We start from the raw sequence: 56,264 nt of genomic DNA, 5'->3' as shown, positions 1-56,264 counted from the left end.
CCAGCGCGCCGGCTGCCCGGCCGCCCGCGGCTGCGCCCGCCGGCAGGGCCGCCGGTTCCAGCACCGCCACCCCCCCGACGACCCGGCATTGAGGCCGGCCGCCGGCCGTCCCTTTCTTCCGTCCCCGCCTAATCGCAACGCACGCGGCTGCATTCGCCATGCACGACGCCTGCGGTGCGGGGCGTCTTGCGCGCCCAATCCACCGGGTGCGTGTGCATTTCCATTTCCAGTTCGATCCGGATGGGGAGCAGGCCCTGGGCCCGCGCCTGGCCGGCGTAGCTGTCCTCGTCGCTTCCGAGCATTGCCAGCAGGGCCCGCAGCGGCGGCAGCAGCGGCTTGTGCAGATACGTCAGGCGCAGTTTCAGCGTGTTGGCGTGGAAGATGTCGCGCCCGCCGGGCCGGGATGGCCGGCGCGCATGCTGCAGGTCCTGGTAGTCATTGTCGATGGCGCGCAGGCCGGGCGCCGCCGCGACCTTCAGGTCGGACCGAGCGTGATCGCGAAACGATTGCTCGTCCGGCAACAGCACTTCGATCCGCCAGGGGTGCGACCCCATAGCCTGGGCCAGCTCGGCCAATGCGCGTTCCTGGCGGCTCGCCGCGCCCGCCTGGCCCTGCGCATCCGCATACAGCGGAAGCAGCGCCTGCAGGAAGGCCGCCCGCATGCGCGCCGGATCGCCGTGCGCGGTGGCGCCCGCGCGCGCCGCCTCCATCAGCGCCAGGTGCGCCATCTGGCGCGCGGCGTGCCAGCGGGCGGCTTCGGCCGACAACAGGCCCAGCAGCAGCACGATGGCGGCGGCCACGGCGAATTCGATGGCGGCGGCGCCCAACTGCGGGCCCGCTGCCCGGGTCGGGGGCGCAAAGAAAAAGGCGGTCATGGCTGCGCAGTGTGGCGCGGGCATGACCGCCTGTCGATGAGGACAATCCGGCGTGGCAAAAACAGTCCGGCGGGCTTGCCGCCGGCGCGGATCAATGCACCGTGGGCGGCGCGTCGCCGGGGGGCGGCTGGTTCGGCGAGAACAAGGTCGCGCAGTCGACGGAATCGAACTTGTAGGGCTTGCCGCAAAAATCGCAGCCCACGTCCACCTGGCCGCGTTCGGCCAGGATGCTGTTGACCTCTTCCTCGCCCAGCGAGCGCAGCATGCTGGCCACGCGTTCGCGGGTGCACGGACAGTGCCAGCGCACCGGCTGCGGGTCGAACGCCACCAGCGTCTCTTCCCAGTACAGGCGATGGATCAGGGTGTCGATGTCGGTTTCCAGCATTTCGTCGCGCTTGAGGGTGCTCGTCAGCGCGTTGATGCGGTCCCAGGTTTCGGTGGCCGCCTGCTCGCTGAGAATATGCGCGTCCGAGCCGCCGTGGTGGGGCAGGCGCTGGATCAGCATGCCGGCGGTGTGGCCGGCGTCGGCGGCCAGCCACAAGCGGGTGTCGAGCTGCTCGGAAGCCTTCATGTAATGCTGCAGGGCCTGGGCGACGGTGTCGCCTTCCAGGGGCACGATGCCCTGGTAGGTCTGCTGGCCCGGCAGCTTGCGCTGCGGATCCAGCACGACGATGAAGCGCCCGCTGCCGCCCGGGTTGAGCAGGCTCTGCATATTGCCGTCGGTGGGCACCTCATGTCCTTCGCGCATCTTGACGGTGGCGCGCAGGCTGAGGTCGGAGCGGCATTCCACCACCAGCAGGGCGATGGGGCCGTCGCCCTGGATCTGGAGCACCAGCGAGCCATCGAACTTGATGTTGGCCGCAAGCAGGGTGGACGCGGCCACCAGTTCGCCCAGCAGGTTGGTGATGGCGGGGGGGTAGTCGTGGTTGGCCTGGACGGCCTTCCAGGTTTCGTCCAGGCGCACCGCTTGCACGCGGACGCTGCGGTCTTCGGTGAGGTATTTTTTAAGCTGATCGGTCATGGCCGAATGTTAGCCGATCAGAGGGGGCTATTCCCCCTGCTGCCAGCAGGGGGTTGGACGGTTCCCTGGGGACGTCAGGCCAGCCGCTTCAGGGCCGTCTTGTACTGTTGGCCCCGCGCCACGTAATGGGCGGTGTTCTTGTGCAGATTGGCGATCTCTTCTTCCGAGAGCTGGCGGACGATCTTGCCGATGCCGATGACCAGCGAATTGTCCGGGATGATGCGGTCTTCGGGGATGATGGCGCCGGCGCCGATCAGGCAATTGCGGCCAATGACCGCATTGTTCAGCACGATGGCCTGCATGCCCACCAGCGCGCCTTCGTGGATGGTGCAGCCGTGCAGCATGGCCTGGTGACCCACCGTCACGTTGGGGCCGATCGTCATGGGACAGCCCGTGTCCACGTGCAGGACGCTGGATTCCTGGATATTGGTGCCGTGGCGGATCAGGATGGCGTCGTTGTCGCCGCGGATCGACACATGCGACCAGATGCTGACGCCTGCTTCCAGCGCGACGTTGCCGATGATGTCGGCGCTGTCGGCCACGTAGGCTTGCGGGTCGATGCGGGGGATCAGGTCGTTGAGCTGGTAAATGGCCATGCCTAGGTCTCCGGTTGCTGCGCCGGGGCTGCGAGGGGCGCTCCAACGTCTGTGTTGCCCGCGCTGTCCTGCGCGCGCGCTTCTTCGCGCTGGCGCAGGATGCGGCGTTGGATCTTGCCGGTGGTCGTCATGGGCAGTTCGTCGACGAACTCGATCTCCTTCGGGTATTCGTAGGGCGCCAGGCGCTCGCGCACATGCTCCTGCAAATTCTCGATGACATCGTTGCGGTCTCGGTGGACGAACTCCGGCGTCAGCACCACATAGGCCTTGACCAGCGCGCCGCGCTCGGCGTCCGGCTTGGGCACGACCGCCGCGTTGGCCACGGCCGGGTGGCTGATCAGGCAGCTTTCGATTTCCCCGGGTCCGATCCGGTAGCCGGCCGATTTGAATACGTCGTCGGCGCGGCCCGCGTACCAGAGGTAGCCGTCCGCATCCACGGTGGCCAGGTCGCCGGTCAGGCACCAGTCGCCCTTGAACTTGGCGAGCGTGGCCGCCTCGTTGCGCCAGTAGCCCAGGAACATTACCGGGTCGGGATAGCCATGGATGTCCTGCCGGTTGACCGCGATCTCGCCGGTCTCGCCGACGGCGACGGGGGCGCCGTCGTCGTTCAGCACGGCCACGTTATGGCCGGGATAGGGGCGGCCCATGCTGCCGGGCTTGGCGGGCCAGCGCTTCTGGCTGTTGCCCACCACATAGTTCATTTCCGTCTGCCCGAACATCTCGTTGGGCGTCACGCCCAGCGCCGACTGGCACCATTCAAAAACGGTCTCGCCCACGCTTTCCCCGGCGCTCATGATGGAACGCAGGGCAAGCTGGTAGCGGTGGCGGGGTTCGGGCACCGCCTTCATCATCATCTTCAGTGCGGTCGGGAAGAGGAAGGTGTTGGTGACCTGGTAGCGTTCCAGCAGTTCGAAGGCGCGTTCGACCGAAAAGCGTCCGCGCGTGCCGACGATGGGGTGGCCGAAGTACAGCGTGGGCAGCAATGCATCCATCATGCCGCCCGTCCAGGCCCAGTCGGCGGGCGACCAGAACACATCGGCGGGCTTGGGGAACCAGTCCTGCGAGGCCACGAAGCCCGGCAGGTTGCCGATCAGCACGCTGTGCGGCAGCAGGGCGCCCTTGGGGGCGCCCGTGGTGCCCGACGTATAGAGCAGGATGGCTGGGTCCGACGAACGGGTCGGCACCGCCTTGAATTCGCTGGGCTGGCGGGCGAGCAGGCTGCGCCAGGGCAGCACGCGCTCGTCCGCGAAGCCGATGCCGATGATCTGCTGCAGGGCGGGGCAGTTGTCGCTGACGGCGAGCAGGTTCGCGCTGGAGGCGTGGTCGACGATGGCGACCCGGGTCTCCGAGTCCCGCAGGCGGGTCTCCAGGGCTTCCGGGCCGAAAAGCGCCGACAGGGGCAGCACCACGCCGCCCACGCTGTAGATGGCCATGTGGGCGACGACGGTCTCGGGGCGTTGTCCTAAAACGACACCGACCCTGTCCCCGCGGCCCACGCCCATTTTCACCAGGCCGTTGGCCAGTTGATTGGCGGCTTCCGCCAGCCGGGCGAAGGTCCAGACCTCGCGGTTGCCGGATTCATCTTCGTAGTAGATGGCAATGCGCCGCGCATCCGGACTACTGGATGCCCAGCGGTGGCAGCACGCTTCCGCGATGTTGAACTGGGTGGGTACCAGCCAGCGGAATGTTTGGTAGAGCGCCTGATATTGGTCGTTCATGGCCCTATGTTGTGAGCATGTTGCAGCGTGAACGGGTCAGATCGCCCGTTGCCCCAGTTGCAAGCATGACCTAGAGGGACGTGAACTGCAATATCCCCGTTGCGTAACGGGGACGCATACGGGTTATCACGGATGTTTGCTTTGGCGGCGCAGTGCGGAGGGCAGGGCGGGCAAGGTCAGCGACCGGGGCGGGCGGTTCGCCGGATCGGCCTGGCGTTCCGCCTGCAGGACCGCCCAGTCCAGCAGCTGGAGCTGGCCGTCATGGGTTTCCGCCAGGGCGGAAAGGCTTTCCACCCAGTCGCCGTCATTGCAGTAGAGGATGCCGCCCACGTCGCGCAGCTCGGCCTTGTGGATATGGCCGCAGACCACGCCGTCCAGTCCCCGGCGCCGGGCTTCGCCCGCCAGCGCTTCCTCGAAGTCCGTGATGAACGACACGGCGTTCTTGACCTTGTGCTTCAGGTATTGGGACAGCGACCAGTAGTGCAGCCCCAGCCGGTGGCGCAGCCGGTTGAAATGGTGGTTGATCCACAGCGCCAGCTGATAGAGCCCGTCGCCCAGGTGCGCCAGCCAGCGGCTGTGCTGGATCACCCCGTCGAACTGGTCGCCGTGCAGCACCAGCAGGCGCAGGCCCTTGGCCGTGACGTGCACGTCCTCGTCCAGGATCTCGATGTCGCCGAAGGCGTAGCCCGCGAACTCGCGGGCGAACTCGTCGTGGTTGCCCGGAATGAACACCAACCGGGTGCCGTTGCGCGCCTTGCGCAGGATGCGCTGGATGACGTCGTTGTGTGCGCGGGGCCAGTGCCAGTGCTTGCGCAATTGCCAGCCGTCGACGATGTCGCCCACCAGGTACAGGGTGTCCGAATCGTTGTGATCCAGGAAATCAAGCAGGAATTCCGCCTTGCACCCGGCAGTGCCCAGGTGAATGTCGGAAATCCAGAGGGCGCGCCAGTGCGCGGGGCGGATTTCGGTCACGGTCGCTTCCCTGAGGGCTGTGGTCATGCCTGGGAATGAGACCACCCCGCGATGACGGCCGTGTGAAGAATCCGTGACGCTGTTGTGACGTTCGTGCGCGTTCGTGCCGCGCGGGCGTCATGTCCCGTGGTTCAGGGCTGGGGCTGTCCGGCCTTCTTGCGTTGCGGCGCATTGCGCAAGCGCGTGCCCAGGATCCGGTCGTGCAGGAATTGGCCGTCCCGATCGAACCAGGACCAGACGAAGATGGTGAAGGGCGCGGCGACGATGAACATGTCCATGGACGGCCAGCCCGTGGCGCTGGCCGCGGCCCAGACCACGGCGGCGCCGGCCAGCACCAGCGGCCACGCCAGCGCGTAGCGCAGGATCAGGCGCCCGGTGGATGGAGTATTGCCGTCGCGGTCGACCAGCCGGATGTTCCAGGTCTTCATGGGCAGCGTCTGGCCGCGGCGGCGCCAGCACAGCACGAAATACGCGCCGATCGCAATAAACAGCCAGGCTTGCCGCGCGGGACGCAATTCCAGCGCGTTCTTGCTCTGGGTCAGCGTATCCAGGAGGTAGCCCGCCAGGAAGACCACGCCAAACAGCAGCACGGCTTCGTACATCATGCAGGCAAATCGGCGCAGCCGATTAGGGGTCTGGTCGAGGAGGGCGTCGTTCATGGAGCCGTATTATCCATAAAAAGTTGCCCCCACGCCGCGCACGCTACGCGTGCTTGCTGCCCCCGAGGGGGGCGCTTTTGCCTTGGGGCGGCCCGGCGGCAAAAGGTGCCCCCACGCCGCGCACGCTACGCGTGCTTGCTGCCCCCCGAGGGGGCGCTTTTTGCCTTGGGGCGGCCCGGCGGCAAAAGGTGCCCCCACGCCGCGCACGCTACACGTGCTTGCTGCCCCGGATTGGACCGGGCTGCGCGAAAAAAAACCCGCCGGTAAGGGCGGGTCTATAAAAGGGGCTATGCAGCCCCCAAGGGGAAAATCTTTCGGGCCGGGAGGCCCAGGCCATGCTTAGGCAGCGGAGTGCGCGTTCTTGGCGCTCGTCTTGCCAGCCAGGGCCTTGATGCCGTGGGCCAGCTTACGCAGGCCTGCAGCCAGCGCCCGCATCGGGTGCGGACGGAATTGTTCTTCAATTGCCTGGAGCATCAGTTGGCGCTCGAGTTCGTCGGTCAGGCGGATAGAGTTGTTCGGGTTGATCACAATAGCCTCCACGGGCTTGCACAGTTGTTTGCTACTAGGGATAACCCGAATTATAGGGTTTACCCTCAACCTGTGCAAGGGGGAGGTGCAAACTGGTGCAACCTGGCAACACCTTGGTGCTGATAATGCCCCAAATCCGAGCGGCGGGGCACCATAAGCAAAGATAGCGGCGGCATGTTGCGGCGCTTTTACAACGCGCTGGAGGGGATGAAAAACGCGGGGGGAAGGCGCGCGCACCCGGGGGCCGAAGCCGCCCGGGTCGCGGGGGAGTTCAGGCGTCGCGGTAACCGGCGGCGACCAGTTCGAAGCCGAACAGGCGGCAGTCCAGCGAGCCGTTGTGCAGCGGAACGCGGCGCTTGGGCTTCAAGCGCATCTGGTTGGGCAGGGTCAGGTCGCTGGTGATGACATGGAGCTGCCAGCCCGCGAAATTGCGCTTCAGGCATGTGGCCCAGTCGCGCCACAGGTCCGGGTCCTGCTCGGCGCCCATCCGTTCGCCGTAAGGCGGGTTGGTGACGATCCAGCCATGGTCTGCGGGCGCCGTGACCTGGCGCGCGTCGCCCACTTCGAAGCGGATGGAGTCCGCCGTGAGCCAGGCGCGCTCGGCATTATTCTGTGCAAATTCAATGGCTTGCGGGTCCAGGTCGTAACCTACCAGCGGCGCGTCCAGCTGCGGCAGGATGCGCGAGCGGGCGTCGTCCTTCAGGTCGCGCCAGCGGTAGGCGTCGTGGTCGCGCAGGCGTTCGAAGCCGAACGGGCGCGAGATGCCCGGAGGCACGCCCAGGGCGATCCATGCCGCTTCGATCAGGATCGTGCCCGAACCGCAGAACGGATCCAGCAGCGGCGCCGCGGGATCCCAGCCCGCCAGCGCCAGCATGCCGGCCGCCAGGTTTTCGCGCAGCGGCGCCTCGCCCTTGTCCAGGCGCCAGCCGCGCTTGAACAGGGACTCGCCCGAGGTGTCCAGGTACAGCGTGGCGGTATGGCCTGTCAGGAACAGGTGGACGCGCGCATCCGGCCGCACCGTGTCGATGCTGGGGCGTTCGCCTTCCAGTTCGCGCAGGCGGTCGCAGATGCCGTCCTTGGCGCGCAGATTGCAGTACTGCAGGCTTTGCACCGGGCTCTTGATGGCCGAGGTATCCACGCGCAGCGTCTGCTCGGCGCCGAACCAGCGTTCCCAGGGGGTGTCGCGGGCCAGGTCCAGGATGTCGTCTTCGTGCGAGATCTCGGCGTGCGCGACCTGCACCAGGATGCGGGTCGCCAGGCGCGAATACAGGTTGGCGCGCTGCACGCCCGACCAGTCGGCGGTGAACGAGCAGCCCGCGCGGCCGGCTTGCGCGTCGTCATAGCCCAGCGCCTGCATTTCCGCCGTCAGGGCCTCTTCCAGGCCTTGGGGGCAGGGGGCGAAGACGGTGAAGATCTCCGCCTGGCGGGGTTCGCGCGGACGGCGGCTGCGGGTCTCGACGGTGGGGGCGCGCTCGCGGGAATAGTCGCGCTCTTGCGCAAATTCCGGCTCTGCTGCGTGTTCGGGTTCCGGCGCGAACTCGGGCGCTGGGCCGTCATCCTCGAAGGGATCATAGAAGCGTCCCGCCGGCGTGGCGGGGGCGATGTATTGGTCGTCGCGCAGGCGCGGCGCGCGCTGCTGCGGGCGTGCTGCGCGCGAAGCGGGCGCGGCGTCGCGGCGGATGTCGTCGGAGCGGCCGCGGGTCGACGGACCGCGATCGGACGAACCACGATTGGGCGTTCCGCGATCGGACGGTCCGCGTTGGGACGAACCGCGGTCGGGCTGGCCGGCGCGGGGCGCCTGGCCCCGGCTGGGGGCGCCTCGGCCGCCGGCGGAGGGCTTGCGCGCGCCGCGCGCTTCCTCTTCCTGGCGGCGCTGGTAGCCGACCGGGTCTTTCTGGCGCTCGACGCTTTCCTTGGTGCGCTCGATCTGAGCGACCAGGCGGGCGCGGGCGCCGGTACGGGTGCGCTTGGGCGCGTCTTCGGCGTGGGCGTCGCGCGCCGTTTTCTTGATCGTCAGCGTCTTGCGCGGACGGCCCTGTTCATCAGAGGACATACGAATCCTGGCGAATGTGCAAAGGTAGGGGTATCAGAAGGGTTTGACGACGACCAGCGCCACCACCACCAAGAGCAGCAAGACGGGAACTTCGTTGAACCAGCGATAGAACTTGTGCGAACGGGTGTTCTTGCCCTGTTCGAATTTACGCAGCATCAGGCCACAGGCGTGATGGTAGCCGATGACGAGCAGGACGAAAAAGAGTTTGGCATGCATCCAGCCATTGCCCGGGCCGACGCCGATGCCGTAGCCCAGGTACAGCCACATGCCGAAGATGACGGCCACGACCGCGAGGATGGTGGTGAAGCGATACAGGCGGCGGGCCATGCCCAGCAGCGTTGCCTGGACGGCGGCGTCCGATTGCTGCGCCAGATTCACGAAGATGCGCGGCAGATAGAACAACCCGGCAAACCAGGAAGCGATAAAGACAATATGGAAGGTCTTGACCCAAAGCATGGCCATGGCGCGATCCGATCGGGGAAAGCCGCATTGTATGCCCCGAAGAGGGAGAGTCCCGCAGGAAGTGCCCCACGCCGCGCACGCCATGCGCGTGCTTGCTGCCCCCCGAGGGGGCAGCCCCGTTTGGGGCTGCCCGGCGGCGGGGCGGCCATTCTTCGCGCAGGTCCGCGCTGCGGGCGTGTCCCTCGGCGACTCAGATCACGTACAGATCCACGTACTCATGGACCGGCATTGCTTCCAGCGTCTTCTGGTCCAGCGAGGCGTCCAGGATGCGCTGCTGCTGCCTGGCCGGGAAAATGCGGGCCAGGTTGGTGCGGAACTTGGCTTCCAGCAGCGGGATGCCGTCGGCGCGGCGGCGCTTGTGCCCGATGGGGTATTCGCAGACGATTTCGTCCAGCGCGGCGCCGTCCTTGAATTCCACGGTCAGCGCATTGGCGATGGAGCGCTTGGCGGGGTTGTGATAATCGCTGGTGTAGGCCGGGTCCTCGACGCAGACGATCCTGTCGCGCAGCGCGTCGATGCGCGGGTCGCGCGCGATCTCGTCTTCGTAGTCGGCCGCGGTGAGGCGGCCGAACAGCACCGGCACGGCCACCATGTACTGGATGCAATGGTCGCGGTCGGCGGGATTGTTCAGGGGGCCCTTCTTGTCGATGATGCGGATGCAGGCCTCGTGGGTGCGGATCGTGATCTTTGCGATGTCGTCCGCGCTTTTGCCGATGGCCTTGAGCCTGTCGTGGATTTCCATGGCGCATTCGACGGCGGTCTGCGAATGGAATTCGGCTGGAAACGAGATCTTGAACAGCACGTTTTCCATCACGTAGCTGCCGTAGGGGCGCTGAAACTTGAACGGCTGGCCCTTGAAGAGCACGTCGTAAAAGCCCCAGGTCTTGGCCGTCAGCACGGACGGATAGCCCATCTCGCCAGTCCTGGCGATGAGCGCCAGGCGCACGGCGCGGCTGGTGGCGTCGCCCGCGGCCCAGCTTTTCCGGCTGCCCGTATTGGGGGCGTGGCGGTAGGTGCGCAGGCTCTGCCCGTCGACCCAGGCCAGCGACACGGCGTTGATCACTTCGTCGCGGGAGAGGCCCAGCATCTGCGCCACGACGGCGGTGGACGCCACCTTGACCAGCACGACGTGGTCCAGGCCGACCTTGTTAAAGGAGTTCTCCAGGGCGATGCAGCCCTGGATCTCGTGCGCCTTGATCATGCCGGTCAGCACGTCGCGCATGGCCAGCGGCGGGCGGCCGGCGGCGACCGCCGTGCGCGACAGCCAGTCGGCCGTGGCGAGGATGCCGCCCAGGTTATCCGAGGGATGGCCCCATTCGGCGGCCAGCCAGGTGTCGTTGAAATCCAGCCATCGGATCATGGCGCCGATGTTGAACGCGGCCTGGACAGGGTCCAGCTGGAACTGCGTGCCCGGCACCTTGGCGCCGTTGGGCACCGTGGTGCCTGGGACGACCGGCCCCAGCAATTTCCTGCACGCCGGATATTCCAGCGCTTCCAGGCCGCAGCCCAGCGTGTCGATCAGGCAGTTCCGGGCGGTTTCATACGCCAGGCCGCTCTGGATTTCATAGTTCAGGACGTAGTCCGCGATATCGACCAGCACCTGGTCGGGATCGGGACGCACGTTGGAGATCGGGGCAGACATAGCGATACCTCTCCGGAAAGTGAATACAGGTGGCCATGCCGCGCCCCTCGCCCTTGCCTTACTTGCGCTTGTCGATCGGCACGAACTTCTGGTCTTCCGGGCCCACGTAGTTGGCGGTGGGGCGGATGATCTTGTTGTCGATGCGCTGCTCGATGATGTGGGCCGACCAGCCCGCGGTGCGCGCGATGACGAACAGCGGGGTGAACATGGCGGTGGGCACGCCCATCATGTGGTAGCTGACGGCCGAGAACCAGTCCAGGTTGGGGAACATCTTCTTGACGTCCCACATGACGGTTTCCAGGCGTTCGGCGATGTCGAACATCTTGGTGGTGCCGGTCTTCTTGGACAGCTTCTTGGCCACGTCCTTGATGACCTTGTTGCGCGGGTCGGACACGGTGTAGACCGGATGGCCGAAGCCGATGATGACTTCCTTGGCTTCCACGCGGCGGCGGATGTCGGCCTCGGCTTCGTCCGGCGTTTCATAGCGCTTCTGCACTTCGAAGGCCACTTCGTTGGCGCCGCCGTGCTTGGGGCCGCGCAGCGCGCCGATGGCGCCGGTGATGGCCGAGTACACATCGGAACCGGTGCCGGCCACGACGCGGGCCGTGAACGTGGAGGCGTTGAACTCGTGTTCGGCGTACAGGTTCAGCGAGATGTGCATCGCCTTGACCCACTCGTCGCTGGGCTTCTCGCCGTGCAGCAGGTGCAGGAAGTGGCCGCCGATGCTGTCGTCGTCCGTCTGCACGTCGATGATGCGGCCGTTGTGGCTGTAGTGATACCAGTACAGCAGGGCGGAGCCCAGGTTGGCCATCAGGCGGTCGGCGATGTCGCGCGCGCCCGGGGTGTTGTGGTCTTCTTTTTCTGGCAGCACGCAGCCCAGCACCGACACGGCCGTGCGCATCACGTCCATGGGGTGGCTGGCGGCGGGCAGGGCTTCGAGCGCAACCTGGAGCTGGGCGGGCAGGCCGCGCAGGCTGCGCAGCTTTTCCTTGTAGGCCTTCAGCTCGGCCTTGTTGGGCAGCTTTCCATGGACCAGCAAGTGGGCGATTTCCTCGAACTCGCTGGCGTGGGCGATGTCCAGGATGTCGTAGCCGCGGTAGTGCAGGTCGTTGCCGCTGCGGCCGACCGTGCACAGTGCGGTGTTGCCCGCGACCACGCCGGACAGCGCAACCGACTTCTTGGGCTTGAAACCGGCTTTCTCTTCCGGCTTGGCGTCCGACTTGGCTTCTTGCTTCTTGGGAGCCGTGCTCATGTCTCTACTCCTTTCCTTACGCGATGGACGATGCAATGGATGGCGGGGAGGCGCCCCGGGGTTGCCGCGGCGCCGGATGCCGGGACTGCGCGGATTACGCCTTGCCCTTCTGGAAGAGCGCATCCAGTTTGGATTCGAATTCGTGATAGCCGATGCGGTCGTACAGCTCTTCGCGCGTCTGCATCAGGTCCACCACGTTTTTCTGGTGGCCGTCGCGGCGGATGGCGGTGTAGACGGCCTCGGCGGCCTTGTTCATGGCGCGGAAGGCAGACAGCGGATAGAGCACCATGCCCACGCCCACGCTCTTGAGCTCTTCCACCGAGAACAGCGGCGTCTTGCCGAATTCGGTGATGTTGGCCAGCACCGGCACCTTCACCGCCTTGACGAAGCGGTCGTAGGTGGGCAGGTCGTAGGCGGCCTCGGCGAAGATCGCGTCGGCGCCGGCTTCCACGCAGGCCAGCGCGCGCTCGATGGCGGCGTCCACGCCGTGCGAGGCGATCGCGTCGGTGCGGGCAATCAGGTAGAAGTCGCTGTCGGTGCGGGCGTCGGCCGCCGCTTTCACGCGGTCGGCCATTTCCTCGGTCGTGACGATTTCCTTGCCCGGACGATGGCCGCAGCGCTTGGCGCCGACCTGGTCTTCAATGTGGCAGGCGGCGGCGCCGGACTTGATCAGGCTCTTGACCGTGCGGCCGATGTTGAAGGCCGAGGGGCCAAAGCCGGTGTCGATGTCGACCAGCAGCGGCACGTCGCACACGTCGGTGATGCGGCGCACGTCCGTCAGGACGTCGTCCATCGTGTTGATGCCCAGGTCCGGCAGGCCCAGCGAACCGGCCGCGACGCCGCCGCCCGACAGGTAGATGGCGCGGTAGCCGGCGCGCTTGGCCAGCAGGGCGTGGTTCGCGTTGATGGCGCCGATGATCTGCAGCGGGCTTTCTTCGGTGAGCGCGCGACGGAAGAGGGCGCCGGGCGATTCGGGTCTGGACATGATTGTCTCCGTTTTTTTGGCTAGCCCACGACCTTAGCGCGGGCCCGAAAAATAAATCTGTCCCCTGCGCGACAATCGCCTGCGGCCAGGCCAAGAGACAGGTTTATGTTCCGGTCTTGCTTAGGAATTGGGCCCGCATGAACGGGCCCAATCCTTTACTCGTGCGCTGCTTACTTCAGCAGGTCCTTGACGCCGTCGCGCTCTTCGAGGAGCTCTTTCAGCGTGAAGTCCAGGCGCTCGCGCGAGAAGGCGTCGATTTCCAGGCCTTCGATGCGCTTGTATTCGCCGTTTTCGGTCGTGACCGGCACGCCGTAGATGATGCCTTCGGGGATGCCGTAGGAGCCGTCCGACGGGATGCCCATCGTGACCCACTTGCCGTTGCTGCCCAGAACCCAGTCACGGACGTGGTCGATGGCGGCGTTGGCGGCCGAAGCGGCCGAGGACAGGCCGCGGGCTTCGATGATGGCGGCGCCGCGCTTGCCCACGGTGGGGATGAACGTGTCGCGGTTCCAGGCGTCGTCGCCGATCAGCTTGGAGAGCGATTCGCCGCCGACGGTGGCGAAACGGTAGTCCGGGTACATCGTGGGCGAGTGGTTGCCCCACACGACCAGCTTTTCGATGTCGGCGACGGCCTTGCCAGACTTGGCGGCCAGTTGCGACAGGGCGCGGTTGTGGTCCAGGCGCAGCATGGCGGTGAAGTTCTTGGCCGGCAGGTCCGGCGCCGACTTCATGGCGATGTAGGCGTTGGTGTTGGCGGGGTTGCCGACGACCAGGACCTTGACGTTGCGGCTGGCGACGTCGTTCAGCGCCTTGCCCTGCGCCGTGAAGATCTGGGCGTTGACCGACAGCAGGTCCTTGCGTTCCATGCCGGGGCCGCGCGGACGGGCGCCGACCAGCAGGGCCACGTCGGCGTCCTTGAAGGCGGTGCGCGGGTCGCTGTGTGCGGTGACTTCTTGCAGCAGCGGGAAGGCGCAGTCATCCAGTTCCATGATGACGCCCTTCAGGGCCTTTTGCGCTTTCTCGTCGGGGATTTCCAGCAGTTGCAGGATGACGGGTTGATCTTTACCCAGCATTTCGCCCGAGGCGATGCGGAATAGCAGTGCGTAACCGATTTGGCCGGCGGCGCCGGTGACGGCGACACGCAAGGCAGGCTTGGACATGGACGTTCTCCGTAATGGTTTGGCGAGAAAAAAATCTCACCAATCAGTGTAATCGTTGGGCGTGGAATCAACGCGCGCGCAAGCGCTCGGCGCGAGGCCCGGACAGCGTTGAATCCTAGATCGAATTTACGTGTCCGTCAATTGCTCTTCTATCTTATATAAGACATAAGACGTTGGACAGCGTACCTGCCAATATGCCACAATAGAGCGTTTATCCGAATGCGCCGCAGCCAGGTCTGGCCGCGCGCCTGTATCAAGCCAGAAGACCGGCAGCAGCAGCGCATTGCGGATGGGTTTGCATCCTTTGCGCTGCTTTCCTATTCATACGGATAAACATGACACTTTCAAGAAGATCCATGGCAGAGCCCCGGCCCGAAACCTCCTTACGCACTCGCGCCGCCCGTCCCACGGGCGAGGGGGCCGCTTTCAGTCCGCTCTACCGCCAGATCAAGGATCTGCTTGTCCAAAGCCTCGAGCGCGGCGAATGGAAGCCCGGCGAGCTCATCCCCAGCGAAATCGATCTGGCCGCCCGTTTTCAGGTGAGCCAGGGTACGGTGCGCAAGGCGGTCGATGAGCTGGCGGCCGAGCACATGCTGCTGCGCCGCCAAGGCAAGGGCACTTTTGTCGCCACCCACCACGAAGCCCGCGTGCGCTACCGTTTCCTGCGCCTGGCCCCCGACGAAGAAGGCGAGGCCGGCCTTGCGGAAAGCCGCATCCTGGAATGCCGGCGCCTGCGCGCGCCCGCCGAGATCGCGCGCGCCCTGGACCTGCGGGCCGGCGAAACCGTCGTCATGATCCGCCGCCTGCTGTCCATGGGGCAGACACCCACCGTCGTGGACGACATCTGGCTGCCCGGTTCCATTTTCCGAGGACTGACCCTGGAGCTCCTGACCGCCAACCGGGCGCCGCTCTATGGCCTGTTCGAATCCGAGTTCGGCGTCAGCATGGTGCGCGCGGACGAGAAGCTGCGCGCGGTCGCCGCGCCGGCCGAAGTCTGTACGCTCCTTAATGTTGCCGCCGGCGCGCCGTTGTTGCAGGTGGATCGGGTGTCTTACACCTATGGTGACCGCCCCATGGAAATTCGCCGGGGTTTGTACTTGACCGATCGATACCACTACCGCAATAGTCTGAATTGATGAGCTTTTTACCTACGATTTGATACCAACCCGTTCTCTGGGCGAAAATACCGTGTTTGCCCGCAAGGGCCACGGCATTTTTGCCGTCACGATTCCCTAGTTCCGAAACACCGAGGCCGTCATGTCCGACACCGCTGCCAAGCCACGTCCGCAGTTTCGCAATATTGGTATTGCGCAACTTGCCAGTTACCGCCTGCCCCTGGCCGGCAAGCTGTCCATCCTGCACCGCGTCAGCGGCGCGCTGCTGTTCCTCTGTCTTCCCTTGGTCATCCTGCCGTTGTTCGCGGCCAGCGTGGCCGCGCCCCAAACGTTCGCAGCCGTGGCCGCGTACGCCGGCAATCCGATCGTAAAGCTTGTCTTCCTCGTCCTGGTCTGGGGCTACCTGCACCACTTCTGTGCCGGCATCCGGTACCTGCTGCTCGACCTGCACATCGGCATCGACAAGCTGTCGGCCAAGAAGAGCGCCGGCGTGGTGTTCGGCGTCAGCCTGGCGCTGACCCTGGTGTTCGCTCTCAAACTGTTCGGAGTGCTGTAAATGGCCGCCGCTAAAAACTACGGACCCAAGCGCCTGGTCGTCGGCGCCCACTACGGCGTCATGGATTTCATCATCCAGCGCATCACCGCCGTCATCATGGCCGTGTATACGCTGGTGCTGCTCATCGGCATCCTGATGATGCCGGCCTTCACGTACGAGCACTGGACCGCGCTGTTCAACTTCTACGTGGGCGTTCTTCCGGTTGGCCAGATCCTGGCCACCCTTGCATTCATTGCGCTGGCCTGGCATGCCTGGATCGGCGTGCGCGACATCTGGATGGACTACGTCAAGTCGGTGGGCGTGCGCCTGCTGCTGCAAGTGCTGACGATCCTCTGGCTGGTCGGTTCGGTCGTTTACTTCGCGCAAATCCTCTGGAGCATTTAAGCCGTGGTCTCTGTCATGAAATCCTTGCCGCGCCGCCAGTTTGATGTGGTGGTCGTTGGCGCCGGCGGAGCCGGCATGCGTTGTTCGCTGCAACTGTCCCAAGCGGGCCTGTCCGTTGCAGTGCTGTCCAAAGTGTTCCCCACGCGTTCGCACACGGTTGCCGCCCAAGGCGGCGTGAGCGCCTCGCTGGGCAACATGAGCGAAGACAACTGGTACTGGCACATGTACGACACCGTCAAGGGTTCGGACTGGCTGGGCGACCAGGACGCCATCGAATTCATGTGCCGTGAAGCGCCGAACGCCGTGTACGAGCTCGAGCACTTCGGCATGCCGTTCGACCGCAACCCCGACGGCACGATCTATCAGCGTCCGTTCGGCGGCCACACCGCCAACTTCGGCGAAAAGCCGGTCCAGCGCGCCTGTGCCGCTGCGGACCGCACCGGCCACGCTCTGCTGCACACCCTCTACCAGCGCAACGTCGCCGCGCGCACCCAGTTCTTCGTCGAATGGATGGCGCTGGACTTGCTGCGCAACGAAGCGGGCGACGTCGTGGGCGTGACCGCCCTGGAAATGGAAACGGGCGAAATCTACATCCTGGAAGCCAAGACCACGGTGCTGGCCACCGGCGGCGCCGGCCGTATCTGGGCCGCTTCCACCAACGCCTTCATCAATACCGGCGACGGCCTGGGCATGGCCGCCCGCGCGGGCATCCCGCTGCAGGACATGGAATTCTGGCAATTCCACCCGACCGGCGTGGCCGGCGCCGGCGTGCTGATCACGGAAGGCGTGCGCGGCGAAGGCGGCATCCTGCTGAACAAGGATGGCGAACGCTTCATGGAGCGCTATGCGCCCACGCTGAAGGATCTGGCTCCGCGCGACTTCGTGTCCCGCTCGATGGACCAGGAAATCAAGGAAGGCCGCGGCTGCGGCCCCGACGGCAGCTACGTGGTCCTGAAGCTGGACCACCTGGGCGCCGACGTCATCAACAAGCGCCTGCCCTCGATCCGCGAAATTGCCATCAAGTTTGGCAACGTCGACCCGATCAAGGAACCGATCCCCGTCGTTCCGACCATCCACTACCAGATGGGCGGCATTCCGGCCAACTATCACGGCCAGGTGCTGTCGCGTGAAAACGGCGAGAACAAGGTCGTCAACGGCCTGTACGCCATCGGCGAATGCGCCGCGGTGTCGGTCCACGGCGCCAACCGCCTGGGCACCAACTCGCTGCTCGACCTGATCGTGTTCGGCCGCGCCACCGGCAACCACATCGTGAATTCGCACCCGGAACGCCAGCGCGCTCACCAAGAGCTGCCGCAGCAGGCCGTCGAATTCTCGCTGGACCGCGTCAACAAGCTGGAATCGCGCACCTCCGGCGAAAAGACGCAGGATATCGGCAACGCCATCCGCTTCTCGATGCAGCGCCACTGCGGCGTGTTCCGCACGCTGGAACTGCTGAACGAAGGCGTGACCCAGATCGAAGACCTGGCCAAGCAAGCCGACAATATCTATTTCAAGGACAAGTCCAAGGTGTTCAACACCGCGCGCGTCGAGGCGCTGGAACTGGCGAACATGACCGAAGTGGCCCGCGCCACCATCAAGTCGGCCGCCAACCGCACCGAAAGCCGCGGCGCGCATGCGCTGGACGACCACCCGACTCGCGATGACGAGAACTGGCTGAAGCACACGCTGTGGTACTCCGAAGGCAGCCGTCTGGATTACAAGCCCGTGCAGATGAAGCCGCTGACGGTCGAATCCTTCCCGCCCAAGGCGCGTACCTTCTAAGTCCGGATTGAGCCCACTATGAGCAACAAGAGAATCGTCAAGTTCGAAATCTACCGCTACGATCCGGACAAGGACGAGCGCCCCTACATGCAGAAGCTGGAAGTCGAACTCCAGCCCACCGACAAGATGCTGCTTGATGCGCTGGTGCGCATCAAGAACGACGTCGATGACAGCCTGGCCCTGCGCCGCTCGTGCCGTGAAGGCGTGTGCGGTTCGGACGCCATGAACATCAACGGCAAGAACGGCCTGGCCTGCACCACCAACCTGCGCGAACTCAAGGAACCCATCGTCCTGCGTCCGCTGCCGGGCCTGCCCGTGATCCGCGACCTGATCGTGGACATGACGCACTTCTTCAACCAGTACCACTCGGTCCGTCCGTACCTCATCAACGACACGCCGCCGCCCGAGAAAGAGCGCCTGCAGTCGCCCGAGGCGCGCGAAGAGCTCGATGGCCTGTACGAGTGCATCCTGTGCGCGTGCTGTTCCACTTCCTGCCCGTCGTTCTGGTGGAACCCGGACAAGTTCGTCGGCCCGGCCGGCCTGCTGCAAGCCTACCGTTTCATCGCCGACAGCCGCGACGAAGCCACGGGCGAGCGCCTGGACAATCTGGAAGACCCGTACCGCCTGTTCCGTTGCCACACCATCATGAATTGCGTCGACGTCTGTCCCAAGGGACTGAACCCGACCAAGGCGATCGGCAAGATCAAGGAACTGATGGTCCGTCGCACGGTCTAGTTTTTAGTTGTGTATTTAAGGTGTCACGATGAGCAGGCTAACTGAACTGGAGCGGGCGCGACTGCGTTGGCGGGCGCGCCGCGGCCTGCTCGAAAACGACTTGATCATCACCCGGTATCTGGACGCTTACGAGGCTGAACTTACCGATGATGATGTGGCCGCATTGACCCAGCTTTTCGAGATGGGAGACAACGATCTTCTCGATTTGCTGCTGGCCCGCAAGGAACTCGAAGGCGAGCTGGATACGCCCAGGCTTCGAGGAATTATTGGCCAGATGCGCGCGCTCTGATTAATTGAGAGGAATAAACATGAACCTGTCTGACAAAAAAGCCACTCTATCCTTCTCGGATGGCAGCGCACCCATTGAGTTCCCTGTCTACAAGGGCACGGTCGGTCCGGATGTGATCGACATCCGCAAGCTGTATGGCCAGACGGGCATGTTTACGTTTGACCCCGGCTTCATGTCCACGGCAGCCTGCGAATCGGGCATCACGTACATCGACGGCGACAAGGGCGAACTGCTGTACCGCGGCTTCCCCATCGAGCAATTGGCCGTCAATTGCGACTTCATGGACATCTGCTACCTGATCCTGAACGGCGAGCTGCCCAACCAGGAACAGAAGGCCGATTTCGACTCGCAAGTGACCCATCACACGATGGTCAACGAGCAGCTGCATTTCTTCCTGCGCGGCTTCCGCCGCGACGCGCACCCGATGGCGGTGCTGACGGGCCTGGTCGGCGCGCTGTCCGCGTTCTACCACGACTCCACCGACATCACGAACCCCCAGCATCGCCACATCTCGGCTATCCGCCTGATCGCCAAGATGCCGACGCTGGTTGCGATGGCGTACAAGTACTCGCAAGGCCAGCCGTTCATCTACCCGCAGAATGACCTGTCCTACACGGGCAACTTCCTGCGCATGATGTTCGCCACGCCGTGCGAAGACTACAAGGTCAACGAAGTCGTCGAGCGCGCGCTGGACCGCATCTTCATCCTGCATGCCGACCACGAGCAGAACGCGTCGACCTCGACCGTCCGCCTGTGCGGTTCGTCGGGCACCAACCCGTTCGCCGCCATCTCGGCCGGCGTGGCTTGCCTGTGGGGCCCGGCTCACGGCGGCGCCAACGAAGCTTGCCTGCAAATGCTGGAAGAACTGCAAGCCAACGGCGGCATCGCCAAGGTCGGCGAGTTCATGGAGAAGGTCAAGGACAAGAACTCGGGCGTGCGCCTGATGGGCTTTGGCCACCGCGTCTACAAGAACTACGACCCGCGCGCCAAGCTGATGCAGGAAACCTGCAAGGAAGTTCTCTCGGCCCTGGGCCTGGAAAACGACCCGCTGTTCAAGCTGGCCATGGAACTGGAACGCATCGCCCTGTCGGATCCGTACTTCGTCCAGCGCAAGCTGTACCCGAACGTGGACTTCTACTCGGGTATCGTCCAGCGCGCCATCGGCATCCCGACCTCGCTGTTCACGGCCATCTTCGCGCTGGCCCGCACGGTGGGCTGGATCGCCCAGTGGAACGAAATGCTGTCGGATCCCGATTACAAGATCGGTCGTCCGCGCCAGCTGTTCACCGGTTCGGTCACGCGCGACGTGCCCCCGATGGACAAGCGCTGATCGCATCGCGCTTCGACAAGAAACCGCCTTCGGGCGGTTTTTTGTTGCGCTGCTGCTCGGGCGATGGAGCGGCGGATAAGCGGATATCATCCTTGCCATGATTCCGATAGCCCTGCCTTCCGCCAGCTTCTACATCCTGATTTCCCTCGGCTTTCTTGCCGGCATCGTGCTGCTGGGCTGGGGGCTGGTCCTGGCGGCCAGCGTGGGGGCGCGCCGCAAGGTCCGCAAATACTGGAAGACCTCCGTCATCGCCTTCGTGCCGCTGGCACTCCTGTTCGGCTATTACGCGTGGGTGCAAGCCATCGTCTGGCACGTCGGACGGGAAAGCGACCGCCAGGCGGCGGCGCGGCTGGTCACGTTGCAGCAGCCGCAGACCCTGGGCGGCATCGCGATGCCCGCCGGCACGCGGCTTCAGCTGCAGGACGAAGGCCAGCTGGAAACCTATGTCGAGGCCGAGTTTCCGCATGCCGTGCCGATGTACGGCATGGAGGCGACCCACGCGCGGCGCTACCTCGGCACCGACTACGACAAGGATACCTACGCCACCATCGCCAGATACCCGCGTTCCGTCATCCTGCGCGGCATTGGCGATCAGTCCGTGCAGGGCTGGCAGTGCGATGCCGGCGTGGACGTCGAATTCGATTCCGAGCGCGACGGCGCGATGAAGGCGCTGAGGACGTGCCAGCTTGCGCAAGGCAATCGGCTGGGAGACATGGAGATCGCTGCCGGCTCGACGCTGTACGGGTCGGACGGGACGGTCTATGTCGATGGGTCCAGGGACCCGGACCGCTGGCGCATCGAGGTCAGGAATCCGGTGGCGGTGCAGGCGTTCGGGCTGATGCTGAGCGAGCCGACGCTCTATCTGGACGCCGACCGTCGCCTGCTGCGTTTTGCCGACGCGAAGCTGGCTTGCCCCACCCGATTCGGGGACTTCAGCTATTCCGCGGGCACGCACGTGAAAACCGCCAGGCGCAATGGCGCCAAGCCGGAGCCTTATCCGGGCGTGCTGGTGTTCAGCCCTTGGGACGGGGGCGTGGCCAGGCGCGCGGGGCAAGAGGACGTGGGCGAGGGCAAGTCGGTGATGCAGACCCTGGACGGCAAGCTGGCAGGCATCGTGCCCAACGAAGAGGCCGGGGTGTTCCAGTACGCCACCTTCGTGGTGGACGGCAAGGAACCGGCCAGGCCGGCCCTTGCGCGCTGTCCCTGACGCCGAGCGCTTTCTTAGATGCCCATCCCGCGCGCCATCAGCACGGCGAACAGCGGCAGGAAGATGAAGAGGTGCGAGGCGATCATCACCCAGCGCCGCGCCCGCATGATCTCGGGCGGGGCGGGCACGAAGCCCGGCTGCTGGCGCGATTGTTTTGCCCACCGCAGAAAGGCCAGCGTGGGCGGTATCGAACAGAGCGCAATGAGGACGAACAGGCTCATCTTGGCGTGGAACCAGGGATTGCTCATATAGAAGGCGGCGCCTTTGATGCCCTGGGTCAGGCGCAGCACGCCCGTAACCAGCACGACGATGGCGCTGATGCCATAGAGGCGGTCGTAGATGATCAGGCGCTTTACGCCGCCGGCGGTCAGGTCGGGGCGCAGCAGCACGGCTTCGGCGGTCAGGACCACCACCAGTACGAAGATGGCCAGGTAGTGAAACCAGGCATACAGGGCATCGGCCAGCATGTCGTCTCCAGAAAAAGGACAAGCCCTGGTTTTACCATCTGCCGGCGTGGGCGCACTAGCGCGGACGGCTGACGCCCCGCAATGAAAACGGGCGCCCCGAAGGGCGCCCGCGGCGCTACGGACGTTGAGGCATCAACGACGCTTCTTGGCTTCTTCCGCGGCTTCCTGCTGCGCGTCCACCACCGCCAGCGCCGTCATGTTGACGATGCGGCGCACGGTGGCGCTGGTGGTCAGGATGTGCACGGGGCGCGCGGCGCCCAGCAGGATCGGACCCATCGCGACGCCGTTGCTGCCCGTCATCTTCAGCATGTTGTACGTGATGTTGCCGGTGTCCAGGTTCGGCATGACCAGCAGGTTGGCCGGACCCCGGAGCGTGCTGTCGGGGTAGGCCAGCACGCGGATCTTTTCCGACAGGGCGGCGTCGGCGTGCATTTCACCGTCGACTTCCAGGTCGGGCGCGCGGTCTTGCACCATCTGGCGCGCGGCGGCCATCTTGCGCGACGATTCCGTGACGCGGCTGCCGAAGTTGGAGTGCGACAGCAGGGCGATCTTGGGCACCACGCCAAAGCGCAGCATTTCGTCCGCGGCCTGGATGGTGATGCTGGCGACTTCCTCGGCCGTCGGGTTTTCGTTGACGTGCGTGTCGGTGACGAACAGCGTCTGGTCGGGCAGCATCAGCACGTTCAGGGCGGCGTAGGTCTGGCCTTCCTTCTTGCCGATGATTTCATCGACGTACTTAAGCTGGTTGTCGTATTTGCTGGCCACGCCGCAGAGCAGCGCGTCGGCGTCGCCGCGGCGCAGCAGCATCGCGCCGATCAGCGTGTTGTGCTTGCGGATCATCGCCTTGGCGATGGCCGGCGTCACGCCTTCGCGGCCCTTCAGCTGGTAGTACGCGTTCCAGGTTTCGTTGAAGCGGTTGTCGTCTTCCGGATCCACGATCTCGAAGTGCTGGCCGGCGATGAGGCGCAGGCCCGCCTTCTTGATGCGCATCTCGATGACGGCAGGGCGGCCGATCAGGATCGGGAACGCCAGCTTCTCGTCGGCCACGGTCTGCACCGCGCGCAGGACGCGCTCGTCTTCGCCGTCGGCGTAGATGACGCGCTTGGGCGCCTTCTTGGCCTGGGCGAACAGCGGACGCATCAGCTGGCCGGAGTGGTACACGAAGCCCATCAGTTTCTGGCGGTAGGCTTCGATGTCTTCGATCGGGCGGGCGGCCACGCCGGAGTCGGCGGCGGCTTGCGCCACGGCCGGGGCGATCTGGACGATCAGGCGCGGGTCGAAGGGCTTGGGGATGATGTAGTCCGGACCGAACGACAGTTCCTGGCCGGCGTAGGCGCGGGCCACTTCATCGTTCTGTTCGGCTTGCGCCAGTTCGGCGATGGCCTTCACGCAAGCCAGCTTCATTTCTTCCGTGATGCGCGAGGCGCCGGCATCCATGGCGCCGCGGAAGATGAAGGGGAAGCACAGCACGTTGTTGACCTGGTTCGGGTAGTCCGAACGGCCGGTCGCGATGATGCAGTCGGGGCGGGCGGCCTTGGCCACTTCCGGGCGGATTTCCGGTTCCGGGTTGGCCAGCGCCAGGATCAGCGGGCGGTCGGCCATGGTCTTGACCATGTCGCCGGTCAGCACGCCGGCGGTGGAGCAGCCCAGGAACACGTCGGCGCCGTTGACCACGTCGGCCAGCGTGCGCGCGTCGGTCTTTTGCGCGTAGCGCTTCTTGTTGGCTTCCATGTTTTCATCGCGGCCGTCCCAGATGACGCCGCGCGAGTCCACCACGTAGATGTTCTCGCGCTTGACGCCCAGGTGCACCAGCAGGTCCAGGCAGGCGATGGCGGCGGCGCCCGCGCCCGAGCAAGCCAGCTTGACCGCGCCGATGTCCTTGCCCACGACCTTCAGGCCGTTCAGGATGGCGGCCGACGAGATGATTGCGGTGCCGTGCTGGTCGTCGTGGAAGACGGGGATCTTCATGCGCTCGCGCAGCTTCTTCTCGATGTAGAAGCACTCGGGCGCCTTGATGTCCTCAAGGTTGACGCCGCCCAGCGTGGGCTCCAGCGCCGCGATGATGTCGACCAGCTTGTCCGGATCGTTCTCGGCCAGCTCGATGTCGAACACGTCGATGCCGGCGAACTTCTTGAACAGGCAGCCCTTGCCTTCCATCACGGGCTTGGCGGCCAGCGGGCCGATGTTGCCCAGGCCCAGCACGGCGGTGCCGTTGGTGATCACACCCACCAGGTTGCCGCGCGAGGTGTACTTGGAGGCCGCGTCGTCGCCCTGGTCGAAGATGGCCATGCAGGCCGCAGCCACGCCGGGCGAATAGGCCAGGGACAGGTCGTCCTGGTTGGCCAGCGTCTTGGTCGGCGTAACCGAGATTTTGCCGGGAGTGGGATAGGCGTGGTAATCCAACGCCATTTTGGTGAGAGTTTCGTCCATGGGATCGGGGCCTCAAAGGCACTAACTGAAAAAGAAACGGAGATGACAAAAGGCGGGCTCGCGGCCCGCCGTATTTTTTGCGAAATGCTTGGGGAACACCCGTATTTCACCAGAAAGCGCGCGTGCTTGGTTGCTGCAGTGCAGCGAGCATTCGCTTTTGATCAATAAGTGCGGCGATGCGGCCAGCCGGATGGACGAGGCCGGATCGGCGAGGCGGCTACAGCTCCCAGGGCGGCGTCTGGCGGCCGCCGGCGTTCAGCTTCTGGCGCAGCGCGCGGGCGTCGTCCTGCCGCTCCAGGCTGTCCAGCGCATACAGCACGATCCAGTCCGCGCTGACTTCGAAGAAGTCGCGAAGCTGGGCGCGGGTGTCGCTGCGGCCGAAGCCGTCGGTGCCCAGCGTGCGGTAGGGCGCGGGCACCCAGGCGCGGATCTGCTCGGGCACGGCGCGCACGTAGTCGCTGGCGGCGATCACCGGGGCGGCGCTTGCGCCCAGGCAGGCGCGCACCCAGTCGGAGTCTGCGCCGGCGTCCAGCCCCAGCACGCGGGCGCGCTCGGCCTGCCGGCCGTCGCGGGCCAGTTCGGAAAAGCTGGTCACGCTCCAGACCTCGGCGTCCACGCCATAGTCGTCGTGCAGGCGCGTGGCCGCCATTTCAGTCTCGCGCAGCATGGGGCCGGCGCCCAGCAGGCGCACCTGGGCCTGCTGGCGGGCCGGCCGCAGCCGGTACAGGCCGCGCAGGATTCCTTCGCGCACGGCGGGGTCCCGCGGCATGTCGGGCTGCGCCAGGTTTTCGTTGGTGACGGTCAGGTAGAAGAACTCGTCGCGCTGTTCGTCGAGCATGCGGCGCATGCCGTGTTCGACGATGACGGCGACTTCGTAGGCGTAGGCCGGGTCATAGGCGCGGCAATTCGGCACCGCGGCGGCCATGATGTGGCTGGAGCCGTCCTGGTGCTGCAGGCCTTCGCCGCCGAGGGTCGTGCGGCCCGAGGTCGCGCCGATGAGAAAGCCGCGCGTGCGCTGGTCGGCGGCGGCCCAGATCAGGTCGCCGATGCGCTGGAAGCCGAACATCGAGTAGTAGATGTAGAAGGGCAGCATCGGCAGGCCGTGGACCGAGTAGCTGGTTCCGGCGGCGGTCCACGACGAGATCGCGCCGGCCTCGGTGATGCCTTCTTCGAGGATCTGGCCGTCGCGGGCCTCGCGGTAGTAGAGCACCGAGCCGATGTCCTCGGGCTCGTAGAGCTGGCCCTGCGCCGAATAGATGCCGATCTGGCGAAACAGGTTGGCCATGCCGAAGGTGCGCGCCTCGTCCGCCACGATGGGCACGATGCGCGAGCCCACGGCGCCGTCCTTGAGCAGCGCCGTCAGCATGCGGACGATGGCCATGGTGGACGACATTTCCTTGCCGTCGGCGGCCAGCGCGAAGCGCGCCCAGTGTTCCGCGTCCGGCGGAGCCAGGCGCGGCGCCTGGGTGTTGCGCCGGGGGATGTGCCCGCCCAGCGCGGCGCGGCGCGCCTGCAGGTGGCGCATCTCGGCGCTGTCCTCGGCGGGGCGGTAGAACTTCAGCGCCAGGCAGTCGGCGTCCGATATCGGCAGCGCAAAGCGGTCGCGGAAGGCCAGCAGCGCCTCGTCGTCCAGCTTCTTCTGCTGATGGGTGGTCATCTTGCCCTGGCCCGCCGAGCCCATGCCGAAACCCTTCTTGGTTTGCGCCAGGATGACGGTGGGCTGGCCGCGGTGGCGGGCGGCGCGGTGGTAGGCGGCATGGATCTTCACCATGTCGTGGCCGCCTCGGTGCAGGCGGTCGATGGCTTCGTCGGACCAGTCGGCCACCAGGGCGGCCAGCTCGGGATTCTGGTTGAAGAAGTGGGCGCGGTTGAAGGCGCCGTCGTTGGCGGCGAAGGTCTGGAACTGGCCGTCCACGGTGTTGGCGAAGGCGCGCGCCAGCGCGCCGCCGGTGTCGCGCCGCAGCAGGGCGTCCCAGTCGCTGCCCCAGACCAGCTTGATGACGTTCCAGCCGGCGCCGGCGTACAGCGTTTCGAGTTCGTCGATGATGCGGCCGTTGCCGCGCACCGGGCCGTCCAGCCGCTGCAGGTTGCAGTTGACGACGAACACCAGGTTGTCGAGCTTCTCGCGCGCGGCCAGGGTCAGCGCCGCGATGGACTCGGGCTCGTCCATTTCGCCGTCGCCGAAGATGCCCCACACCTTGCGGTCTGCTTCGGGCACCAGCGAGCGGTGTTCCAGGTAGCGCATGAAGCGCGCCTGGTAGATGGCGTTGATGGGACCGATGCCCATGGAGCCCGTGGGGAACTGCCAGAAGTCGGGCATCAGCCAGGGGTGGGGATACGAGGACAGGCCGCGCAGGCCGCGGGCGGTCGCGGTGATCTCTTGCCGAAAGTGCGCCAGATCGTCTTCGGCCAGGAAGCCTTCCAGGTAGGCGCGGGCGTAGACGCCGGGCGCCGAATGCGGCTGCATGTAGACCAGGTCGCCCGGGCTGTCCGGCGTCTGCGCGCGGAAGAAATGGTTGAAGCCCACCTCGAACAGGTCGGCGGCCGACGCATAGCTGGCGATGTGGCCGCCCAGCTCGCCGTGGGCCTGGTTGGCGCGCACCACCATGGCCAGGGCGTTCCAGCGGTTGATGCGGGCGATGCGTTCCTCCACCGCCAGGTTGCCGGGGAAGGGCGGTTCCTGGTCGGCGGGGATGGTGTTCAGGTAGGCGGTGCGCGTCTGGCTGTTGGCGCGCAGGCCCAGCGACGCGGCGTGCCCCAGCAGGCTGTCCAGCACATAGCCGGCCCGGCCGGCCCCTTCGGCCTGGATCAGCGACTGCAGGGCATCGCGCCATTCGGCGGTTTCGGCGGGGTCGGCGTCGTGTTGGATCTCTTGCCCGGGCAGGGGCTGGCTGGCGTCGCGCATTGTGGTGTCGTCTCCTGTTTTACCGTCCATGCTAGACCCTTGCCCGTGGCATGAGTAATCAAAATCTTGGGTGGAATCCTCAAGTTTCAGCATAATCTGTTGTCGGGATTTCAGGCGACGGCAGGTTCTACCGCGGAATCGCGCTAACGGGTGGTGACCACGGGGTGGACTGTGAGGCGCTAGAATTCGCGGCTATCAGATAGGGAGAACTCCATGACCCAACCCATCCGCGTGCCCGCGGAGGTCACCTTGCCGGAACTGACGTTCCGCGGCGTCCTGCTGGGCGCCCTGATCACCGTCATCTTCACGGCCTCGAATGTGTTCCTGGGCTTGAAGGTCGGCCTGACGTTTTCGTCCGCCATCCCGGCGGCGGTGATCTCGATGTCCGTGCTGCGCCTGTTCAAGGACGCCAACATCCTTGAAAACAACATGGTGCAGACGCAGGCCTCGGCGGCCGGCACGCTGTCGTCCATCATCTTCATCCTGCCGGCGCTGGTCATGATGGGCCATTGGCAGGGCTTTCCGTTCTGGCAGACGCTGGGCATCTGCGCGGCCGGCGGCATGCTGGGCGTGATGTTCACGATCCCCCTGCGCCATGTGATGGTGGTGCAAAGCGACCTGCCGTATCCGGAGGGCGTCGCCGCGGCGGAGATCCTGCGGGTGGGCAGCGCCGAACGCGCGCAGGATGCTTCCGAAGCCGAGGGGCGGGCTCCCGCCAAGGCTGCCGCGACGGGCATGGGCGACATCGTCGCGGGCGGCGTGGCGGCGGCCGTGGTCAGCTTTGCCGCCAGCGGCCTGCGGGTGCTGGGCGACAGCGTCAGCGGCTGGTTCGCGCTGGGCGGCGCCGTGTTCCGGCTGCCTATGGGCTTTTCACTGGCGCTGCTGGGCGCGGGCTACCTGATCGGCATCGTCGCGGGCCTGGCCATGCTGACGGGCCTGATCATTTCGTGGGGCATCGCGGTGCCTATCCTGACCGCCATGGGCGACATGCCCGCTGGCCAGACGCTGGCGCAGTACGCCACGGGACTGTGGTCCTCGCAGGTGCGCTTCATCGGCGCGGGCGTGATCGGCGTGGGCGCAATCTGGACCCTGGCGACCCTGTTCGTGCCGATGGCGCGCGGGGTGAAGGCGTCGTTTTCGGCGTTGACCAAGGCGGGCGCCGCGCGCGCGGGCCAGGCGCCGCGCACCGAACGCGATATGTCCGCCGGCTGGATCTCGGCGGTCACGCTGGTGCTGGTGGCGGTGCTTGTCGTCACCTTCCAGGTGTTCCTGTCGGGCGTGCCGCTGTCGGCGGGCGCCATCTGGAAGCTGGTGGCCTACGCGGTGCTGTTCGCCTTCGTGTTCGGCTTCCTGGTGGCCGCCGCCTGCGGCTACATGGCGGGCCTGGTGGGGTCGTCGACCAGTCCGATCTCCGGCGTGGGCATCGTCGCCATCGTGCTGGTGTCTGTGCTGATGCTGGCGCTGGGCGGCGAGTTGCTGGCGGTGCAGAACGGCGTCCAGATGGCGATCGCCCTGGCTATCTTCAGCACGTCGGCCGTGGTGGCGGTTGCTTCCATTTCCAACGACAACCTGCAGGACCTGAAGACGGGATGGCTGGTGGGCGCCACCCCGTGGCGCCAGCAGGTGGCGCTGCTGATCGGCTGCGTGGTGGGCGCGGCGGTGATCTCGCCGGTGCTGGAGCTGCTGTACAACGCCTACGGCTTCGCGGATTCGATGCCGCGCGAGGGCATGGATCCGGCGCAGGCCCTGTCCGCGCCGCAGGCGACGCTGATGCTGGCGATTGCGCGCGGCATCTTCACCCATCAGCTGAACTGGACCATGATCCTGATCGGCATGGCCGTGGGCGTCGGCCTGATCGTGGCGGATGAAATCATGAAGCGCACCTGCCGCGTGGCGCGCATTCCGGTGCTGGCGGTGGGCATCGGCATCTACCTGCCGCCCACGGTCGCCGCGCCCATCGTGGCGGGCGCGGTGCTGGCCTGGCTGCTGGAAGGGGCCCTGCGCCGCCGGGCCGCCGCTGCCGGCCAGCCGTACGAGCAGTTCGCCGACGCGCCCAACCGGCGCGGCGTGCTGATCGCATCCGGCCTGATCGTGGGCGAGAGCCTGGTGGGCGTGCTGATGGCGGGCATCATCGGCGCCGCCGGCACCGAGGCGCCGCTGGCGATCGCGGGCGAGGGCTTTGCGCGGACGGCTTCCTTCCTTGGGCTTGCCGTCTTTGCGCTGGTGGCGGTGCTGTTCTGGCGCCGCGTGATGCGGCTGGCGTAATGAGGTGTCAGACACCCTTTGGAGCAAGGGTGTCTGACACCTGCCAAATCTGAAAGCCGCCCCTTAGACGGGCTTGAGCAGATCGGCCAGCGTGCGCGCGATGACCTTGGTGGCGCGGCGCAGGTCTTCCAGCGCTACGCGCTCGTCGCTGCGCTTGGCATGCGACTCCAGCACGGTGCGCGGGCCCGCGCCGTAGATCACGCCGGGGATGCCGGCTTCGGCGTACAGGCGCACGTCGGTGTAGAGCGGCGTGCCCATGGCGGGTATCGGTTCGCCAAACAGCTCCTGGCCGTGCTTCTGGATGGCTTGCACCAGGGGCTGGTTGCCGGGCAGGGGGCGCATGGAATTGGCCAGCAGCAGGCGCTTGATGTCGATGCCGATGCCCGGCGTCGAGGCGGCCGCCTCCTGGATGATGCGGCGGATGTCGGCCTCGACTTCGACGGCGTTTTCCTCGGGGATCATGCGCCGGTCGAGCTTGAAGCTCACCTTGCCCGGCACCACGTTGGTGTTGGTGCCGCCTTCGATGCGCCCGACGTTCAGGTACGGGTGGGAAATGCCCGGCACCTGGGAAGTGACCTGCTGGTACAGCGTGTTCTGCGCGTACAGGGCGTTGAGGATCTTGACGGCGCCTTGCAGCGCGTCCACGCCGCTGCTGGGGATGGCCGCGTGCGCCATCTTGCCGTGCACGGTCACCTCCATTTGCAGGCAGCCGTTGTGGGCCGTCACGACTTCATAGCTGAAGCCGGCCGCGATCATCAGGTCGGGCCTGGTCAGGCCCTGCTGAAGCAGCCAGCCCGGCCCCATCAACCCGCCGAATTCCTCGTCGTAGGTGAAATGCAATTCGATCGCGCCCTGGCCGGGCCTGGCCACGGCCTCCAGCGCGCGCACGGCGAACGTGAAGCTGGCGAAATCGCTCTTGCTGACGGCGGCGGCGCGCCCGTACAGGCTGCCGTCGTGGATCTCGGCGCCATAGGGGTCATGCGTCCAGCCGTCGCCGGGCGGGACCACGTCGCCATGGGCGTTGAGCGCGATGCGGCGCCCGCCGTCGCCGTATTCCCGGCGCACGATCAGGTTGGTGATGGATTGCATGCCGTAGTCGCGGACGTCCTGGGCAGGCACGGGGTGGGCCTCGGCCTGCATGCCGAAGCCTTGCAGCAGTTCCGCGGTGCGCTCGGCGTGAGGCGCATTGTTGCCGGGCGGCGTGTCGGTGGGCACGCGCACCAGGTCCTGCAGGAAGCGGACTTCTTCATCAAAATGGGCGTCAACCCAGGCGTCGAGTCGGGCGTAGTCAGTCATAGGGCTTCAGGTCGTCGTTTCATTGGCGAGCTCGTCCAGCAGGCCTTGCATCGCAAGCGCGGCCAACTGGATGTCGTCGCTGGTGGTGGATTCGCGGGGGTTGTGGCTGATGCCGGCGTTCTGGCCGCGCACGAACAGCATGGCCTGGGGCATGACCTCGTGCAGCTTCATGGCATCGTGGCCGGCGCCGCTGGGCATGCGGTGCACCGGCAGGCCCAGCGCATCGACCGCGCGTTCCCAGCGCTGCTGCCAGGCCGGGTCGCTGGGGGCGGCGGCGGCGCGCATCGTTTCTTCGAGCGCGTAGCGCAAGCCGCGCCGCCGGCAGATGGCGGCCAGCTCGGCCAGCACGTCATTGACCAGCGCGTCGCGCTGCGGATCGCTGGGGGCGCGCAGGTCCAGGCTGAAGCGGCATTCGCCCGGCACCACGTTGATGGATCCGCCAGGCACTTCTAGCATGCCGATGGTGCCCACGGAATCGGCGTCCTGCGCGGCGCGGCGCTCGACGAACAAGGCCAGCTCGGCCGCGGCGACGGCCGCGTCGCGGCGCCGGTCCATGGGCGTGGTGCCGGCGTGGCTGGCCATGCCGAAGATCTGCGCCTGGTAGCGCACGCTGCCGTTGATGGACGTGACGATGCCCAGCGGCAGCCCCAGCTCGTACAGCACCGGGCCTTGTTCGATGTGCACCTCGACAAAGCCCAGGTAGCGGGCGGGGTCGCGCCGCAGCTTCGGGATGTCGTCGATGCACAGCCCGGCGTGCGCCATGGCCTCGCGCATGGAGACGCCGTCGGCGTCCTTCTGGTCCAGCCATTCGGGCTTGAAGTCGCCGATCAGCGCGCCGGATCCGAGGAAGGTGGCGCGGTAGCGCTGGCCTTCCTCTTCGGCGAATCCGATCACTTCCAGGTCGAAGGGCAGGCGCCGGCCCTGGCGGTGCAACTCGCGCACGCAGGCCATGGGCACGAAGATCCCCAGCCTGCCGTCGTACTTGCCGCCGTTGCGCACGGTGTCGTAATGGCTGCCGGTCATGAGCGTGGGGGCGTCGGGCCGGGCCGCGCGGTAGCGGCCCACCACGTTGCCCACCGCGTCGACCGCGACTTCGTCAAAGCCGCAATCCCGCATCCAGTGCGAGATGCGCTGCGCGCAGGCGCGATGCGCGTCGGTCAGGTACGTGACGGTGAGCTGGCCTTTCTCGGCGTAGCCGGGATCGCTGTGCGCGCTGAGCCGCTCCTGCCAGTCCCAGATGTCGTTACCGAGCGCTGGCTCGCCGAAGCGCTCTTGCAGGCGCAGTTCGGCGGTGCGATGAAGGTGGCGCAGCGCTTCCTGCAACTCGGCGTCGGGCGGGTTGTCCAGCCGCCGCGCCAGGTCGTCCAGCAGTTCGCCGCCGTTTAGTTCGAGGCCGCGCGCGCCGCGCGGGGCGGCCACGAACGGAAACCCGAACCGGGCCGAGTAGTCGCCGTTCTGCTGAGCCAGGCGGCCCGCTTCTTCGGGGGAGCATTGCGGCAACGCCGCCAGCTCGGGCTGCGCGCGCAACAGCGCCAGCCGGTCGTCGGGGCTCGCGGCGTCCACGGCCTCGCGCAGGCGCTGGCGCAGGTCGGCAAGCGAGCGGAAAGGACGCGACCGGACGGCGTGCGCCGCCACCCAGGGGGCGTGCTCGTACAGGCCGCCGAGCAGGGCCTGCGCCTCGGCAGGCGGCGCGGCATTGAGTTGGGCTACGGTGTGGGTCATGTTCGTCCTGTTCAACTGGCGGGAGAATAGGGATGGGCGGTTTTCCAGTGCCGGGCGATGTCCAGCCGGCGGCATACCCACACGCGGTCGTGGCGCGCGATGTGGTCCAGGAAGCGTTGCAGCGCGGTGATGCGTCCGGGCCGGCCCAGCAGGCGGCAGTGCATGCCGATGCTGAGCATCTTGGGCGCTTCGTCGCCCTCGGCGTAGAGCGCGTCGAAGCTGTCCTTCAGGTACTGGAAGAACGGCTCGGCGTGCGAGTAGCCTTGCGGCAGCGCAAAGCGCATGTCGTTGCAGTCCAGGGTATAGGGCACGATGAGCTGGGGCACGACCGAGCCGTCGGTCTTTTGCACCTGCATCCAGAAGGGCAGGTCGTCGCCGTAGTAGTCGCTGTCGTACTCGAAGCCGCCGTAGTCCGCCACCAGCCGCCGCGTGCGGGGGCTGTCCCGGCCGGTGTACCAGCCCAGCGGGCGCGAGCCGGTCAGCTTGGCGATGGCGTCCATGCCCAGGCGCATGTGTTCGCGCTCGGTGGCCTCGTCCACGTTCTGGTAGTGGATCCAGCGCCACCCGTGGCACGCGATCTCGTGGCCCAGTTCCGTGAATGCGGCCGCCAGTTCAGGGTGGCGCTGAAGCGCCATGCCGACGCCGAAGACGGTCAGCGGCAATTGCCGTTTCTCGAATTCGCGCAGGATGCGCCATACGCCGGCCCGCGATCCGTACTCGTAGATGCCTTCCATGCTGATGTGCCGCTCCGGATAGCTGGCCGGGTTGAACATTTCCGACAGGAACTGCTCGGACCCCGGGTCTCCGTGGAGCACGCTGTTTTCGCCGCCTTCCTCGTAATTCAGCACGAATTGCACGGCGATGCGCGCATTGCCCGGCCATCGCGCGTGGGGCGGATTGCGTCCGTAGCCGATCAGGTCGCGGGGGTAGGGCAGGGTGGTGTCGTAGGATGTCATGGGCAGGGGCGGGAGCCGGACGCGCGGGTTGCTGGGCGGACTCAACAATAACGGTAAAGCCATTTCGTGTATACAATTTATGTACATCAGAATGGGTGCCGCGCACCATCGGCGATTCCCCTAGGCCCGGCCTTTAGCGCAGGTCGCCGCAGGGCCAGCCCACGGCGCCGAATCCGCCCTTATCCGTTGCGGTAGAGAAAGCTGTAGGCGTTGATCGCCGGCACCCCTCCCAGGTGCGCATACAGGACCTTCGAGCCTGCCGGAATTTCTTCTTTCCGGATGATGTCCATCATGCCCTGCATCGATTTCCCTTCGTACACCGGGTCGGTCATCATGCCTTCGAGGCGCGCGCAGCTGCGGATGGCCTCGTTGGTTTCGGCCGAGGGCAGGCCATAGGCCGGGTAGGCGTAGCGCGTGTCCAGGACCACATCCTGGTCCTCGATCGCTTTTTCCAACCCCACCAGGTCGGCGGTGCGCCGCGCGATGCGCAGGATCTGGGCACGGGTCTGGTCCGGGGTGGCCGAGGCGTCGATGCCGATGACGCGGTCCGCGCGCCCATCGGCCGCAAAGCCCACCACCATGCCCGCCTGCGTGCTGCCGGTGACGGCGCACACGAAGATGTAGTCGAACTTGAATCCCAGCGCGGCCTCCTGGCGCCGCACTTCCTCGGCGAAGCCCACGTAGCCCAGCCCGCCCAGTTCATGGTCCGACGCGCCGGCAGGAATCGCGTAGGGCTTGCCGCCGCGCCGCCTCACGTCTTCCAGCGCCTCTTCCCAGCTGCGCCGAAAGCCGATGTCGAAGCCCTGGTCCACCAGACGCACGTCTGCGCCCATGAGGCGGCTCATCATGATGTTGCCGACGCGGTCATAGACCGCGTCCGAATAGTCCACCCAGTTTTCCTGGACCAGCACGCAGGCCAGCCCCAGCTTGGCGGCCACGGCCGCCACCATGCGCGTGTGGTTGGACTGGATGCCGCCGATGGTCACCAGCGTGTCGCAGCCTTGCTCCAGCGCCTGCGGGATCAGGTACTCCAGCTTGCGCAGCTTGTTGCCGCCGAACGCCAGGCCGCTGTTGCAGTCCTCGCGCTTGGCGTAGATCTCGACCTTGCCGCCCAGGTGCGCGGAGAGGCGGTCGAGCTTTTCGATCGGGGTGTCGCCGAAGGTCAGGCGATGACGGGGAAAACGTTGCAGATCCATGGGGACTCCTGATGGGTTTTCTTCGGGCCGGCCGCAAGGCGCGGGTGGGAAAAATCATAGGAATCTCAAGGTTGCACGGTCAATTGCGTATTTTTTTAATCTATTAAATTTAAAGTTTTAGATTGCGTCGCCATTGGATTTATTATTTCGACCAGAAAAAATAATGCGAAATTAAATTTTTAGGGACGCATCTTATGACCGCCATTTCGACGCTCGACCGCATCGACCGCCAGATCCTGCGGGTCCTGCAGGAGGACGCGCAGATCACCAACCTGGACCTGAGCGGGCGCGTCCACCTGAGCCCCGCGGCCTGCCTGCGGCGGGTCGAGAAACTCAAGAGCGAAGGCATCATCAGGAAGACGGTGGCCTTGCTGGAACCCGCCGAGGTGGACATGGCCACCCTGGTCATCGTGGGCGTGGTGCTGGACCGCTCCACGCCCGAGTCCTTCACCGACTTCGAAGAGGCGGCGCGCGGCATCAGCGGCTGCCTGGAATGCCATCTGGTGGCAGGGGAATTCGACTACTTCCTGATGCTGCGCATACGCGATCTGGAACGCTTCAACAAGCTGCATGCGGGCGAGATCATCAAGCTGCCCGGCGTACGCCAGATCCGCACCTTTTTCGTGCTCAAAGAGATCCTGTCGACGACCGCGCTGCCGGTGTGACGAGGCTAATGCGCAACACCCGTATTTGGGCGCGTTGAAAATGACGCGCTGCGGCATTATCGAATGGCAGAAATTGCGGGCGCGTAGACGGCGAATTGGACGGGGTTCGCTGGACATTCCAATGCAGCATGACAGCATTCCGAAAGGGCTTTTGCGTCACGGAAAAGCAAGAAGACGTCCGTAAACTCAAAGGGTTATACTCTTGTCCCATACGGCTTTTAAGGCTTGTACGCGCCTTCTGCCCCTGCTATCCGCTAAACGGGAAGCCCGTGTCGCGGAAGGTTTTCCTGCATCGTGTCGAGTGAAGCACTCGTAAAGGTGAAGCGATATGTCTTCGGAAATAGAATCTCTATCCACGTCTTATCTCTTTGGGGGTAACGCCCCGTATGTTGAGGAGCTTTACGAAGCCTACCTCGACAATCCCGGTTCGGTTCCTGACAATTGGCGCGAGTACTTCGACCAGTTGCAGCACGCTCCCGCAACCGACGGCCAGGAATCCACTCGCGACCAGGCCCACGCTCCCATCGTCGAATCGTTTGCCCAGCGCGCCAAGGCCAATGCCTTCGTGCAACGCTCGGCCGAACCCGACCTGAGCGTCGCCAGCAAGCAGGTTTCGGTGCAGTCGCTGATCGCCGCCTACCGCTCGCTGGGTTCGCGCTGGGCCGACCTGGATCCGCTCAAGCGCCAGGAACGTCCCCCGATTCCGGAACTCGATCCCGCCTTCTACGGCCTGACCGAAGCCGACCTGGACCAGACCTACTCGGCCACCAACACCTACTTCACGACCGCCAGCACCATGACGCTGCGCGACATCCTGAAGGCGCTGCGCGACACGTATTGCCGCAGCATCGGTGCCGAATTCACGCACATCTCCGACCCCGCCGCCAAGCGCTGGATCCAGGAACGCCTGGAAACCACCCTGGGCGCGCCTGCCTACTCGACCGCGGAAAAGCGCCACATCCTGCAGCAGCTGACCGAGTCCGAAGGGCTCGAGCGCTTCCTGCACACCAAGTACGTCGGCCAGAAGCGCTTCTCGCTGGAAGGCGGCGAAAGCTTCATCGCCTCGATGGACGAAGTGGTGAACCACGCCGGTGAAAACGGCGTCCAGGAAATCGTGGTCGGCATGGCCCACCGCGGCCGCCTGAACCTGCTCGTGAACATCATGGGCAAGATGCCCGGCGACCTGTTCGCCGAGTTCGAAGGCAAGCACGCCGAAGGCCTGACCGACGGCGACGTGAAGTACCACAACGGCTTCTCGAGCGACCTGTCCACCCGTGGCGGCCCGGTCCACCTGTCGCTGGCGTTCAACCCGTCCCACCTGGAAATCGTCAACCCCGTGGTCGAAGGCAGCGTGCGCGCCCGCCAGGAACGCCGCGGCGACGCCGAAGGCAAGCAAGTGCTGCCGGTGCTGGTGCACGGCGACGCGGCCTTCGCCGGCCAGGGCGTGGTCATGGAAACCCTGAACCTGGCGCAGACCCGCGGCTACGGCACGGGCGGCACGCTGCACATCGTCATCAACAACCAGATCGGCTTCACCACGTCCGACCCGCGCGACTCGCGTTCGACGCTGTATTGCACCGACGTGGTCAAGATGATCGAAGCCCCGGTGTTCCACGTCAACGGCGACGATCCCGAAGCCGTGGTGTTCGTCACCAAGCTGGCGCTGGACTACCGCCTGCAATTCCGTCACGACATCGTCGTGGATATCGTTTGCTTCCGCAAGCTGGGCCACAACGAGCAAGACACCCCGTCGCTGACGCAGCCCCTGATGTACAAGCGCATCGGCCATCACCCCGGCACGCGCAAACTGTACGCCGACAAGCTGACCACGCAAGGCGTGCTGGCCGAAGGCGAAGCCGATCAGCTCGTCAAGGACTACCGCCAGCTGATGGAAGACGGCCAGCGCACCATCGAACCGGTGCTGACCGACTACAAGAGCAAGTACGCCATCGACTGGTCGCCGTTCCTGGGCGCCAAGTGGACCGACCAGGCCGACACCGCCGTGCCGCTGGCCGAGCTCAAGCGCGTCGGCGAACGCATCACGACGGTTCCGGAAGGCTTCACGGTGCACCCGCTGGTCGCCAAGCTGCTGAACGACCGCCGCACCATGGCCAAGGGCGAAATGAACCTGGACTGGGGCATGGGCGAACACCTCGCCTTCGCGACCCTGGTGTCCTCGGGCTACGCCATCCGCATCACCGGCCAGGACTCGGGCCGCGGCACGTTCACGCACCGCCACGCCGTGCTGCACGACCAGAACCGCGAACGCTGGAACGACGGCACCTACATTCCGCTGCAGAACGTGTCGGAAGGCCAGGCCCCGTTCACCGTGATCGACTCCGTGCTGTCCGAAGAGGCCGTGCTGGCGTTTGAATACGGCTACTCCAGCGCCGAGCCCAACACGCTGACCATCTGGGAAGGCCAGTTCGGCGACTTCGTCAACGGCGCCCAGGTCGTGATCGACCAGTTCATCAGCTCCGGCGAAGCCAAGTGGGGCCGCCAGTCGGGCCTGACCCTGATGCTGCCGCACGGCTACGAAGGCCAGGGCCCCGAGCACTCGTCGGGCCGCATCGAGCGCTTCCTGCAGCTGTGCGCCGACAACAACATGCAAGTGGTCCAGCCGACCTCGGCCTCGCAGATCTTCCACGTTCTGCGCCGCCAGATGATCCGTCCGTTCCGCAAGCCGCTGGTGCTGTTCACGCCGAAGTCGCTGCTGCGCAACAAGGACGCGGGTTCGCCCCTGACCGATCTGGCCGGCGGCAGCTTCCGCCCGGTGATCGGCGAGGTCGACGATGCCATCGACGCCGGCAAGGTCAAGCGCGTGCTGGCTTGCTCGGGCAAGGTGTACTACGACTTGGTCAACGCCCGCCGCGAGCGCGGCGCCGACAACGTCGCCATCATCCGTGTCGAGCAGCTCTATCCGTTTGCGCACAAGTCGTTCGAAACGGAACTGCGCAAGTACCCGAAGGCTACCGAGGTGATCTGGGTTCAGGACGAGCCGCAGAACCAAGGCGCCTGGTTCTACGTTCAGCATCACGTGTACGAGAACATGGTCGAAGGCCAGAAGCTGGGCTACGCAGGCCGCGCCGCTTCGGCATCGCCGGCCGTGGGCTACCTGGCCAAGCACCAGGAACAGCAGAAGGCCCTGATCGAAACGGCTTTCGCGCCCAAGTTCAAGGTCATGTTGACGAAGTAACCTTTACTTGATGCACGCGCCGCGGGCGGCAAGCGTTCAGGAACCCCGTTTCGAACCTTGCCGCGCCGCGTGACCAGAACTCACTCTTTACGGAATAAACAAAATGGCTATCACCGACGTCGTCGTTCCCCAACTTTCCGAATCCGTTTCCGAAGCGACCCTGCTGACCTGGAAGAAGCAGCCCGGCGCTGCCGTCGAAGCGGACGAAATCCTGATCGAAGTCGAAACCGACAAGGTCGTGCTGGAAGTGCCCGCGCCCGCCTCGGGCGTGCTGGCTGAAATCGTCAAGGGCGACGGCAGCACCGTCACCTCCGGCGAAATCCTGGCCCGTATCGACACCGCCGGCAAGGCCGCAGCTGCCGCGACCGCGCCCGCCGAAGCCCCCAAGGCTGCCGAGCAAGCCGCTGCCGCTCCGGCCGCCGCGCCCGCCTCGTCGGCCGCCGCCGGCGTGGCTTCGCCCGCTGCCGCCAAGATCCTGGCCGAGAAGGGCGTTGACGCTGCTTCCGTGGCCGGCACCGGCCGCGACGGCCGCGTGACCAAGGGCGACGCCCTGGCCGCCGGCGCTCCCGCCGCCAAGGCCGCCCCGGCCAAGGCCCCGGCCGCTCCCGCCCCGACCACGCTGTCCCTGGACGGCCGTCCGGAACAGCGCGTGCCGATGAGCCGCCTGCGCGCCCGCATCGCCGAGCGTCTGCTGCAATCGCAGCAGGAAAACGCGATCCTGACCACGTTCAACGAAGTGAACATGCAGGCGGTCATCGATCTGCGCAGCAAGTACAAGGACAAGTTCGAAAAGGAACACGGCATCAAGCTGGGCTTCATGTCGTTCTTCGTCAAGGCCGCCGTTGCCGCGCTGAAGAAGTACCCGCTGATCAACGCCTCGATCGACGGCAAGGACATCATCTATCACGGCTACTTCGACATCGGCATCGCTGTCGGCAGCCCGCGTGGCCTGGTGGTGCCGATCTTGCGCAACGCCGACCAGCTGTCCATCGCTGAAATCGAAAAGACCATCGCCGACTTTGGCCGCCGCGCCGCTGACGGCAAGCTGGGCATTGAAGAAATGACCGGCGGCACGTTCTCGATCTCCAACGGCGGCGTGTTCGGCTCGATGCTGTCGACCCCGATCATCAACCCGCCGCAATCGGCCATCCTGGGCGTTCACGCCACCAAGGACCGCGCCGTCGTCGAAAACGGCCAGATCGTCATCCGCCCGATGAACTACCTGGCGCTGTCCTACGACCACCGCATCATCGACGGCCGCGAAGCCGTGCTGGGCCTGGTCGCCATGAAGGACGCCCTGGAAGATCCGCAGCGCCTGTTGCTGGACCTGTAATCTCGACGCCCCTGGCGGCGCCGCGCGCGACCTTCCGGTCCCGCGGCGCCCCGGCCGGCTCCTGGCCGGCCTGCAGCCTGTAAGCGCTGGGCAGGGCGTGCTCCACCCAATACCTCATACGCGAGAACACTATGTCCAAACAATTTGACGTCGTCGTCATCGGCGCGGGCCCCGGCGGCTACATCGCCGCCATCCGCGCCGCGCAGCTCGGCATGTCGGTGGCGTGCATCGACGCCTGGCAGAACGGCCAAGGCGGCCCGGCTCCCGGCGGCACCTGCACCAACGTCGGCTGCATCCCGTCCAAGGCGCTGCTGCAATCGTCGGAACACTTCGAGCAAGTCAACCACCACTTCGCCGACCATGGCATCGAAGTCAAGGGCGTGAGCCTGAAGCTCGACACGCTAATCGGCCGCAAGAACACGGTGGTCAAGCAGAACAACGACGGCATCCTGTACCTGTTCAAGAAGAACAAGGTCACCTTCTTCCACGGCAAGGGCGAGTTCACCGGCCAAGTGGAAGGCGGCTGGGCCATCAAGGTCACCGGCACCGCCGAGGAAGACCTGGTCGCCAAGCACGTCGTGGTGGCGACCGGCTCGTCGGCGCGCGAGCTGCCCGGCCTGCCGTTCGACGAAAAGGTCGTGCTGTCCAACGACGGCGCGCTGAACATCGGCGCCGTGCCCAAGACGCTGGGCGTGATCGGCGCCGGCGTGATCGGCCTGGAAATGGGCAGCGTGTGGCGCCGCCTGGGCTCCGACGTCACGATCCTGGAAGCGATGCCGGAATTCCTGGCCGCCGCCGACGCGCAAGTAGCCAAGGAAGCCCTGAAGGCCTTCACCAAGCAAGGCCTGAACATCCAGATGGGCGTGAAGATCGGCGAGATCAAGGCGACCGCCAAGTCCGTGACCGTGCCCTACGTCGACGCCAAGGGCGCCGAGCAGAAGCTGGTCGTGGACAAGCTGATCGTCTCGATCGGCCGCGTGCCCTACACCGGCGGCCTGAACGCCGACGCCGTGGGCCTGAAGCTGGACGAACGCGGCTTCGTGGCCGTGGACGGCGACTGCAAGACCAACCTGCCGAACGTCTGGGCAGTGGGCGACGTGGTGCGCGGCCCGATGCTGGCGCACAAGGCCGAGGAAGAGGGCGTGGCGGTTGCCGAGCGCATCGCCGGCCAGCATGGCCACGTCAACTTCGACACCGTGCCGTGGGTCATCTACACGTCGCCGGAAATCGCCTGGGTGGGCAAGACCGAGCAGCAGCTCAAGGCCGAAGGCCGCGAGTACAAGGCCGGCAGCTTCCCCTTCCTGGCCAACGGCCGCGCCCGCGCGCTGGGCGACACCACTGGGTTTGCCAAGGTGATCGCCGACGCCAAGACCGACGAGGTCCTGGGCGTGCACATCGTGGGTCCGATGGCCTCGGAGCTGATCTCGGAAGCCGTGACCATCATGGAATTCCGCGGCGCCGCCGAAGACATCGCCCGCATCTGCCACGCGCACCCGACCCTGTCGGAAGCCGTGAAGGAAGCCGCTCTGGCCGTGGACAAGCGCGCGCTGAACTTCTAAGCGTCCTTGACCTGAGCAAGACAGGGGCGGGTTCAAGGACCCGCCCTTTTTTCATTTTGGTTGATGAGCTGGTTGACCTGATTCCATGAACGTCCGCGAATACTACGAACACGCCCTCGCCGAACGCGGCTATAAGCCCGATGCCGCCCAGAAGCTGGCCATCGACCGCTTGCAGCGCTACTACGACGAATGGATCAAGTTCAAGTCGATGCGCTCGAACGCGCTGAAAAAGCTGCTGAGCCGCCCCGATGTTCCGCGCGGCGTGTATTTGTGGGGCGGCGTGGGCCGCGGCAAGAGCTTCCTGATGGATGCCTTCTACGCCACCGTGCCAGTGGTTCGCAAGACCCGCCTGCACTTTCACGAGTTCATGCGCGGCGTGCATCGCGAGCTGGAAGAAGTGAAGGGCACGCAGGATCCGCTGGATGAAGTGGCCAGGCGGGTGGCCAAGCGCTATCGCCTGATCTGCTTCGACGAGTTCCACGTGTCCGACGTGGCCGACGCCATGATCCTGCACCGCTTGCTGTTAAAGCTGTTCGAGTACGGCACGTCCTTCGTGATGACATCCAACTACGAGCCGTCCACGCTGTACACCGACGGCCTGCACCGCGACCGCGTGCTGCCGGCCATTGCGCTGATCCAGTCGCGCATGGATGTCATGAACGTGGACGCCGGCGTGGACTATCGCCGCCGTTCGCTCGAACAGGTGCAGTGCTTTCACACGCCGCTGGACGAGCACGCCCAGGAGGCGCTGCAAGCCGCCTTCAACAGCCTGGCCGACACGCCGCCGCAAGATCCCGTGCTGCACATCGAGCACCGCGAGATCCGCGCGCTGGCGCTGGCGGGGTCGGTGGTGTGGTTTGATTTCGCCACGCTGTGCGGCGGTCCCCGTTCGCAGAACGACTATCTGGAGCTGGCCAACCGCTTCCATGCGGTGATCCTGTCCGGCGTGCCGAAGATGGGGCCGCGGCAGGCCTCCGAGGCGCGCCGCTTCACCTGGCTGATCGACGTGTTCTACGACCACCGGGTCAAGCTCATCATGTCCGCCGAATGCGAGCCCGAAGAGATCTACACCGAGGGCGCGCTGGCCAACGAGTTCCATCGCACGGTGTCGCGCATCCTGGAAATGCAGTCGCGCGAATACCTGGAGTCCGAGCGTCGGCTGACCGTGACGTTGTAGTTATGCCGCATCCGGCCGGTTTGCGCCGGCGGGATGCGCATATGATTAGTAATGCAAGTCATTATCAATTAAGATTTTGGGACTTTTGGTCAAGCGCCGCAGTCTCAACCGTGTCCTCCAGCCTTATTTCTTCATCGGCCCCGTGCGTTGACGCCCCGGTCGCGCCCGTCGATGGCTTGTACCGCGATCACCGCCCCTGGCTGTTCGGGTGGCTGCGCCGCAAGCTAGGCTGCGAGCATCGCGCCGAAGACCTGGCGCAGGATGTGTTCGTCAGGGTGATCCAGGGCCGCAAGGCGGTGCGCGCCCACGAAGCGCGCGCGCTGTTGACCACGATCGCCAAGGGGCTGGTGGTGGACCACCAGCGCCACGCCGCGCTGGAACATGCCTACCTGGCCTATCTGGCCGCCATGCCCGAATCCTATGCGCCGTCGCCCGAGACGCAGGCCGAACAGCTGCAGTCGCTGATGCAGCTCGATCGCCTGCTGGCCGGGCTGCCGCCCAAGGCGCGGTCGGCCTTTCTGCTGTCGCAGCTCGACGGCCTTACCTATCCCCAGATCGCCGAACGCCTGGACGTGTCCTTGAGTTCGGTGCAGCAGTACATGGTGCGAGCGATGTCCGCCTGCTATGAGGCGTTCTATGCATAACGCCGCCGACGGCATGCCGCCGGACCCGGTCGTGCGCGAGGCGATTGCCTGGTGGGCCAAGCTGCAATCCGGCCTGGCCGACGCGCGCGACCGGGAATCCTGTAGCGCCTGGCTGGCGCAGGACCCGGCGCATCGCCTGGCCTGGGACCGCCTGCAGGCCATCGGCCGGGATGCGCGCCGGGTGCCGGCGGCGCTGGCGCATGCCGCGCTGAATGCGCCGGCCTCGCGCGGCCGGCGCGCCGCGCTGCGCAGCCTGCTGGCCGTCGCCGGCGTGGCCGCGACCGGCTGGACGGGCTACCGCCATGCGCCCTGGCAGCGCTTGGCGGCGGACTTCAGCACCAGCGTGGGAGAGCGGCGCCCGGTGGCGCTGGCCGACGGTCTGCACATCACCCTGAACAGCGACACCGCCGTGCGCGTGAACGTGAGCGGCAATGCGCGCGGCATCGACCTCTTGCGCGGCGAGGTGCTGGTGCAGGCCGAGCCGCGCCCCGGCGTCGAGGCGCTGCGCGTGGACACGGGCTATGGAGAGCTGCGGGTCGAGCGGGCGCGTTTCGATCTGCGCCGCACCGGCAGCGGTTCGCGCCTGGGCGTATACGAAGGCAGCGTGGCCTTGCTGCGCAATGGCGTGCTGACGCATGTGAATGCGGGAGAGCGCCTGGCCTATGCGGATGAGGGCGATGTCAGCCGCCGTGCCTCGGACCCGGACCGCCTGGCGTGGGTGGACGGCATGGTGGTGGCCAAGGATTGGCGCCTGGACGATTTCGCCGAGCATCTGGCGCGCCAGCGCGTGGGGGTGATCCGGGTCGACCCGGCTGTGGCGCCATTGCGCCTGTCCGGCGTCTTTCCGCTGGATGATGCCGAGCGTGCGCTCAAGGCGCTGGAGCCCGCCTTGCCGATCGTCGTCACGCGGCACACGCAGTACTGGCTGCAGGTCGGGCCTCGCGAGATCTGACCGTTACAAAATTCCTGGCCGACGCATTGCAGGTTTTTGAATCCCGTACGGAAAGCAAGGATAGATGTCACCGTACAGGGAGAGTTTTGTGTCCGCTTCATTCCATACGCGCTTGCGCGCACCGTTGACCGCCGGCCGCATGGCCGTGCTGGCCGCCACATGCGCGGGCGCGCTCGTTGCCGGCGCGCCTGCGGCCTGGGCGCAAGCCGCGCCGGCCGCCGCCAACGCCCAGCGCAGCTATCAGATCCCGGCCGGCTCCCTGGCCGACGCGCTGACGCAGTTCGCGCGCAGCGCCGGCGTGATCCTGTCGTTCGACCCCGCGCTGGTGCGCGGGCGCCGGTCGGAAGGCCTGGACGGCGCGTACTCGGTCAGCGCGGGCTTTGCCCGCATCCTGTCGGGCAGCGGCTTGCAGGCGCGCGCGCAATCGGGCAACTCGTGGACGCTGGCGCCCGCGCCGGTGTCGACGGGCGATACCCACACGCTGGCGCCCGTGACGGTGTCGGGCATGGCGGACACCGCGTTCGCGCCCACGGTGGGCTATGTGGCCACCGCCAGCGTCAGCGCCACCAAGACCGACACCCCGCTGATCGAGACCCCGCAATCGGTGTCCGTCGTTACGCGCGAGCAGATCACGGAGCAGGGCGCGCAGACCCTGAACCAGGTGTTGCGCTACACGGCCGGCGTCGCCACCGAGTCGCGGGGCGCCACCGCTACGCGCCTGGACCAGTTCACCGTGCGCGGCTTCTCGGCGTCGACCTACCTGGACGGGCTGCGCGTGTTCGGCGGGCGAGATGCGCTGCCTCAAGTGGATGCCTTCCGGCTGGAGCGCGTGGACGTGCTGAAGGGCCCGGCGTCGGTCATGTACGGGCAGGGCGGCCCGGGCGGCGTGGTCAACCAGATCAGCAAGCGGCCGCTCGAAGAGACGCTGCGCGAAGTGGAGCTGCAGGTCGGCAACTATGATTTCCGCCGCGCCAACTTCGACTTCGGCGGGCCGATGGATGAAGAGGGCAAGTACCTGTACCGCCTGGTGGGCTCGGGGTACATGTCCGACGGCCAGGTCAAGGACACCAAGGAGCGCCGCTACTTCGTGTCTCCGGCCTTCACGTGGAGGCCCAACGGCGACACGTCGCTGACCGTGCTGACGAACTTCCAGCACGACCCCGACATGGGTTCGTACGGCAGCGTGCCGTCGATGCGCACCTTGCTGACGGCGCCGGACGGCTTCCGCCTGCCGGCCGATTACTACGACGGCGACGCCAACTTCGAAAAGAGCGACCGCAAGAGCTATTCGCTGGGCTACGTGCTGGACCATCGCTTCAACGACACGTTCAAGGCGTCGCAGAGCCTGCGCTGGACGCATTCCGACGCGAAGTACCGCAGCGTCTACGGCGCGATGACCAACTACTACGGCTATACGGACAGGAGCTACCTGTACCATCAGCGCGCGTCGATCGCGACCGACGTGGACGTGGGCGCACTGACCATGGACAACAATCTGCAGGCGCGCTTCAACACGGGGCGCTTCGGCCACACCGTACTGCTAGGCTTTGACTACCAGCACGTCAAGACCGACACGCTGTCCGGCTTCGGGTCCGCGCCGCCGTTGTATGTGAAGAACCCCGACAACCACCAGAACATTCCCGTCCCGGCGTTTTCCACGGACGCCTCCACCACGCAATACCAGACCGGCCTGTACTTCCAGGACCAGATCAGGATCGACCGCCTGTCGGTCTTGCTGGGCGGGCGCTACGACTGGTCGCGCAACGTCGGCGAGACCACCACGATCGCCAGCGGCCGCGTCGCGCCGTCGTCCCTGAGCGCCGAGGCCTTCACGGGCCGGCTGGGCGTGATCTACAACTTCGACAACGGCGTGGCGCCGTATTTCAGCTACTCCGAATCCTTCGAGCCGCAGTCCGGCACGGGCTGGAACAACACCCCGTTCAAGCCGATCGAGGGCAACCAGTACGAGGTCGGCATCAAGTACCAGCCGCCGGGCACCGCGACGATGCTGTCGTTCGCCGCATTCGACATCCGGCGCGAGAACATGACGACCACCGATCCGGATCCGACGCACCTGTGCGGCACGTCCGGCGGCCGATGCTCGATCCAGGCGGGCGAACTGCGCACGCAGGGGATCGAACTGGAAGCCAAGACCGAACCGGTGCGGGGCCTGACGCTGGTGGCGGCGTATTCCCTGCTGGACAACGAATACTCCAAGGCCAATCCCAACCTGACGGGCCTGAACCTGAAGGGCAAGTCGCCCGTGGGCGTGCCGTCCCAGCAGGCCTCCGCATGGGCGCGCTACCAGCTGCAGGACGGCCCGCTGGCGGGCATGGGCGTGGGCGGCGGCGTGCGCTACATCGGCTCGTCGTACGTGGACGAGGCCAACACCTTCAAAGTGCCGTCGGTCACGTTGGTGGACCTGATGCTGGACTACGACCTGGGCCGGGTGTCGCCGACATTGAAAGGCATGCAAGTGGCGCTGAACGTGCAGAACCTGTTCGACAAGGAATACATCGCCTCTTGCGGGGGAGATTCCTGGTGCTGGTTCGGCTACCAGCGCTCGATCAAGGCCAGCTTGCGCTACCGCTGGTAACGAGAATGGTTATAATTCAGGTCCCATCGAATCTCGCATCCGTCGCGGGGCGGGTTTGACGACACACTCGAACTAAAGGAAAACAACAATGATGTTTGCAAGAACGTTGGCCGCCGTCGCTCTCCTGGGCGCCGCGGGCGCCGCGCAGGCGCATTTTGTGTGGCTGGAGCGCAGCGCCGAAGGTCCGGCCAAGGCGTACTTTGGGGAATGGGCCGACGACGTGCGCGAAAAGCGCGACGGCCTGCTGGGCAAGATCATGGTGTCGCCCGTCGTGACGGGCGCCGACGGCAAGGCGGTGAAGGCATCGGGCGAAGGCGCCGATTTCCTTGAGTTCGCCACGGCCGGCAAGGGCGATGTGCGCCTGCTCCAGGCCTACCAGTTCAAGGACACCCTGGTGCAGTACGGCGCCAAGGCGGGCCGCGATGATACCCAAGGCAAGCTGGACCTGGAGCTGGTGCCGGCTGCGGCGGGCGCCAACACCTTCGTGCTGCAGTTCAAGGGCAAGCCGCTGGCCAAGACCGAAGTCACCGTGTTCGGCCCGCCGAAGTGGGAAAAGCGCTTCCACAGCGACGAGAACGGCCGCATCGAGATCACGACGCCGTGGCCGGGCCAATACGTGCTGGAAGCCGCTCACGCCGAAGACAAGACCGGCGAGGCCGACGGCAAGTCCTACGCCAAGATCCGCTACGTTTCCACTTTGACCTTCAACGTGACCAAGTGAAAGCTCCCGCAGCCGGCGCAGGCATGATGCGCTACCGAATGGCCGTCTTCTCCCGGGCGGCGGCCGCCATATTGGGCGGCTACGCCCTGGCCTCGGCGGCTGCGGCATGCCTGGCCGTCTGGCTGCCCATGGGGCGGGCGGACGCCGTGACCACGGCGCAGATGTTGTCCTTCGTCGTCTACGCCTGTGGCGTGATCTGGGTGTTCGCCACGCGCAACGCCTGGCGCGCCTGGGCCGGCATCCTGGCGCCGGCCGCCGTGCTGGGCGGCCTGTTCATGGCCGGCCGCATGCTGGGGGCGGCATGAAGGCTGGCAAAGCCCGCGCCCAAGGCGAAGAGGGCCTGCGCCAATCCATGTCCTGGCTGCACACCTGGGCCGGCCTGATCTTCGGCTGGGTGTTGTTTGCCATGTTCCTGACCGGCTCGCTGGCGTTCTTCCGGCCCGAGATCACGAGCTGGATGCAGCCCGAGATCCAGACGCGGCCAGCGCCCGCCGTGCAGGCGGTGGAAACGGCGCAGCGCTACCTGAGCGAACATGCGGCGGACGCCAAGCGCTGGTTCATCACGCCGCCTTCGAGCCGCGAGCCGCTGATCCAGCTGCTGTACCAGGTGCCCAAGCCCAAGCCGGGCGAGCGCGGCTTCGTGCGCGTGAAGCTGGATCCGGCCACCGGGCAGGCCGTGACCGGGCGCGCGACGCGCGGGGGCGATTTCTTCTACCGTTTCCATTTCGAGCTGGAAACCGCGTTCCCGTGGGGACGCTGGCTGGCAAGCATCGCGGGCATGTTCATGCTGGTGGCGATCATCAGCGGCATCATCACGCACAAAAAGATATTCACCGATTTCTTCACCTTCCGTCCGGGCAAGGGCGGGCAGCGCGCCTGGATGGACGGGCACAACGTGCTGTCGGTGCTGGGGCTGCCGTTCCACCTGATGATCACCTTCAGCGGCCTCGTGTTGTTCATGGTCATGCTGATGCCCGCGGGCATCCAGGCCGTGTACGAAAACCCGCGCCAATACACGGACGAGGTCTTCAAGGCGTTCAAGGTCACGCCGCCGCTGAACCAGCCCGCGCAGACGGCGCCTCTCGCGCCGCTGGTGGAGCAGGCCCAGCAGCATTGGCAGGGCAGGGTCGGCCGCGTGACCGTCAACAATCCCGGCGATGCCGGCGCCACCGTGGTCCTGGTGCGCGATGCCGCCGACGGCGTGTCGTTTGGCCGGCTTGCGCCCTACATGCGCTTTGACGGCGTGACGGGCGAACTGCAGGAAAGCGAGGACGAGCTCAGCGCCACCGTGATGACCACCGGCGCCATCATCGGCCTGCATCTGGGGCTGTTCGCCGAACCGCTGCTGCGCTGGTTCTATTTCCTGGTCAGCCTGGCGGGCACCGGCATGGTGGCCACGGGCCTGGTCCTGTGGATCGCCAAGCGCCGCCAGAAGGCGCGCCCGGGCGATGTCCGCGAGGCCTTTTCGCTGCGCCTGGTGGACGGCCTGAACGCCGGCACCATCGCGGGCGTGGTCTTCGGCGTGGCGGCTTTTTTCCTGGCCAACCGCCTCTTGCCGGCCGAGATGCCCGGCCGCCAGGTCTGGGAAGTGCGCGCGTTCTTCTCCGCGTGGGGGCTGTCGCTGGTCTACGCCTTTCTGTTCCAGCGCCGCAAGTGGCAGGACCTGCTGGGCATCGCCGCGGCCGCGCTGGCCCTGGTGCCGGTGGTCAACGTCTTCACCACGTCGCGGCATCTGGGCGTGTCCCTGCCCGCGGGCGACTGGATCATGGCGGGCTTCGACCTGAGCTGCCTGGCCAGCGCCTTGCTGTTCGGCTGGATGGCCCGCAAGGCCGCGCGGGCCGCCAAGGCGCCCGCGAAGGCGCCGGGCAAGGCCCGCGCCGAACGGTCCGCCACCGTCAAGACCGCTGCCGCGACGGCGGTATCCGCCGTTGCCCAGGTGCACGCGGCGCCAGCCGCGCCGGGCCAGGCCGTTTATGAACCGCGAGGTGATACGCCATGACGCTTGCCGCCTTCTGCCTGGCCTACGCGGGGTTCAGCGCCCTGTGCCTGGGCATGGACCGCCACTATGAAGACCTCTTCGACCGCGCCATGCCGCGGCGGCACCGCGTGCCGCTGCGCGTCTTCGGCTGGGTCGCCCTGGCGCTGTCCCTGTGGGCATCGGCCGCGGTCTGGGGCTGGAGCTACGGCACGGTCGAATGGATCGGCATCCTCAGCATCGCCGGACTGCTCCTGATCTGGTTCCTGACCTTCCGACCGCGCGCCGCGCTGACCGCCGGTGGCCTGTGCGCGCTGGCGGCGCCCGTGCTGGCCGTCCTGTAGCGCCGTCGGGGGCCGCGCGCCGGCAGGCCCGCGCCCCGGCAAGTTACACTGGGCGCTTCCCCTAGCAATCGCCTCTTCGCCTCATGAATACCCGCGTCCTTACCGGCATTACCACGACTGGAACTCCCCACCTTGGCAACTACGCGGGCGCGATCCGCCCCGCGGTCCAGGCCAGCACACAGCCCGGCGTGGACGCATTCTTCTTCCTGGCGGACTACCACGCGCTGATCAAGTGCGACGATCCGGCGCGCGTCGCGCGCTCGCGCCTGGAAATCGCCGCCACCTGGCTGGCGGTGGGCCTGGACCACGAACGCGTGACGTTCTACCGCCAATCGGATATTCCCGAGATCCCCGAGCTTTGCTGGCTGCTCACCTGCGTCACGGCCAAGGGACTGATGAACCGGGCGCATGCGTACAAGGCCTCGGTGGACCAGAACGTGGCCAAGGGCGTGGACCCCGACGACGGCATCACGATGGGGCTGTTCTCGTATCCGGTGCTGATGGCCGCCGACATCGTCATGTTCAATGCGAACAAGGTGCCGGTGGGCCGCGACCAGATCCAGCATCTGGAGATGGCGCGCGATATCGCGCAGCGCTTTAACCACCTGTACGGCCGCGAGTACTTCTCGCTGCCGGAAGTGGCCATCGAAGAAGACGTGGCGACCTTGCCGGGACTGGACGGCCGCAAGATGTCCAAGAGCTACAACAACACCATTCCCCTGTTCGAAGGCGGCGCCAGCGCGCTGCGCGCATCGGTGATGCGCATCGTGACGGATTCGCGCGCGCCCGGCGAGCCCAAGGACGCCGAAGCCTCGCACCTGTACACGCTTTACCGTGCATTCGCGACGCAGGCGGAGTCGGCGGCGTTTCGCAAGCAGCTGGAAGAGGGCATGGGCTGGGGCGACGCCAAGCAGACGCTCTACGAGCACCTGGAGGCCTTGCTGGCCCCGATGCGTGAAAAGTACTTCGACCTGATGGCCAACCCCGGCCGCATCGAAGACATCCTGCAGGCCGGCGCGGCCAAGGCCCGCAAGCTGGCCGTGCCGTTCATGCAGGAACTGCGCCAGGCCGTGGGCCTGCGCAACCTGGACGCCGCCGCCAGCTCGGGCAAGGGCGCGCAGGGCAAGAAGGAAAAGGCCAAGGGCGCGCGTTTCGTCAGTTTCCGCGACGACGACGGCGGATTCCGGTTCCGCCTGCTGGCCGCCGACGGCGAGGAACTGCTGCTGTCGCAGCGTTTCGCGGACCCGAAGGAAGCCGGCGCGCTGATGCGCCGCCTGCAAGCGGAACCGGCCGATTCGGTGCTGCAGGCAAACGAGCAAGGCTATGCGGCGCTGATCGACGGCGTGGCCGTGGCCACGGCCCCGGCCGGCGCGCAAGGCGAACCCGCCGAGCTGCTGGCGCGCGCGCGGCAAGCGCTGCTGTCGCTGTCCCAGGACTGAGAGGCGGGCGGCGCCAGGCGCCGCCGGCAGGGCCTGCGCGGCCCGGGCGCAATCCTCAGGCCTGGCGGGCGCTGGCCACGATGCGGCCGTCGCGCACCTGGAAGCGCTGGGTGTTGCCCTGGCCCGCGATCTCAAGCATGTCGCCTTCCATGTAGCCCGTGACGTTGGGACAGTCCAGCCATTCCGGGTTGATGAAGGGAAAGTACTTCAGCGTGCCGCTGCCCTGGCTGGCGAAATCGAAGGTCGTGTTGGCGACCACTTCCGGGTCCCATTGGCTGGCGTCGAAGGTCAGCGCGCAGCCGGTGCCGATGCGATAGATGATGCTGGCGCCCATGCTGGCGAAGCCCAGCGCGCCGACATGCAATTGCGCGCCATTGCGCAGTTCTATGATGCGGCTGCCCAGGCGCTCCAGCGTGATGTGCTTGAACGTGACGTCGGCGCCTTCCACGATCAGGTGCGAATACTGGCCCAGCGTGACTTCGCCGTAGGCGCCGCTGGGGCCGGCTTCTTTTTCGGTGATGGTCGCCGCTTCATTGGCGGCAAGCGTGATGGTACTGGGCATGGCGGACGGATCTCCGGGTCTTTCAAGTATGGCGCTATTGTTCTTGTGCATCTACCCGATAGACGTTTCGCGCCGCAGCTCGCCTGATCATGGGTCTTGCGTCGCCGGACAGCCCTTGGGGCTGGTTGTTATTATTTGGACACAATTCGATATTTTCTCTTATTTTCCTGAATACGGATTGAGAGAACGCAAGGAAAAGGGCTTTCTACGGGAAAGTCCTAGGCGTAGGGAAAGGGCAAAAAAACGCCCCGTGCCGCGACGCTTCGCGCGCTGGCAGCTCCCGGGAACCTTTTATCTTGAGGCGACCGGCCGGCAAAATAAAAAACCCGGCGCACAGGGCGCCGGGCTTTTGGTCCTTGCGGCGCCGGAATCAGCGCTTGAGCTTGGCGAAAGCGTCCGCCATGGCGCTGTTCATCGCGGCTGCACCGCCGCCCGCGTTGCCGCGGCCGCCGTCGCCCTGAAGGCGGCGGTTGGGGCGGTCGCCGCCCTTGGGGGCATCGCCGCTGCGGCGGGCCGGGGCGGCGGTATCGTTCATGCGCATGGTGAGCGCCACGCGCTTGCGCGCGGCGTCCACTTCCAGCACCTTCACGCTGACCGTCTGGCCCACGCGCACGACGTCGCGAGGATCCTTCACGAACTTCTCGGCCAGGGCCGAGATGTGGACCAGGCCGTCCTGGTGGACGCCGATGTCGACGAATGCGCCGAAGTTGGCCACGTTCGTCACGACGCCTTCCAGCACCATGCCCGGGTACAGGTCGTTCAGCGTTTCCACGCCTTCCTTGAACTGCGCCGTCTTGAACTCGGGGCGCGGATCGCGGCCGGGTTTTTCCAGTTCGGCGAAGATGTCTTTCACCGTGGGCAGGCCGAAGCGCTCGTCGGTGAAGTCGGAAGGCGACACGCCCTTGAGGGCTTCGCGCTGGCCGATGATCTGCTTTACCTCAGCCTTGATCTTGGCCACGATGCGCTCGACCACCGGATAGGCTTCCGGGTGGACGGACGAGGCGTCCAGCGGGTTGTCGCCGTTGGGGATGCGCAGGAAGCCGGCGGCCTGCTCGAACGCCTTTTCGCCAAAGCGCGGCACCTTGCGCAGGATGTCGCGCGTGGGGAAGGCGCCGTTCTCGTCGCGCCAGGCCACGATGTTCTTGGCCAAAAGCGAGTTCAGGCCCGACACGCGGGCCAGCAGGGCGGCGGAGGCGGTATTCACGTCCACGCCCACGGCGTTCACGCAGTCCTCGACCACGGCGTCCAGCGAACGCGCCAGCTCGCGCTGGTTGACGTCGTGCTGGTACTGGCCCACGCCGATGGCCTTGGGATCGATCTTCACCAGTTCGGCCAGCGGGTCCTGCAGGCGGCGCGCGATGGACACGGCGCCGCGCAGGGTCACGTCCAGGTCGGGGAATTCCAGGGCGGCGGTTTCCGATGCGGAGTACACCGAGGCGCCGGCTTCCGAGACCACCACGCGGGTGACCTTCAGGTCGGGGAAGCGCTCCATCATGTCGCCCACCAGCTTTTCGCTTTCACGCGAGGCGGTGCCGTTGCCGATGGCGATCAGGTCGACCTTGTGGCGCGCCACCAGCGCAGCCAGCGTGCTGATCGTGCCGTCGCGGTCGCGGCGCGGTTCGAACGGGTAGACGGTGGTGGTGTCCACGACCTTGCCGGTCTGGTCGATCACCGCCACCTTGCAGCCCGTGCGGATGCCGGGATCCAGGCCCAGCACGGCCTTGGGGCCGGCGGGAGCCGCCAGCAGCAGGTCCTTCAGGTTGGCGGCGAACACGCGGATCGCCTCGGCTTCGCCGCTTTCGCGCAGGCGGCCGACCAGTTCGCTTTCAAAGGCCGTCAACAGCTTGACGCGCCAGGTCCAGCGGCAGACTTCGCCAAGCCAGCGGGCGCGCGGCGTCGCGTCCAGCGCGAACAGGCCGTTGCCCAGCTTGAGGAAGTTGGCGATGCGGGCCACGCAGGGGTGCGGGGTTTGCGCTTCGAGGTCGGCTTCCAGGCCCAGGCGCAGTTCCAGCACGCCTTGCTGGCGGCCGCGCAGGAGCGCAAGGATGCGGTGCGAAGGCAGGGTGCGCAGCGGTTCGTTGAAGTCGAACCAGTCGCGGAAATTGGAGCCCTCGGTTTCCTTGCCGTCGATCATCTTGGAGTAGATCAGTCCGGTGGACCACAGGTGCTCGCGCATGTCGGCCAGCAGGTCCGCGTTTTCCGCGTAGCGCTCGGCCAGGATGTCGCGCGCGCCGTCCAGCGCCGCCTTGGCGTCGTTGATGGACGCCTCGGGGTTCAGGTACTGCGCGGCCAATGCGGCGGGGTCGCAAGCCGGATCGGCCAGGATGCCGTCCGCCAGCGGCTCCAGGCCGGCCTCGCGGGCGATCTGGGCGCGCGTGCGGCGCTTGGGCTTGTACGGCGCGTACAAGTCTTCCAGGCGCTGCTTGGTGTCGGCGGTGGCGATTTCCTGCTGCAGCTCGGGCGTCAGCTTGCCTTGCTGCGAAATGGATTCAAGGATGGAGCCGCGGCGCTCTTCGAGCTCGCGCAGATAGCCCAGGCGCACTTCCAGGTTGCGCAGCACGGTATCGTCCAAGCCGCCGGTGGCTTCCTTGCGATAGCGGGCGATGAAGGGCACGGTGGCGCCGTCATCCAGCAGTTCCACCGCCGAAGCGATCTGGGAGGCGCGCGCGCCGAGCTCGGTTGCAAGCTGCGCGACGATGCGGGCGTTGTCGACGCCGGCGGCGACGTTCGTGATAGTGGAAGTTTCAGACATCTCTATACGACGACAAAAAGGAAAAACAAGGGGCGGATTGTGCCATAAGCCGCTGTTACAGAACGTGCAAGGGCGGACAGATATGTCCCCCCTTGCGGTGGCCCGGCGGTCGGCCGCAAGCAGGAAAGTGCGGCCGCACCGGGTATCATTTGGTCCTTTCCCACATAAGTGTCTGGCGCCCGAACCGCTTGTCCGGCACCGGTTCACCGTTGACCGACACTAGGCTGCCTGAATGCTGGACCTGGATATTTCCGAATTCTTCGACGAGGACGGGCCATTGGCCACGGCCTTGCCCGGCTACAAGCCGCGCCCTTCGCAGGTGGAGCTGTCCCAGGCCATCGGCCAGGCCATCCAGGACCGCGCCACGCTGGTGGCCGAAGCGGGCACCGGCATCGGCAAGACCTGGGCCTATCTTGTACCCGCCTTCATCCAGGGCGGCAAGGTGCTGATCTCCACCGGCACGCGCACCCTGCAGGACCAGCTCTTCGCGCGCGATCTGCCGCGGGTGCGCGCCGCGCTGGCCGCGCCCGTGACCGCGGCGCTGCTCAAGGGCCGCGGCAACTACGTCTGCCACTACCACCTGGAACGCCTGCAGGGCGATGAGCGCGCCCTGAAGTCGCGCACCGAGATCCAGCAACTGCGCCAGATCCAGGTGTTCGCGGGCATCTCCAAGACGGGCGACCGGGGCGATCTGGCGCAGGTGCCGGAAGACGCCGATATCTGGCAGCGCGTGACTTCAACGCGCGAGAACTGCCTGGGCCAGGAGTGCCCGCGCATCCGCGACTGCTTTGTCGTCAAGGCGCGCCGCCAGGCCCAGGAAGCCGACGTGGTGGTCGTCAACCACGCGCTGTTCATGGCCGACCTGGTGCTGCGCGAAGAGGGCGTCACCGACCTGCTGCCGGAAGCCGACACCGTCATCTTCGACGAGGCGCACCAGCTTCCCGACACCGCCACGCGCTTTCTGGGCAGCAGCGTGTCCACGCACCAATTGATGGACTTCGGCCGCGCGCTGGAAGTCGCGGGCCTGGCCTACGCGCGCGAAGCGGCCAAATGGAGCGACGTCAGCCGCCATCTGGAAACCGCCGCGCGCGAACTTCGCCTGGCCTGTGCGCCCCTGGACAAGATGCCGGGCCGCAAGGCGACCTTCGAGGCCATACCCAACCCCGAGGAATTCGACGAAGCGCTGATGGCGCTGCGCGAAGCCGTGGACGGCGCCGCCAAGGCCTTGGGCGCCGTATCGGAAAAGCACCCGGACCTGATGGCCGCCGCGCGCGCCGGCGCCGAGATCTCGGTGCGGCTCAAGCGCTGGGCGACGCCCGGGCGCGCCAATGCCGGCGCGGACGACGAAGGCTGGGGCCGGGACGACCAGGCGCCCGAACCGGTCGCGCAATCCGCGCTGGGCGACGGCCCCGCCACGCCGGCCGCGATCCTGGAAGGCGCCGCCGCGGCGGAACAATGGACCGGTCCGGCGGTGCGCTGGGTCGAGCACGGCCTGCACCACGTGCGCCTGCATTCGGCGCCGCTGTCGGTGGCCCAGGCCTTCTCCAAGTACCGCAAGCCGGGCCAGGCCTGGATCATGACCTCGGCGACGCTGTCCGTGAACGGCGAGTTCACGCACTTCACCAGCCAGCTCGGGCTGGAGCGCGCGCGCACGGGCAAATGGGAGTCTCCATTCGATTACCCCGAACAGGCGCTGCTGTTCGTGCCGCGCGGCATGCCCGAACCGCAGTCGCCGCAGTTCATCGAGCGTTTCGTGCAGACCCTGCTGCCGCTGCTGGAGGCAAGCCCGGG

The 56,264-nt window shown here is 66.2% G+C and carries 45 protein-coding genes (1 of these 45 cut by a window edge); 23 read left to right on the top strand and 22 right to left on the bottom strand.

The window, feature by feature from the left end:
• Positions 1-128 precede the first annotated feature (128 nt).
• The 13 genes from ACFWP0_RS10765 to ACFWP0_RS10705 form a co-directional block, all read right to left on the bottom strand.
• Entirely contained in the window at positions 129-875 is a 747-nt protein-coding gene (locus ACFWP0_RS10765) for a TadE/TadG family type IV pilus assembly protein (protein WP_377841849.1), read from the bottom strand.
• A 91-nt stretch (positions 876-966) separates the two neighbouring features.
• Positions 967-1,896, bottom strand: coding sequence for an Hsp33 family molecular chaperone HslO (gene hslO / locus ACFWP0_RS10760; RefSeq protein ID WP_377841847.1), 930 nt, complete (start codon positions 1,894-1,896; stop codon positions 967-969).
• A 74-nt stretch (positions 1,897-1,970) separates the two neighbouring features.
• The gene (locus tag ACFWP0_RS10755; RefSeq protein WP_377841845.1) at positions 1,971-2,492 is read right to left on the bottom strand and encodes a gamma carbonic anhydrase family protein; all 522 of its coding nucleotides are present in this window, start codon (positions 2,490-2,492) and stop codon (positions 1,971-1,973) included.
• Positions 2,493-2,494: 2 nt separating this feature from the next.
• Positions 2,495-4,210 (bottom strand): acyl-CoA synthetase, encoded by a 1,716-nt coding sequence (locus ACFWP0_RS10750; RefSeq protein ID WP_377841843.1) that lies wholly within the window; start codon positions 4,208-4,210, stop codon positions 2,495-2,497.
• Positions 4,211-4,336: 126 nt separating this feature from the next.
• Positions 4,337-5,209 carry a UDP-2,3-diacylglucosamine diphosphatase gene (locus ACFWP0_RS10745; protein WP_377841841.1) on the bottom strand — a complete coding sequence of 291 codons (873 nt, stop codon included), beginning with the start codon at positions 5,207-5,209 and terminating at the stop codon, positions 4,337-4,339.
• A 104-nt stretch (positions 5,210-5,313) separates the two neighbouring features.
• Positions 5,314-5,841 carry an RDD family protein gene (locus tag ACFWP0_RS10740; RefSeq protein WP_377841839.1) on the bottom strand — a complete coding sequence of 176 codons (528 nt, stop codon included), beginning with the start codon at positions 5,839-5,841 and terminating at the stop codon, positions 5,314-5,316.
• Positions 5,842-6,180: 339 nt separating this feature from the next.
• Positions 6,181-6,369 carry a hypothetical protein gene (locus ACFWP0_RS10735; RefSeq protein WP_377841837.1) on the bottom strand — a complete coding sequence of 63 codons (189 nt, stop codon included), beginning with the start codon at positions 6,367-6,369 and terminating at the stop codon, positions 6,181-6,183.
• Between the two features lie 271 nt (positions 6,370-6,640).
• Positions 6,641-8,422 carry a THUMP domain-containing protein gene (locus tag ACFWP0_RS10730; protein WP_377841835.1) on the bottom strand — a complete coding sequence of 594 codons (1,782 nt, stop codon included), beginning with the start codon at positions 8,420-8,422 and terminating at the stop codon, positions 6,641-6,643.
• Between the two features lie 33 nt (positions 8,423-8,455).
• A complete protein-coding gene (locus tag ACFWP0_RS10725) occupies positions 8,456-8,884 on the bottom strand; it encodes a CopD family protein (RefSeq protein ID WP_377841834.1) in 429 nt (142 codons plus the stop codon).
• A 190-nt stretch (positions 8,885-9,074) separates the two neighbouring features.
• Positions 9,075-10,526, bottom strand: a complete 1,452-nt coding sequence (locus ACFWP0_RS10720) for a bifunctional 2-methylcitrate dehydratase/aconitate hydratase (RefSeq protein WP_377841832.1) — start codon at positions 10,524-10,526, stop codon at positions 9,075-9,077.
• Between the two features lie 58 nt (positions 10,527-10,584).
• The gene (gene prpC / locus ACFWP0_RS10715) at positions 10,585-11,778 is read right to left on the bottom strand and encodes a 2-methylcitrate synthase (protein WP_377841830.1); all 1,194 of its coding nucleotides are present in this window, start codon (positions 11,776-11,778) and stop codon (positions 10,585-10,587) included.
• 94 nt (positions 11,779-11,872) lie between these two features.
• Positions 11,873-12,763, bottom strand: coding sequence for a methylisocitrate lyase (gene prpB, locus ACFWP0_RS10710; protein WP_377841828.1), 891 nt, complete (start codon positions 12,761-12,763; stop codon positions 11,873-11,875).
• A 170-nt stretch (positions 12,764-12,933) separates the two neighbouring features.
• Entirely contained in the window at positions 12,934-13,923 is a 990-nt protein-coding gene (locus ACFWP0_RS10705) for a malate dehydrogenase (RefSeq protein WP_377841827.1), read from the bottom strand.
• A gap of 356 nt (positions 13,924-14,279) precedes the next feature.
• On the opposite strand from ACFWP0_RS10705, the gene ACFWP0_RS10700 reads away from it, so the two are divergent.
• The 8 genes from ACFWP0_RS10700 (at position 14,280) to ACFWP0_RS10665 (ending at position 21,321) form a co-directional block, all read left to right on the top strand.
• Positions 14,280-15,059 (top strand): GntR family transcriptional regulator, encoded by a 780-nt coding sequence (locus ACFWP0_RS10700; RefSeq protein ID WP_377841825.1) that lies wholly within the window; start codon positions 14,280-14,282, stop codon positions 15,057-15,059.
• A 121-nt stretch (positions 15,060-15,180) separates the two neighbouring features.
• On the top strand, positions 15,181-15,594 hold the full coding sequence (gene sdhC / locus ACFWP0_RS10695) for a succinate dehydrogenase, cytochrome b556 subunit (protein ID WP_008161845.1): 414 nt from the start codon (positions 15,181-15,183) through the stop codon (positions 15,592-15,594).
• On the top strand, positions 15,595-15,978 hold the full coding sequence (gene sdhD, locus ACFWP0_RS10690; protein WP_056567857.1) for a succinate dehydrogenase, hydrophobic membrane anchor protein: 384 nt from the start codon (positions 15,595-15,597) through the stop codon (positions 15,976-15,978).
• A 3-nt stretch (positions 15,979-15,981) separates the two neighbouring features.
• Positions 15,982-17,760 carry a succinate dehydrogenase flavoprotein subunit gene (gene sdhA, locus ACFWP0_RS10685; protein ID WP_377841822.1) on the top strand — a complete coding sequence of 593 codons (1,779 nt, stop codon included), beginning with the start codon at positions 15,982-15,984 and terminating at the stop codon, positions 17,758-17,760.
• A gap of 18 nt (positions 17,761-17,778) precedes the next feature.
• Positions 17,779-18,495, top strand: coding sequence for a succinate dehydrogenase iron-sulfur subunit (locus ACFWP0_RS10680; protein ID WP_171664168.1), 717 nt, complete (start codon positions 17,779-17,781; stop codon positions 18,493-18,495).
• 28 nt (positions 18,496-18,523) lie between these two features.
• A complete protein-coding gene (locus ACFWP0_RS10675; protein WP_046802661.1) occupies positions 18,524-18,784 on the top strand; it encodes a succinate dehydrogenase assembly factor 2 in 261 nt (86 codons plus the stop codon).
• Positions 18,785-18,803: 19 nt separating this feature from the next.
• Complete coding sequence (locus ACFWP0_RS10670; RefSeq protein WP_025141293.1) at positions 18,804-20,114, top strand: citrate synthase; 1,311 nt, start codon at positions 18,804-18,806, stop codon at positions 20,112-20,114.
• 97 nt (positions 20,115-20,211) lie between these two features.
• The gene (locus ACFWP0_RS10665; protein WP_377841819.1) at positions 20,212-21,321 is read left to right on the top strand and encodes a hypothetical protein; all 1,110 of its coding nucleotides are present in this window, start codon (positions 20,212-20,214) and stop codon (positions 21,319-21,321) included.
• Positions 21,322-21,335: 14 nt separating this feature from the next.
• On the opposite strand, the gene ACFWP0_RS10660 is transcribed toward ACFWP0_RS10665, so the two are convergent.
• From ACFWP0_RS10660 to mdeB, 3 genes are all read right to left on the bottom strand, one after another.
• Entirely contained in the window at positions 21,336-21,788 is a 453-nt protein-coding gene (locus ACFWP0_RS10660; RefSeq protein ID WP_377841817.1) for a DUF2214 family protein, read from the bottom strand.
• A 132-nt stretch (positions 21,789-21,920) separates the two neighbouring features.
• A complete protein-coding gene (locus tag ACFWP0_RS10655) occupies positions 21,921-24,218 on the bottom strand; it encodes an NADP-dependent malic enzyme (RefSeq protein ID WP_377841815.1) in 2,298 nt (765 codons plus the stop codon).
• Between the two features lie 217 nt (positions 24,219-24,435).
• Positions 24,436-27,123 (bottom strand): alpha-ketoglutarate dehydrogenase, encoded by a 2,688-nt coding sequence (mdeB, locus tag ACFWP0_RS10650; protein ID WP_377841881.1) that lies wholly within the window; start codon positions 27,121-27,123, stop codon positions 24,436-24,438.
• A 213-nt stretch (positions 27,124-27,336) separates the two neighbouring features.
• Between mdeB and ACFWP0_RS10645 the strand changes: the two genes are divergently transcribed.
• Positions 27,337-29,388 (top strand): OPT family oligopeptide transporter, encoded by a 2,052-nt coding sequence (locus tag ACFWP0_RS10645; RefSeq protein ID WP_377841813.1) that lies wholly within the window; start codon positions 27,337-27,339, stop codon positions 29,386-29,388.
• 63 nt (positions 29,389-29,451) lie between these two features.
• Here ACFWP0_RS10645 and ACFWP0_RS10640 read toward each other — a convergent pair whose 3' ends face one another.
• The 4 genes from ACFWP0_RS10640 to ACFWP0_RS10625 form a co-directional block, all read right to left on the bottom strand.
• Positions 29,452-30,684 carry a M20 family metallopeptidase gene (locus ACFWP0_RS10640; RefSeq protein WP_377841812.1) on the bottom strand — a complete coding sequence of 411 codons (1,233 nt, stop codon included), beginning with the start codon at positions 30,682-30,684 and terminating at the stop codon, positions 29,452-29,454.
• 6 nt (positions 30,685-30,690) lie between these two features.
• Positions 30,691-32,406: a hydantoinase/carbamoylase family amidase gene (locus ACFWP0_RS10635; RefSeq protein ID WP_377841810.1), complete on the bottom strand. Its 1,716-nt coding sequence runs from the start codon at positions 32,404-32,406 to the stop codon at positions 30,691-30,693.
• Positions 32,407-32,417: 11 nt separating this feature from the next.
• Complete coding sequence (puuE, locus tag ACFWP0_RS10630; RefSeq protein ID WP_377841808.1) at positions 32,418-33,362, bottom strand: allantoinase PuuE; 945 nt, start codon at positions 33,360-33,362, stop codon at positions 32,418-32,420.
• 179 nt (positions 33,363-33,541) lie between these two features.
• Positions 33,542-34,558, bottom strand: coding sequence for a 1-aminocyclopropane-1-carboxylate deaminase (locus ACFWP0_RS10625; protein ID WP_377841806.1), 1,017 nt, complete (start codon positions 34,556-34,558; stop codon positions 33,542-33,544).
• A gap of 194 nt (positions 34,559-34,752) precedes the next feature.
• Here ACFWP0_RS10625 and ACFWP0_RS10620 point away from each other — a divergent pair, with 194 nt between their 5' ends.
• From ACFWP0_RS10620 to ACFWP0_RS10560, 13 genes are all read left to right on the top strand, one after another.
• The gene (locus ACFWP0_RS10620; protein WP_377841805.1) at positions 34,753-35,223 is read left to right on the top strand and encodes an Lrp/AsnC family transcriptional regulator; all 471 of its coding nucleotides are present in this window, start codon (positions 34,753-34,755) and stop codon (positions 35,221-35,223) included.
• 328 nt (positions 35,224-35,551) lie between these two features.
• Entirely contained in the window at positions 35,552-38,419 is a 2,868-nt protein-coding gene (locus ACFWP0_RS10615) for a 2-oxoglutarate dehydrogenase E1 component (RefSeq protein ID WP_377841803.1), read from the top strand.
• A gap of 103 nt (positions 38,420-38,522) precedes the next feature.
• Positions 38,523-39,752, top strand: a complete 1,230-nt coding sequence (gene odhB, locus ACFWP0_RS10610) for a 2-oxoglutarate dehydrogenase complex dihydrolipoyllysine-residue succinyltransferase (protein ID WP_377841801.1) — start codon at positions 38,523-38,525, stop codon at positions 39,750-39,752.
• Between the two features lie 131 nt (positions 39,753-39,883).
• Positions 39,884-41,311 carry a dihydrolipoyl dehydrogenase gene (lpdA, locus tag ACFWP0_RS10605; RefSeq protein WP_377841799.1) on the top strand — a complete coding sequence of 476 codons (1,428 nt, stop codon included), beginning with the start codon at positions 39,884-39,886 and terminating at the stop codon, positions 41,309-41,311.
• Positions 41,312-41,396: 85 nt separating this feature from the next.
• Complete coding sequence (gene zapE, locus ACFWP0_RS10600; RefSeq protein WP_377841797.1) at positions 41,397-42,488, top strand: cell division protein ZapE; 1,092 nt, start codon at positions 41,397-41,399, stop codon at positions 42,486-42,488.
• A 110-nt stretch (positions 42,489-42,598) separates the two neighbouring features.
• Positions 42,599-43,132: a sigma-70 family RNA polymerase sigma factor gene (locus ACFWP0_RS10595; protein ID WP_377841795.1), complete on the top strand. Its 534-nt coding sequence runs from the start codon at positions 42,599-42,601 to the stop codon at positions 43,130-43,132.
• Positions 43,125-44,084, top strand: coding sequence for a FecR domain-containing protein (locus ACFWP0_RS10590; protein ID WP_377841794.1), 960 nt, complete (start codon positions 43,125-43,127; stop codon positions 44,082-44,084). Before ACFWP0_RS10595 ends, ACFWP0_RS10590 begins: the two co-directional genes overlap by 8 nt.
• 139 nt (positions 44,085-44,223) lie before the next feature.
• A complete protein-coding gene (locus tag ACFWP0_RS10585; RefSeq protein WP_377841880.1) occupies positions 44,224-46,680 on the top strand; it encodes a TonB-dependent siderophore receptor in 2,457 nt (818 codons plus the stop codon).
• A gap of 88 nt (positions 46,681-46,768) precedes the next feature.
• Positions 46,769-47,401 carry a DUF4198 domain-containing protein gene (locus ACFWP0_RS10580; RefSeq protein WP_377841792.1) on the top strand — a complete coding sequence of 211 codons (633 nt, stop codon included), beginning with the start codon at positions 46,769-46,771 and terminating at the stop codon, positions 47,399-47,401.
• A 23-nt stretch (positions 47,402-47,424) separates the two neighbouring features.
• Positions 47,425-47,706 (top strand): DUF3649 domain-containing protein, encoded by a 282-nt coding sequence (locus ACFWP0_RS10575; protein WP_377841790.1) that lies wholly within the window; start codon positions 47,425-47,427, stop codon positions 47,704-47,706.
• Positions 47,703-49,400, top strand: coding sequence for a PepSY-associated TM helix domain-containing protein (locus tag ACFWP0_RS10570; RefSeq protein WP_377841789.1), 1,698 nt, complete (start codon positions 47,703-47,705; stop codon positions 49,398-49,400). The genes ACFWP0_RS10575 and ACFWP0_RS10570 overlap by 4 nt, the downstream gene beginning before the upstream one ends.
• Positions 49,397-49,720, top strand: coding sequence for a DUF3325 domain-containing protein (locus tag ACFWP0_RS10565; RefSeq protein ID WP_377841787.1), 324 nt, complete (start codon positions 49,397-49,399; stop codon positions 49,718-49,720). The genes ACFWP0_RS10570 and ACFWP0_RS10565 overlap by 4 nt, the downstream gene beginning before the upstream one ends.
• Positions 49,721-49,803: 83 nt before the next feature.
• Complete coding sequence (locus ACFWP0_RS10560; RefSeq protein ID WP_377841785.1) at positions 49,804-51,159, top strand: tryptophan--tRNA ligase; 1,356 nt, start codon at positions 49,804-49,806, stop codon at positions 51,157-51,159.
• 55 nt (positions 51,160-51,214) lie between these two features.
• Here ACFWP0_RS10560 and ACFWP0_RS10555 read toward each other — a convergent pair whose 3' ends face one another.
• Entirely contained in the window at positions 51,215-51,721 is a 507-nt protein-coding gene (locus ACFWP0_RS10555) for a hypothetical protein (RefSeq protein ID WP_377841783.1), read from the bottom strand.
• A 370-nt stretch (positions 51,722-52,091) separates the two neighbouring features.
• Complete coding sequence (tex, locus tag ACFWP0_RS10550; RefSeq protein WP_377841781.1) at positions 52,092-54,473, bottom strand: RNA-binding transcriptional accessory protein Tex; 2,382 nt, start codon at positions 54,471-54,473, stop codon at positions 52,092-52,094.
• A 232-nt stretch (positions 54,474-54,705) separates the two neighbouring features.
• Between tex and ACFWP0_RS10545 the strand changes: the two genes are divergently transcribed.
• Positions 54,706-56,264, top strand: the 5' portion of a protein-coding gene (locus ACFWP0_RS10545; RefSeq protein ID WP_377841780.1) for an ATP-dependent DNA helicase. It continues 535 nt past the right edge of the window; 1,559 of the gene's 2,094 nt are visible here — the first part of the coding sequence; it begins with the start codon at positions 54,706-54,708; its stop codon lies beyond the right edge, outside the window.

This window comes from Achromobacter sp. NPDC058515, assembly GCF_042721735.1.
In the GTDB taxonomy this organism is placed as follows: domain Bacteria; phylum Pseudomonadota; class Gammaproteobacteria; order Burkholderiales; family Burkholderiaceae_B; genus Achromobacter.
The sequence above is the reverse complement of the archived record's forward strand: the minus strand, read 5'-3'. Positions and strand labels throughout refer to the sequence as shown.

Bases quoted from the DNA above. Each gene is read 5' to 3' on its own strand.
- ACFWP0_RS10765 (WP_377841849.1), bottom strand. From the start codon at position 875: ATGACCGCCTTTTTCTTTGCGCCCCCGACCCGGGCAGCGGGCCCGCAG.
- hslO (WP_377841847.1), bottom strand. From the start codon at position 1,896: ATGACCGATCAGCTTAAAAAATACCTCACCGAAGACCGCAGCGTCCGC.
- ACFWP0_RS10755 (WP_377841845.1), bottom strand. From the start codon at position 2,492: ATGGCCATTTACCAGCTCAACGACCTGATCCCCCGCATCGACCCGCAA.
- ACFWP0_RS10750 (WP_377841843.1), bottom strand. From the start codon at position 4,210: ATGAACGACCAATATCAGGCGCTCTACCAAACATTCCGCTGGCTGGTA.
- ACFWP0_RS10745 (WP_377841841.1), bottom strand. From the start codon at position 5,209: ATGACCACAGCCCTCAGGGAAGCGACCGTGACCGAAATCCGCCCCGCG.
- ACFWP0_RS10740 (WP_377841839.1), bottom strand. From the start codon at position 5,841: ATGAACGACGCCCTCCTCGACCAGACCCCTAATCGGCTGCGCCGATTT.
- ACFWP0_RS10730 (WP_377841835.1), bottom strand. From the start codon at position 8,422: ATGTCCTCTGATGAACAGGGCCGTCCGCGCAAGACGCTGACGATCAAG.
- ACFWP0_RS10725 (WP_377841834.1), bottom strand. From the start codon at position 8,884: ATGGCCATGCTTTGGGTCAAGACCTTCCATATTGTCTTTATCGCTTCC.
- ACFWP0_RS10720 (WP_377841832.1), bottom strand. From the start codon at position 10,526: ATGTCTGCCCCGATCTCCAACGTGCGTCCCGATCCCGACCAGGTGCTG.
- prpC (WP_377841830.1), bottom strand. From the start codon at position 11,778: ATGAGCACGGCTCCCAAGAAGCAAGAAGCCAAGTCGGACGCCAAGCCG.
- prpB (WP_377841828.1), bottom strand. From the start codon at position 12,763: ATGTCCAGACCCGAATCGCCCGGCGCCCTCTTCCGTCGCGCGCTCACC.
- ACFWP0_RS10705 (WP_377841827.1), bottom strand. From the start codon at position 13,923: ATGTCCAAGCCTGCCTTGCGTGTCGCCGTCACCGGCGCCGCCGGCCAA.
- ACFWP0_RS10700 (WP_377841825.1), top strand. From the start codon at position 14,280: ATGGCAGAGCCCCGGCCCGAAACCTCCTTACGCACTCGCGCCGCCCGT.
- sdhC (WP_008161845.1), top strand. From the start codon at position 15,181: ATGTCCGACACCGCTGCCAAGCCACGTCCGCAGTTTCGCAATATTGGT.
- sdhD (WP_056567857.1), top strand. From the start codon at position 15,595: ATGGCCGCCGCTAAAAACTACGGACCCAAGCGCCTGGTCGTCGGCGCC.
- ACFWP0_RS10680 (WP_171664168.1), top strand. From the start codon at position 17,779: ATGAGCAACAAGAGAATCGTCAAGTTCGAAATCTACCGCTACGATCCG.
- ACFWP0_RS10675 (WP_046802661.1), top strand. From the start codon at position 18,524: ATGAGCAGGCTAACTGAACTGGAGCGGGCGCGACTGCGTTGGCGGGCG.
- ACFWP0_RS10670 (WP_025141293.1), top strand. From the start codon at position 18,804: ATGAACCTGTCTGACAAAAAAGCCACTCTATCCTTCTCGGATGGCAGC.
- ACFWP0_RS10665 (WP_377841819.1), top strand. From the start codon at position 20,212: ATGATTCCGATAGCCCTGCCTTCCGCCAGCTTCTACATCCTGATTTCC.
- ACFWP0_RS10660 (WP_377841817.1), bottom strand. From the start codon at position 21,788: ATGCTGGCCGATGCCCTGTATGCCTGGTTTCACTACCTGGCCATCTTC.
- ACFWP0_RS10655 (WP_377841815.1), bottom strand. From the start codon at position 24,218: ATGGACGAAACTCTCACCAAAATGGCGTTGGATTACCACGCCTATCCC.
- mdeB (WP_377841881.1), bottom strand. From the start codon at position 27,123: ATGCGCGACGCCAGCCAGCCCCTGCCCGGGCAAGAGATCCAACACGAC.
- ACFWP0_RS10645 (WP_377841813.1), top strand. From the start codon at position 27,337: ATGACCCAACCCATCCGCGTGCCCGCGGAGGTCACCTTGCCGGAACTG.
- ACFWP0_RS10640 (WP_377841812.1), bottom strand. From the start codon at position 30,684: ATGACTGACTACGCCCGACTCGACGCCTGGGTTGACGCCCATTTTGAT.
- ACFWP0_RS10635 (WP_377841810.1), bottom strand. From the start codon at position 32,406: ATGACCCACACCGTAGCCCAACTCAATGCCGCGCCGCCTGCCGAGGCG.
- puuE (WP_377841808.1), bottom strand. From the start codon at position 33,362: ATGACATCCTACGACACCACCCTGCCCTACCCCCGCGACCTGATCGGC.
- ACFWP0_RS10625 (WP_377841806.1), bottom strand. From the start codon at position 34,558: ATGGATCTGCAACGTTTTCCCCGTCATCGCCTGACCTTCGGCGACACC.
- ACFWP0_RS10620 (WP_377841805.1), top strand. From the start codon at position 34,753: ATGACCGCCATTTCGACGCTCGACCGCATCGACCGCCAGATCCTGCGG.
- ACFWP0_RS10615 (WP_377841803.1), top strand. From the start codon at position 35,552: ATGTCTTCGGAAATAGAATCTCTATCCACGTCTTATCTCTTTGGGGGT.
- odhB (WP_377841801.1), top strand. From the start codon at position 38,523: ATGGCTATCACCGACGTCGTCGTTCCCCAACTTTCCGAATCCGTTTCC.
- lpdA (WP_377841799.1), top strand. From the start codon at position 39,884: ATGTCCAAACAATTTGACGTCGTCGTCATCGGCGCGGGCCCCGGCGGC.
- zapE (WP_377841797.1), top strand. From the start codon at position 41,397: ATGAACGTCCGCGAATACTACGAACACGCCCTCGCCGAACGCGGCTAT.
- ACFWP0_RS10590 (WP_377841794.1), top strand. From the start codon at position 43,125: ATGCATAACGCCGCCGACGGCATGCCGCCGGACCCGGTCGTGCGCGAG.
- ACFWP0_RS10585 (WP_377841880.1), top strand. From the start codon at position 44,224: ATGGCCGTGCTGGCCGCCACATGCGCGGGCGCGCTCGTTGCCGGCGCG.
- ACFWP0_RS10580 (WP_377841792.1), top strand. From the start codon at position 46,769: ATGATGTTTGCAAGAACGTTGGCCGCCGTCGCTCTCCTGGGCGCCGCG.
- ACFWP0_RS10575 (WP_377841790.1), top strand. From the start codon at position 47,425: ATGATGCGCTACCGAATGGCCGTCTTCTCCCGGGCGGCGGCCGCCATA.
- ACFWP0_RS10570 (WP_377841789.1), top strand. From the start codon at position 47,703: ATGAAGGCTGGCAAAGCCCGCGCCCAAGGCGAAGAGGGCCTGCGCCAA.
- ACFWP0_RS10565 (WP_377841787.1), top strand. From the start codon at position 49,397: ATGACGCTTGCCGCCTTCTGCCTGGCCTACGCGGGGTTCAGCGCCCTG.
- ACFWP0_RS10560 (WP_377841785.1), top strand. From the start codon at position 49,804: ATGAATACCCGCGTCCTTACCGGCATTACCACGACTGGAACTCCCCAC.
- ACFWP0_RS10555 (WP_377841783.1), bottom strand. From the start codon at position 51,721: ATGCCCAGTACCATCACGCTTGCCGCCAATGAAGCGGCGACCATCACC.
- tex (WP_377841781.1), bottom strand. From the start codon at position 54,473: ATGTCTGAAACTTCCACTATCACGAACGTCGCCGCCGGCGTCGACAAC.